Annotated in this window: 50 protein-coding genes and 2 tRNA genes (2 of these 52 cut by a window edge); 8 read left to right on the forward strand and 44 right to left on the reverse strand. The window is 43.3% G+C overall.

Annotation, left to right across the window (positions count from 1 at the left end):
- The 22 genes from DFP79_RS16985 to DFP79_RS17090 form a co-directional block, all read right to left on the reverse strand.
- Positions 1-533, reverse strand: partial view of a GAK system CofD-like protein gene (locus DFP79_RS16985; RefSeq protein WP_133505140.1) — the start only. Its footprint begins 631 nt before the window's first position; only the first 533 of its 1,164 coding nucleotides appear in the window; its start codon is at positions 531-533; the stop codon falls past the left edge of the window.
- A gap of 86 nt (positions 534-619) precedes the next feature.
- Positions 620-2,566, reverse strand: a complete 1,947-nt coding sequence (locus DFP79_RS16990) for a GGDEF domain-containing protein (RefSeq protein WP_133505141.1) — start codon at positions 2,564-2,566, stop codon at positions 620-622.
- On the reverse strand, positions 2,563-4,077 hold the full coding sequence (locus DFP79_RS16995; protein ID WP_133505142.1) for a bifunctional metallophosphatase/5'-nucleotidase: 1,515 nt from the start codon (positions 4,075-4,077) through the stop codon (positions 2,563-2,565). Before DFP79_RS16995 ends, DFP79_RS16990 begins: the two co-directional genes overlap by 4 nt.
- Before the next feature lie 277 nt (positions 4,078-4,354).
- Complete coding sequence (locus DFP79_RS17000; protein WP_133505143.1) at positions 4,355-5,083, reverse strand: glycerophosphoryl diester phosphodiesterase; 729 nt, start codon at positions 5,081-5,083, stop codon at positions 4,355-4,357.
- 308 nt (positions 5,084-5,391) lie between these two features.
- Entirely contained in the window at positions 5,392-5,742 is a 351-nt protein-coding gene (locus DFP79_RS17005) for an Hpt domain-containing protein (protein ID WP_133505144.1), read from the reverse strand.
- Positions 5,739-8,912, reverse strand: a complete 3,174-nt coding sequence (locus DFP79_RS17010; RefSeq protein WP_133505145.1) for an ATP-binding protein — start codon at positions 8,910-8,912, stop codon at positions 5,739-5,741. Before DFP79_RS17010 ends, DFP79_RS17005 begins: the two co-directional genes overlap by 4 nt.
- Positions 8,913-9,038: 126 nt before the next feature.
- Positions 9,039-11,105: a type VI secretion system Vgr family protein gene (locus DFP79_RS17015; protein ID WP_133505146.1), complete on the reverse strand. Its 2,067-nt coding sequence runs from the start codon at positions 11,103-11,105 to the stop codon at positions 9,039-9,041.
- Between the two features lie 2 nt (positions 11,106-11,107).
- Complete coding sequence (gene tssH / locus DFP79_RS17020) at positions 11,108-13,966, reverse strand: type VI secretion system ATPase TssH (RefSeq protein ID WP_133505147.1); 2,859 nt, start codon at positions 13,964-13,966, stop codon at positions 11,108-11,110.
- A gap of 76 nt (positions 13,967-14,042) precedes the next feature.
- Positions 14,043-15,038 (reverse strand): type VI secretion system baseplate subunit TssG, encoded by a 996-nt coding sequence (locus DFP79_RS17025; RefSeq protein WP_166637730.1) that lies wholly within the window; start codon positions 15,036-15,038, stop codon positions 14,043-14,045.
- Positions 15,023-16,723, reverse strand: coding sequence for a type VI secretion system baseplate subunit TssF (tssF, locus tag DFP79_RS17030; protein WP_133505149.1), 1,701 nt, complete (start codon positions 16,721-16,723; stop codon positions 15,023-15,025). Before tssF ends, DFP79_RS17025 begins: the two co-directional genes overlap by 16 nt.
- A gap of 27 nt (positions 16,724-16,750) precedes the next feature.
- Positions 16,751-17,182, reverse strand: a complete 432-nt coding sequence (gene tssE, locus DFP79_RS17035) for a type VI secretion system baseplate subunit TssE (protein WP_133505150.1) — start codon at positions 17,180-17,182, stop codon at positions 16,751-16,753.
- 104 nt (positions 17,183-17,286) lie between these two features.
- Positions 17,287-17,772, reverse strand: a complete 486-nt coding sequence (locus tag DFP79_RS17040) for an Hcp family type VI secretion system effector (protein WP_013662783.1) — start codon at positions 17,770-17,772, stop codon at positions 17,287-17,289.
- Between the two features lie 189 nt (positions 17,773-17,961).
- The gene (tssC, locus tag DFP79_RS17045) at positions 17,962-19,485 is read right to left on the reverse strand and encodes a type VI secretion system contractile sheath large subunit (protein WP_133505151.1); all 1,524 of its coding nucleotides are present in this window, start codon (positions 19,483-19,485) and stop codon (positions 17,962-17,964) included.
- Positions 19,485-20,006, reverse strand: coding sequence for a type VI secretion system contractile sheath small subunit (tssB, locus tag DFP79_RS17050; protein ID WP_133505152.1), 522 nt, complete (start codon positions 20,004-20,006; stop codon positions 19,485-19,487). Before tssB ends, tssC begins: the two co-directional genes overlap by 1 nt.
- A gap of 55 nt (positions 20,007-20,061) precedes the next feature.
- Positions 20,062-21,651 carry a TssA family type VI secretion system protein gene (locus DFP79_RS17055; protein ID WP_133505153.1) on the reverse strand — a complete coding sequence of 530 codons (1,590 nt, stop codon included), beginning with the start codon at positions 21,649-21,651 and terminating at the stop codon, positions 20,062-20,064.
- Complete coding sequence (gene tagF, locus DFP79_RS17060) at positions 21,648-22,685, reverse strand: type VI secretion system-associated protein TagF (protein WP_133505154.1); 1,038 nt, start codon at positions 22,683-22,685, stop codon at positions 21,648-21,650. The genes DFP79_RS17055 and tagF overlap by 4 nt, the downstream gene beginning before the upstream one ends.
- Positions 22,685-26,446: a type VI secretion system membrane subunit TssM gene (gene tssM, locus DFP79_RS17065; protein ID WP_133505155.1), complete on the reverse strand. Its 3,762-nt coding sequence runs from the start codon at positions 26,444-26,446 to the stop codon at positions 22,685-22,687. Before tssM ends, tagF begins: the two co-directional genes overlap by 1 nt.
- 25 nt (positions 26,447-26,471) lie before the next feature.
- Entirely contained in the window at positions 26,472-27,245 is a 774-nt protein-coding gene (locus DFP79_RS17070) for a DotU family type IV/VI secretion system protein (RefSeq protein WP_166637731.1), read from the reverse strand.
- Positions 27,246-27,249: 4 nt separating this feature from the next.
- Positions 27,250-28,587: a type VI secretion system baseplate subunit TssK gene (gene tssK / locus DFP79_RS17075; protein WP_166637732.1), complete on the reverse strand. Its 1,338-nt coding sequence runs from the start codon at positions 28,585-28,587 to the stop codon at positions 27,250-27,252.
- Between the two features lie 94 nt (positions 28,588-28,681).
- Positions 28,682-29,140 (reverse strand): type VI secretion system lipoprotein TssJ, encoded by a 459-nt coding sequence (tssJ, locus tag DFP79_RS17080; RefSeq protein ID WP_133505158.1) that lies wholly within the window; start codon positions 29,138-29,140, stop codon positions 28,682-28,684.
- A 269-nt stretch (positions 29,141-29,409) separates the two neighbouring features.
- A tRNA-Phe gene (locus tag DFP79_RS17085) sits at positions 29,410-29,485 on the reverse strand.
- A 72-nt stretch (positions 29,486-29,557) separates the two neighbouring features.
- A tRNA-Phe gene (locus DFP79_RS17090) sits at positions 29,558-29,633 on the reverse strand.
- Between the two features lie 175 nt (positions 29,634-29,808).
- Here DFP79_RS17090 and trmL point away from each other — a divergent pair.
- The gene (gene trmL / locus DFP79_RS17095) at positions 29,809-30,282 is read left to right on the forward strand and encodes a tRNA (uridine(34)/cytosine(34)/5-carboxymethylaminomethyluridine(34)-2'-O)-methyltransferase TrmL (protein WP_133505159.1); all 474 of its coding nucleotides are present in this window, start codon (positions 29,809-29,811) and stop codon (positions 30,280-30,282) included.
- A gap of 8 nt (positions 30,283-30,290) precedes the next feature.
- The gene (locus DFP79_RS17100; RefSeq protein WP_133505160.1) at positions 30,291-31,391 is read left to right on the forward strand and encodes a potassium channel protein; all 1,101 of its coding nucleotides are present in this window, start codon (positions 30,291-30,293) and stop codon (positions 31,389-31,391) included.
- Between the two features lie 35 nt (positions 31,392-31,426).
- Here the strand turns inward: DFP79_RS17100 and DFP79_RS17105 are convergent, their stop codons facing one another.
- From DFP79_RS17105 to DFP79_RS17160, 12 genes are all read right to left on the reverse strand, one after another.
- Complete coding sequence (locus DFP79_RS17105) at positions 31,427-31,969, reverse strand: DUF924 family protein (RefSeq protein WP_133505161.1); 543 nt, start codon at positions 31,967-31,969, stop codon at positions 31,427-31,429.
- Between the two features lie 138 nt (positions 31,970-32,107).
- The gene (locus tag DFP79_RS17110) at positions 32,108-32,359 is read right to left on the reverse strand and encodes a YfhL family 4Fe-4S dicluster ferredoxin (RefSeq protein ID WP_133505162.1); all 252 of its coding nucleotides are present in this window, start codon (positions 32,357-32,359) and stop codon (positions 32,108-32,110) included.
- Positions 32,360-32,418: 59 nt separating this feature from the next.
- Positions 32,419-32,907: a pantetheine-phosphate adenylyltransferase gene (coaD, locus tag DFP79_RS17115; RefSeq protein ID WP_133505163.1), complete on the reverse strand. Its 489-nt coding sequence runs from the start codon at positions 32,905-32,907 to the stop codon at positions 32,419-32,421.
- A gap of 158 nt (positions 32,908-33,065) precedes the next feature.
- Positions 33,066-33,608 carry a YggT family protein gene (locus tag DFP79_RS17120; RefSeq protein ID WP_133505164.1) on the reverse strand — a complete coding sequence of 181 codons (543 nt, stop codon included), beginning with the start codon at positions 33,606-33,608 and terminating at the stop codon, positions 33,066-33,068.
- Positions 33,609-33,616: 8 nt separating this feature from the next.
- Positions 33,617-34,438: a pyrroline-5-carboxylate reductase gene (gene proC / locus DFP79_RS17125; protein WP_133505165.1), complete on the reverse strand. Its 822-nt coding sequence runs from the start codon at positions 34,436-34,438 to the stop codon at positions 33,617-33,619.
- Between the two features lie 39 nt (positions 34,439-34,477).
- Positions 34,478-35,182, reverse strand: coding sequence for a YggS family pyridoxal phosphate-dependent enzyme (locus DFP79_RS17130; RefSeq protein ID WP_133505166.1), 705 nt, complete (start codon positions 35,180-35,182; stop codon positions 34,478-34,480).
- A gap of 39 nt (positions 35,183-35,221) precedes the next feature.
- Positions 35,222-36,334, reverse strand: a complete 1,113-nt coding sequence (locus DFP79_RS17135; RefSeq protein ID WP_133505167.1) for a GGDEF domain-containing protein — start codon at positions 36,332-36,334, stop codon at positions 35,222-35,224.
- Between the two features lie 251 nt (positions 36,335-36,585).
- Entirely contained in the window at positions 36,586-37,866 is a 1,281-nt protein-coding gene (locus tag DFP79_RS17140) for a dihydroorotase (RefSeq protein WP_133505168.1), read from the reverse strand.
- 1 nt (position 37,867) lies between these two features.
- On the reverse strand, positions 37,868-38,869 hold the full coding sequence (locus DFP79_RS17145; protein WP_133505169.1) for an aspartate carbamoyltransferase catalytic subunit: 1,002 nt from the start codon (positions 38,867-38,869) through the stop codon (positions 37,868-37,870).
- A gap of 216 nt (positions 38,870-39,085) precedes the next feature.
- The gene (gene pyrR, locus DFP79_RS17150; protein WP_133505170.1) at positions 39,086-39,583 is read right to left on the reverse strand and encodes a bifunctional pyr operon transcriptional regulator/uracil phosphoribosyltransferase PyrR; all 498 of its coding nucleotides are present in this window, start codon (positions 39,581-39,583) and stop codon (positions 39,086-39,088) included.
- 22 nt (positions 39,584-39,605) lie between these two features.
- Entirely contained in the window at positions 39,606-40,085 is a 480-nt protein-coding gene (gene ruvX, locus DFP79_RS17155; RefSeq protein ID WP_133505171.1) for a Holliday junction resolvase RuvX, read from the reverse strand.
- On the reverse strand, positions 40,086-40,652 hold the full coding sequence (locus tag DFP79_RS17160) for a YqgE/AlgH family protein (protein ID WP_133505172.1): 567 nt from the start codon (positions 40,650-40,652) through the stop codon (positions 40,086-40,088).
- 278 nt (positions 40,653-40,930) lie between these two features.
- Here DFP79_RS17160 and DFP79_RS17920 point away from each other — a divergent pair, with 278 nt between their 5' ends.
- Both DFP79_RS17920 and DFP79_RS17165 read left to right on the forward strand, forming a co-directional pair.
- A complete protein-coding gene (locus DFP79_RS17920) occupies positions 40,931-41,092 on the forward strand; it encodes a hypothetical protein (RefSeq protein WP_166637733.1) in 162 nt (53 codons plus the stop codon).
- Positions 41,093-41,173: 81 nt separating this feature from the next.
- Positions 41,174-42,013, forward strand: a complete 840-nt coding sequence (locus tag DFP79_RS17165) for a 2OG-Fe(II) oxygenase family protein (protein ID WP_133505173.1) — start codon at positions 41,174-41,176, stop codon at positions 42,011-42,013.
- A gap of 71 nt (positions 42,014-42,084) precedes the next feature.
- Here the strand turns inward: DFP79_RS17165 and DFP79_RS17170 are convergent, their stop codons facing one another.
- The 6 genes from DFP79_RS17170 to DFP79_RS17195 form a co-directional block, all read right to left on the reverse strand.
- Positions 42,085-43,620 (reverse strand): SPOR domain-containing protein, encoded by a 1,536-nt coding sequence (locus DFP79_RS17170; RefSeq protein WP_133505174.1) that lies wholly within the window; start codon positions 43,618-43,620, stop codon positions 42,085-42,087.
- Between the two features lie 66 nt (positions 43,621-43,686).
- Positions 43,687-44,784 carry a 3-dehydroquinate synthase gene (gene aroB / locus DFP79_RS17175; RefSeq protein ID WP_133505175.1) on the reverse strand — a complete coding sequence of 366 codons (1,098 nt, stop codon included), beginning with the start codon at positions 44,782-44,784 and terminating at the stop codon, positions 43,687-43,689.
- A gap of 2 nt (positions 44,785-44,786) precedes the next feature.
- Complete coding sequence (aroK, locus tag DFP79_RS17180) at positions 44,787-45,335, reverse strand: shikimate kinase AroK (protein WP_133505176.1); 549 nt, start codon at positions 45,333-45,335, stop codon at positions 44,787-44,789.
- Between the two features lie 98 nt (positions 45,336-45,433).
- Complete coding sequence (locus DFP79_RS17185; RefSeq protein ID WP_133505177.1) at positions 45,434-46,621, reverse strand: type IV pilus secretin PilQ; 1,188 nt, start codon at positions 46,619-46,621, stop codon at positions 45,434-45,436.
- Entirely contained in the window at positions 46,621-47,334 is a 714-nt protein-coding gene (locus DFP79_RS17190; RefSeq protein ID WP_133505178.1) for a hypothetical protein, read from the reverse strand. Before DFP79_RS17190 ends, DFP79_RS17185 begins: the two co-directional genes overlap by 1 nt.
- Entirely contained in the window at positions 47,309-48,208 is a 900-nt protein-coding gene (locus DFP79_RS17195) for a hypothetical protein (protein WP_133505179.1), read from the reverse strand. Before DFP79_RS17195 ends, DFP79_RS17190 begins: the two co-directional genes overlap by 26 nt.
- Before the next feature lie 279 nt (positions 48,209-48,487).
- Between DFP79_RS17195 and DFP79_RS17200 the strand changes: the two genes are divergently transcribed.
- Positions 48,488-50,962, forward strand: a complete 2,475-nt coding sequence (locus tag DFP79_RS17200; protein WP_133505180.1) for a penicillin-binding protein 1A — start codon at positions 48,488-48,490, stop codon at positions 50,960-50,962.
- Positions 50,963-51,065: 103 nt separating this feature from the next.
- On the opposite strand, the gene DFP79_RS17205 is transcribed toward DFP79_RS17200, so the two are convergent.
- The 4 genes from DFP79_RS17205 to rpmE all read right to left on the reverse strand — a co-directional run bounded on the left by DFP79_RS17205 (position 51,066) and on the right by rpmE (position 54,288).
- Positions 51,066-51,629, reverse strand: a complete 564-nt coding sequence (locus tag DFP79_RS17205; protein ID WP_133505181.1) for an LOG family protein — start codon at positions 51,627-51,629, stop codon at positions 51,066-51,068.
- A 134-nt stretch (positions 51,630-51,763) separates the two neighbouring features.
- Positions 51,764-53,032 (reverse strand): malic enzyme-like NAD(P)-binding protein, encoded by a 1,269-nt coding sequence (locus DFP79_RS17210; protein ID WP_133505182.1) that lies wholly within the window; start codon positions 53,030-53,032, stop codon positions 51,764-51,766.
- Between the two features lie 237 nt (positions 53,033-53,269).
- Complete coding sequence (locus DFP79_RS17215; RefSeq protein ID WP_133505183.1) at positions 53,270-54,064, reverse strand: thermonuclease family protein; 795 nt, start codon at positions 54,062-54,064, stop codon at positions 53,270-53,272.
- Positions 54,065-54,072: 8 nt separating this feature from the next.
- Positions 54,073-54,288 (reverse strand): 50S ribosomal protein L31, encoded by a 216-nt coding sequence (gene rpmE, locus DFP79_RS17220; RefSeq protein ID WP_133505184.1) that lies wholly within the window; start codon positions 54,286-54,288, stop codon positions 54,073-54,075.
- Between the two features lie 310 nt (positions 54,289-54,598).
- Here rpmE and DFP79_RS17225 point away from each other — a divergent pair, with 310 nt between their 5' ends.
- The 3 genes from DFP79_RS17225 to hslV form a co-directional block, all read left to right on the forward strand.
- Positions 54,599-56,830: a primosomal protein N' gene (locus DFP79_RS17225; protein ID WP_133505185.1), complete on the forward strand. Its 2,232-nt coding sequence runs from the start codon at positions 54,599-54,601 to the stop codon at positions 56,828-56,830.
- A gap of 58 nt (positions 56,831-56,888) precedes the next feature.
- A complete protein-coding gene (locus DFP79_RS17230) occupies positions 56,889-57,509 on the forward strand; it encodes an SPOR domain-containing protein (protein WP_133505186.1) in 621 nt (206 codons plus the stop codon).
- Between the two features lie 141 nt (positions 57,510-57,650).
- A protein-coding gene (gene hslV, locus DFP79_RS17235) for an ATP-dependent protease subunit HslV (protein WP_133505187.1) crosses the window boundary here: on the forward strand, positions 57,651-57,671 show its start. Its footprint extends 531 nt past the window's final position; the window shows 21 of its 552 coding nt (coding positions 1-21); it begins with the start codon at positions 57,651-57,653; its stop codon lies beyond the right edge, outside the window.

The following is a 57,671-nucleotide window of genomic DNA, read 5'->3' on the forward strand; positions in this document are numbered from 1 at the left end:
AGTTGCTGTTGATTGTTTAAGTAGCCACCCGCGATAATGAGATTACCAATACTGGCACCTTTCAGGTCAAACATGTCACCTATCCTTTCCTTTGTCACGGATAGTTGTGTTTGTATAAGCGATTTCATTGGATCAGGAATTGGCAAAATCAAAGGGTGCATACCATGTACAAGCTGATCAAATTCCTCTTCCAAAAGCGATTTATCAACAGATTTTGAAAATCGATACGTGAACAACTCGTATACTTCAGGTTGTCCTAGAACCGTTTCATCTGCCAATGCCATAAGTCGACTTCTGAGGTCGCCGACAGCAGGCATGTCAAATTCGTTTCGCAAATGAGCAGAACTCCCCCCAGAATCAAAGGGCGTTACAAGATGAACAGAATTGTGAGTATAAGATTTAAGAACTCGGCTAATCTTGTTTAAAGCGGAACCACCACTAAAAAACAGAATTTTAGGCCCTTGCTCGGGAAGGCTTTTGTAACGATGAAGCCTCACTGAATCAGGTAACTTCAAACGTCGGGTAATTTTCATCTGTTTACGTTATTCCTTAATACTCAATACAAAGCTCAACTAAATGGGATTTTTAGAACCTATTAAAGCGAAAAAATTGGTTTTTACTATAATACAAAACAATTACGACCATTTGCTTTCGCTTGATACAGCTTATTATCAGCCTTTTCAAAATACTCGATAGCGACAAAATTTTGGTCCACTTCGCTCACCGCAACACCTGCACTGACCGTTACAACATTATGTGTGGAAGTCGGATGCGGGATGTCCAGCGCCAATATACTTTTTAGTATCTCTTGTGTTAGCTGCCTTGTCGACTCCAGATTGGTGTCTTTCGAGATAACAACAAACTCCTCTCCACCGTATCGCACAGCATTAGAATTTGCTCCGATGCTGTCTTGAATGGCTTTTGCCACTTGTTTCAAAACCGAATCACCTTTTAGATGACCAAATGCATCATTGTATTCCTTGAACTGGTCAATATCGATGACAATAAACGAGTATAAAACCTCGCCTGTCATTGACTCTAACTCTTTCATTGATACATCAAAATAGTTGCGATTATACAACCCTGTCAACGCATCTACTTGGGCTTTCTTCTCAGCATTAGACAGGTTTTTTTCAAATTCTTGAGAGGCTTTTTCACGCTCAGTGACATCAATGAACATAATAAGGTTAGAGTTTTTCCCTTCCCATAAAATATTGGTTCCATGCATATCGAACCACCTGTCTCTCACCACATCATGATAGCCACTTAACAAAACAACATTGCCTTCATTTAACTGACGTGGTTCTTTGGCCAAACTCGCTACGTTGTGTGGCAATTCATTCAGGAACGACAACTGCTTAATATGGAATAGGTCGGCAAACATGTCATTGTGGAACAAAACACTTTCATCCTGTACTACTGCTACACAAAGACTAGAGTAACGAATGACAGATTCTAATTGGCTACCAGTTTGTGCCAGCTGGACTTTCTGCAGCTCAATCGTATCCAAATAATCTTTGAGCTGGTACACCAGCCTTCCAATCTCATTACGTCGATCAAATGCTTCTAAATCTTCATCGGTAATGGCTTCTTTAGAAGATACAATTCCTTGTAAGTTAACCAGCTTTAAAAACAAACGCTGTCTTAAAATAAGGTACGCAACGAATGTGATACCAATCAGAGCTAAGATTGCGACAATCAATATGTTTCGGGATAAGCTTGCGCTTTTTTGCAGAGCATTGGCCTGTTGAGCAACACTTCTTTCTCGCTTTTTATAGATTCTTTGGCCGTAATCGACAATGTTCCCCATCAATATGCGATTTTGTGTATCCAAACTGATTAACTCTGTCTGAAGAGCCTCTCTTTGTTTAATAATACTTTCAAGGCCATCCTCGCCCGCTAAGATAAGTTCGACATCATACAGCAGTAATTTCCCTGAAGGAGAAACAACTTCATTGAGCTGTTCTAGATAGAAATGAATTTGTGCTAGCCCATGCTTTAATTCATAAACCTTCCCAACAGCTTTTAGGTTAGACACTTCTAACAGCAGTTGACGCCACATACCACCGCCGCCTTCCAAACTGGCTTCATCAATAAAAGCGCCGGTCAGTAAGTGTTTTGCCAGAAGAATGTCCGCATCAAAGCGCTCATCCAGCTCAAATGTTTGCTCCTTTTTTTCAATTAACAAACGTATGCCAGGTCGAACGCTATCAAGAATTTTTCGAAGCTCAAAAACCTCTTTGCTTTCTTCAAGCGAACTTAGGTTGTAAGAAATATCATTAATCAGCTCATTCGCATGAGAGATCAAAGTACGAGACTTCGCACCAGAAGTACTCGCGACAAGCTCAATTCCGATCGAAGACAATCGAGTGATGGTCAGCTGAGTCGTGGTTAAAATTTCTAAAATAGGAATGTGTGACTCAGCGTGTTCCTTCGCCACATCATTAAACTTCTCCATTTGGTAAATAAGTAACGTACTTATGCCGATCAGAAACACAACGATGACGGAAAAAACAAATCCAATTAACCATCTAAGGCTATGAAAAAAGCGTATTTCTTGATTCATTGAGATTTTGCCTTGATCTCAGAAAGAGACAAGCCTGAAACATCCACCAGCCGGCCTTCTCGTTTGGGTGCCACTTTCCCGTTTACATCTAAGTATTCAGACACAATGTTCCACATAAGTCTTTCTCTTACGGACACCTTATTGACCACTTGATCTTCGCGAATACGGTAACTATCACCACCATAACGAATGTAGTCTGGCACCGCCAATGTGTAAATATTGTCAGGGGAAAGATCCTCGCCATTTTGAGTGAGCTTAATCACACGTTCGCCAACAGGTTTAGACAGATCGTATTGAGCTTCAAAGCCCGAAATCTGAAAAAAAGCGCCGTGACGTTTGTCTACTCGACTGACAGAATGTTCCATCAAGGTAAATAGTTCATCTCGCGTCACATTGAGAACATAAAGACTTCCACCAAAAGGCAGTTCTGTTTGAATGTCTTTATACTTTAACCTATACCCTTTGTGGTATTCTCGGTTTCCCCTAATCGATCCACTGTTTATCGCCGCAAAGTCGGTTTCGACTTCTTCTCTGATTGCATCGGCAAAAAGGTTACCTAGTGCGGACTCACCCGAACGTAAATTTGATTTAAGCGTATTCGCATCAACTTGTAACACAGCAAGTTCCCGTTCCAGTATCAACTCTAATCGACCAAGGTATTTACTCAGCGAAGCTTGCAACTCAGAGTCTTCTTCGAAATTTGAAATAGAGTCAATTTTAGCAACAGGCTTTTTTCCTATCTCCCAGTCGATAACAGCAACCTCACCATCTGCTCCACCACTCGATACGGAAAGAACGCTTTCGTCTTGAATTTTGTCTTTCGCTTCTTCTGCGAACAAAACTAGGTCGACATCATTAGCCAATTCAGAAAGCCCCGTCGGTAGGGCTGAATGCTCGGCGATCAACACCACGGCCTTTGCACCACGGCGTTTTAAATCTTGAGCCAACTTCTTAGCCGTTTTTATTGGAGACATCACTTCCACATCGCGTGTTAAATAGATATTTTTTATGGTTTTATCTATCACGGAAACGAAACCAATTATCCCTTCTTTGGTCGGATACAAATACTTATCGACCGTACCTTCAATATGTCGGCCAGTCCTCTCATCAATCAAATTACTTTGCAACATAGGAAATTCAGCTTCAAATGTACGCAATGTCAATTGATCAACTCCTTGCTGAAATTCCCTCTGATTTACAGCAAAAATATCCGTACCAATGACATTCAAAAGATCAACCATATGGACGCCATTGTCATAAACGGAAAGCGCATTTGGAAATAAGCTGTCGCCACCATGAACAAAAATGACATCGTCGTCGGCTTGCTGACGATACGACTTAATATAGGATCCCAGTTTACCAATAGAATACGCACCGTCGGTTTCAAAGAGGTTAGGGATATTTGAAGTAAATAAAATAGTGAGCGAAAAGCTCTTGGTCGAAATGAGAGCGCACGAGGTGAATACAATAGCAAAAATGACTCGCTTGATGTCTCTTAAACAGCTTCTCATACACGCTCCAACATGGGTATCGTCCTTAGAAGTGTAAACCGCTTAAAGAAGCATTAAAACAACTGTCAGGAAACTCTCAGTAAACTATTGTAATAAATTTATGTTATTTCTCTGTTTAAAAGTCAAACAATCAAATAACGGCACACTACTTTCGTTTTTTGCAACGATAATGAGATCAGCGATTTCAGCGACCTCATAACCGTCTTCACTTTGTGTTACGTATTTCGGAAAAGTTATAAACTCATTTACATCAAGAGAACTGATTCAGAGAATTCGTTTACTTATCAAGATGCATAAACACGTTCGGATCATCGGTGATGACTGAGTCCATACCCCAGCGCCAATGTTGCTCCGCTAAAGACACTGAATTGATGGTGTAACACAACAATTTATAACCCGCTTGTTTGATGTCGTTTGCTTGCGATTCTGTTAAAAGCGCATAATCACAGTGCAGACTAAAAGCGTCGATATCAGCAAGTTGTTCCTGCCAATTATTAGGTATTGATTCGTACAATTGCCCTAGATGTCGACTCGAATCCATCTCATGGCACATAACAAGTGCAGCATGATTAAAGCTTGAAATAATCAGTTTTTCATTATCTTGCCACTGTTCTTGAAGCGCCTTGATGACATTCGGAACGATCTGATCAATATCAACATCATCATGCTTTATTTCAAGATTCAAACCTAAACCTAGCGATTGAATGCAATCCAACGCCTCGGTTAGTGTCGGTATGACTTCCCCCTCATAATCTGGAGAAAACCAACTACCTGCGTCTAGGCTCGCTATGTATTCCAAATTTGCAGCTCTTAGCTTGCCTGATCCGGTTGAACAACGATCCAGAGTTTCATCATGAAAGATTACCAGTGCGCCATCCGCAATCAACGACACATCAATCTCAACCCATTTTACACCAGAAGCGGCCGCGGCTTTAATGGCGGCCAGTGTATTTTCTGGCGCGAGCGACGCTGCGCCACGATGCCCTATCACTTTCGTTAGTTGCATAATGAGTCCACCCATTATCACGTTTGAGAATTGAACGTATGTCGCCCTTTGACGCGGGTTTTAAACCAAATACGTTCGCCGCAAGGAGGATTATGCGCGCCCAATATGCGAATCGCCACCGTTTGTTATAAAGGAGTCCTTTAGATGCTATGAGCGTCGTATTAAAAACGGTAGGTAAGTAGGATTATCTCATTCAACGAGACAACATTTTATCGACAATCTCGGAACTCTAATTTATAGAGCGGCAGTCAACCACGCTATGTCATTTAGACACTATTGTCTTATAAAAAAGAGAGTTAGGTGAGCGGCTAAAATTCGAATTCTAGGCGCATCTCTCCTTCTAAGGCTTCAAAACTACGCCTTAAATCCGCTTTGAAAATAAGCACATCTTCAATAGTTTTGGCCCTTGCGGCTAACTCTAATTTCTTTGCTAAGCTCGGAAGATGCAGGCTTGATACTTCTGAGCTTGCGCCTTTTACTTTATGAGCAAATGAAGCGACGTCATCCCAATTCTCAGCTTCGGTAGCACTCTCAATTTTATCCAAAAAAGCATACGTCTCATTCAAAAATTCGGAGACGACTACTTTCATCAACTCAGTGTTCTCACCAAGCCGCCATTTAAAATCACTGTAATCAAATTGTGTTGTTGTTATCGTCATACCTGTTCCTCATCGCCAGAGCGAAGCCATTGTTCCAGTACTTCCTCTATCCTTTTCTTCGAGATAGGTTTGGGTACATGACCATTCATTCCAGCTTGAATGCACTTTTCGTCGTCCCCTTTCATCGCGTTGGCACTTAATGCCACTATTGGTACGTTTGAACTGGTTACACTGCCTTTTGGTAGCTGCCTAATTCGTCTTGTCGCTTCATACCCATCCATCACTGGCATTTGGCAATCCATAAAAATAAGGTGATATTTGTTGGCTTGCACTTTTTCAAGCGCTTCTTGACCATTCTCAGCAATATCAACCGTGATACCAAACAAACCAATTATGCCTTTCCCGACAATTTGATTAGTGTGATTGTCCTCAACCAGAAGCACATTTCCAGTAAGTTCGATGCGCTCGGCATTCCTTTGGTTAACCGGATCTGCCACAGTGTTTGTTCGGTCTAGCTGACAAATACTGTCCCACAGTGCGGTTTCCTGCACGGGTTTTAACAATGACACAACATTTTGCTCACGATCATTGTTGGTTCTAAGTTCTCTAGCACACAACACCACCACTTTTTTGCTTGCTTGTTCTTGTGCGAGTTTGGAAGCATTATTATATTCCTTAAACGACTCCCAAACTTCCTCGTCTACTACAAACAGTGTAGACCCTTCGTTTAAAAAATGATCATCTGATTGATCTTTGATGTAAATGTTTGATGCATGCCAACGTTCAAATACTTTTTCTAGATAATGAGCAAGCGTACTATTTGATACGCAAATCAATACGGACTGCCCTATTAACGATCGCTCAGGATGTGAAGAAAGCTCTCGCCCGTCAAATGGAGCTTCAAAGATAAACGTCGAGCCAACACCGAGTTCGCTTTCCACACGAACATCACCGTCCATCATCCCCGCAATTTCCTTACATATAGACAAACCTAACCCCGTTCCACCATACAAACGGGTTGTCGAACTGTCTGCTTGTTTAAAACGCTGAAACAATTGATTGATTTGCTCGTCTGAAAGACCTATTCCAGTGTCTGACACCCTCATAGAAACCCAATATTTGCCCTCATCATATCGACTAGTAATCGATAAACTCACTTCACCTTTGTGAGTAAACTTCAGGGCATTACCTAACAGATTCAGAATAATTTGCCGAATCCTAAGTTGATCGCCTAGCACCTCAATAAACGGGAGAGGCTCGGCTGGAACATTGAGTACTAGATTTTTTTCCAGTGCTTTTGCTCTTAATAAATCGCCTGTTTCTTGCGTCAGTTCCAAAAGAGACACAGGCTTTTTATCCAAAATAAAACTGCCCGCTTCGATCTTAGATAAATCGAGAATGTCATTGATTATTTCTAATAACGTCAGAGCACTTTGTCTGGATATCTCTAAAAGACCCCGTTGCTCTTTTTCAATAGATGCATTTTGAAGAACAAGCGTAAGAGATCCAATAACACCGTTTAGAGGTGTTCTAATTTCGTGACTCATATTCGCCAAAAAGTCGCTTTTGGCTCGATTGGCCTCTTCTGCTTCGGCTTTAGCGATCTTCAATTTTTCACGAGATTGGCTAAGGGACTCATTACTTTTGCGTAAGGCTTTGGTGCGCTCTAAAACCTGATGCTCAATTTGTGCGGTATGACTATAAATGAGGATAATTAACCAGCCAACGAGGCCAGAAACAAGAACCCCCCCCGCGATCGCTAAGTGTAAGTTCCAAGGAGGATAGATAAACGCATTATTGTTTATTTTTATCATTCTCCACGTATGCCCGCCAATAGGGATGTCCGTAGAATAAATGGTTCTAATATTCCCATTTCGTTCATCTTCAAGCAGTTTACTTGCGTCGCTATAGCTGTCTCCTCTGCGGATCAAAATATAAGGAGAACCGTCTGTCTTTCTATCAACCAAATAAAACTCAGAACTCACTAATTGACTTTGGGTAATGGCTAACTCAGCCAGCTCTTTGACTCTTAGCGCCGCTGTCGCATAGGCATAGAGATACTCTTCACCCTTCTCGTCTGTCAGAAAAATAGGGAAAAAAAGTAATACCGCCAATTCTTTTTGGACTAAATCCAAAGCCTGCGTAGGGTAGGCTGAATTGATGTCTCGTGCTTTATCAAGCGCATATCGGCGATCAGTTTGAGAGTAAACATCGTACCCTAACGCCCGCTCATTTCCACTCATAGGATATAGATAAGACACAACAACATGACGCTCAGCAGGAATGCTAGGAATGAGGTTTCCTGAAGAATCGCTTTGAGTCACTACAAATGAAAACGGCTCGTAATATGGCGAAAAACGTTTTGTTAGCGTCTCAATTTCATCGCCATTGATGACTAAATTCAGAGAAAGGGCTTGCATTGAATTTTCATACCTTAGCGTTTCCCGAGCGAACGTCGCAAACTCTTGAGGAGTAACATTCTCACTGCCTTTCACATAACTTGCGATCGAACTGAGTGCGCTGATCGTTCCTTGCGCACGACGTGTTAATGTCGCAGCAGAAAACTTAGCATTGTTTTCAAATTCGGTTTGCTGCTTAGTAAGCTCCGCCTCATAGATCATGTGAGACGCAAAAATTGTTAGTAATGTAATAAGCGTAAAGGCACTTGCAATTTGCCGAGGATTTGAAAAGTGTGTTCCAGAAAACTGAGGAAAAAAAATCGCAATCCAGGGGACAAAGAAGGCGACACCAATCACTTCCCCCAACCACCAATTGAAACCACTTATCAACAAAAATTGCGGTTCAACAAGACCAAAACTGTATAAAGAAAGCGTGGCTAGAATTGCACTAAACAAACACGACACGGGGCCTGCAATAAAAATAAATTTAAGTGCATATCGGGCATCGGAAAAAGCTCTTTTGTAAAAAGGCCGTGTAAAGTGTTGGGAAATTTTAACCTGAACTAAAACGCTAACTGAAATACATAAAGCAAGAGCAATAGAGCTGCTCCCGTAGTTTACTGAAGAGATATAAAGATGAAGTAGAAAGGCACCGAGTGCCACCCCCAACAAGGCCGCGTTACCAAACATCAATACCGCGATGACAGCCAAGCCCGTAGAAGGCCACACAATCGCGGCATATTCAGGTGATATCGAAAAATACTGCCCGACAAAACCCAATAAGAAATACAGCGTGGAAGAACCGAAAACAACCCGTAACGTCTTTAACATCCTGAGATATGCCCTTAAATTAGTATCTACGCCTACTTATTATCTAAGTGGGTAAATGAAAAAAGTGCCAATATTTCTCGTTTGATTTTTGTTAATGCACGCTACGAGCTTCTAGAACAGATAACACTAATTGTTCGCTATGCTGCCTCCTTTAAGCGATATACTGTCTGCACAGATCTCAATGCTGCTTCCACTTAAAACCACCCCGCCCGATCCATTCAGTTCGATACTCGCATCGCCCTGCGTCAAGCTCAATGTCGAACCGTGGGTGTTTAAAGTGATGCCATTCTCTGATGAAAGCTGATAACTCCCATCCTGCACCTGAAGCTGATAGTCACCCGCATCAACGCTTTGATGTAAACCATTCGCAGTTTGAAAAACCATCGCACCTTCACTTGTGATAGTGACGTCTCCTTCTCGACTTTGAAGTCGCATCCCTTGCGCAGATGTTTGATCCAATGTTGTTCCGGATTGAATAATAACGTTCGATTCTTGAGTCATCAGCTCAAACGTTGTGTTAGCATTTATGGAAATGCTTTCCCCCGCCTGATAAGACTGCCCTTCACCACTTTTTATCAATGAAGACTTACCTGCCGTTAGCTGAATATCGCCTTCACTGGATTCAATCTCTATACGATGCCCATTGTTGGAAGCGTCAAGCCTCAATACATTTTTCTGTTCATTGGTTGTTAGTTCGATCCTCTCACTGTCATTGGTATCATCAAAAACAAGGCTATGCCCAGCTCGTGTTCTTATAATATTTTGATTCGGGTTTTGGCTGCTGACCAAAACCGAGGAGTCCTGATCTTGAATACAACCATGAATGACAGGCCGTTCAATATCGCCGTTTTCAAACTGCACGGATACTAAGGTACCCACTGCGAGCGGAAAGTGCATTCCTTGTTCACTTCCCCCCAAAGGTTGCGCGAGCCTGACAGGTGGGCTGGATACGCCTTCCGAGTCGGATCGACGATCAAACGCAAAACGAATTCGATAACAGCCTTTCTCATCGAGTTCACTGGTTGTCATTGCCGTCAATGCTAATTGAACAGGTGTACGTGGAACATACTCTGGCACAAATTCAACTCCGGCTGGAACGGCAATAAATCGGCACCGAAAGCCTTTAGCATTCGCATCGGAACCATTTGCAATTAAGTTTCCTTGAGAGCCAGACAAGGACACTTCCAATACACGATATTGTCCAATAAGTTCGCCAGATGAACTTGAAACGTTTATCAAAACACCCGGTGCAATGGTTCGACAATTGGATTCAAATAAACAATGATTATTCAGACAGTCTTTTGCTTGTAAAAATCGCCTAGCGAGTTGTTTTCCTTGATTGGCAGTTGAATAATTAAGCCCCCACAACTCCGTTTTTAGCGATATATCGCTCTCTGACGAAGCGGTATCGATAGACTCGCTGACACGTAAATTTTGATTATGCCATGGGAAAGTATCATTCAACTCTAAGCGGGATACGGCTCTCTGAGTTTGGCTGTCTTGTTTATAAATATGCTCAGAATCTTTCGCCGCTCCCACATTCTCCAGTAAAGGTAACGTTAGTGTACTTTCACTCTGAGACGTTTGAGTAATGCGGTCACACAGCTGGATATGAGTCGTTCCTTCATTTTGATGAAGATTAATAAACACGCCTTCTTTTGCCAAAATTCGAGTAAGGAAATCCAGATCGCTTTCCTGGAATTGAATACAAATAGGCAATATGTCCGTGTCACTGCATAGAGCTTCAACCTGAGCAGACCCATTTATATCCTGCTTCAACACCTCTTTCGCAATATTTAACGCGCTTTTGTCGGTAAATACTCGATTATGCTGTTGTTCGGACAGCAAGGATAAAACTGATGAGAGAGTAAACGTGTATTCAGTAAATCCATCGTTTAATAGCCCTGTAACCCGAACGCTCGACACCAGCCCGTGAATAGGCCGCAATGTGCCATTGGAAAAAATATTTAAGGTCGCAGATTTATTCAGAAGATACTTTGCATCCACCGCTTCAACGCTTACAACCTTCACCGTTAATTGGTGATCCCTACTAAACCCCCACCGCTCTATATCGAACGACAACACCATAAATTGATCTTGCGGAAAGTCAGCCAGAGATAAAAAATATTGACGAGCATCAGCGGATCCAAACTCTTTGAATTTTCGCCTGATTTCAGAAAGAGAAAATTCCATTCTTACGCCTCAATTACTTCGTCAGTGCATTCATTCTTTGAGTGATCCGTTTGTTTATCTAGAAAAATTACATCGATGGCACCGTTCTCGCTGGCGGTCATTTGTAAAATGTCCGGTAAATCAGACTCGACCAAATACTGCAGTATCTCATTCGCAATTTTCGATGACAGCAATGATTCAATACGTTGGTTAATAAGTCTCGCCCCGGCATTGCTTTCCTGACACAGCGATAACAACAACTCGAGTGCTGACGTATCACAGCGTAGTTCCATTTTGTATTCTGACATTAAGCGTTCAGCAAGCTTGTCCAACTTATGTGTCACTATGGCTTTCAATGATTCTTGATTTAACGAAACAAACGGCACAATTTTCATTCGTGCTGCAAGCGCCGGCGCGAAGTGGTTGCTAATAATAGGCTGAATAAGCGCTTCCAGCTCTGATATTGAAGGCGCGACTGAAGGAACCACACTGTCACTTCCTTCCTCGTTTTCACCTTCTAATGTTGTCTCATGATCTAATGAGGTTGGCTCTGAAATTTCGGACGCCTCAATCGTCATCTTTTGAGACATCGATTCTAAAATAAGCTCTGACCCCAAATTTGAAGTCATCAATATGATCGTGTTTTTAAAGTCAATTTCTCGACCTTCTCCATCACGCATCACCCCTTGATCGAACACTTGATAGAAGACGTTCATCACATCAACATGGGCTTTCTCAACTTCATCTAACAAGACTACGGAGTACGGTTTTTGTCGAACGGCTTCCGTCAACAAACCACCCTGCCCATAACCCACATACCCCGGAGGAGATCCTTTCAACTGAGAGACGGTATGCGCTTCTTGATATTCACTCATATTGATCGTAATAAGTGAGCGCTCACTTCCAAACAGATGTTCCGCTATTTTTTTTGCGGTTTCAGTTTTACCAACACCACTGGGGCCAGCTAATAAAAAAACGCCCTGCGGCCCCTCAGAAAAGCGTAATTTGGCTTTATTCGCTCTAAGGTTTTGACCAATACTTCGAATTGCATCGTCTTGCCCGATGATGTCTTCGCCTAACGAGGCTTCAAATGTCAGAAGATTCTGAAGGTCATCTCGAACCATGCTACCAACGGGAATACCCGTCCAATCAGCAATAACATCGGCAATGGAGGTGGCATTAACCTCTGAGTGCACAGATAAACCTGCGGTCGATTTTTCTTGCTCTTCTTGCAATAGCTTCCGCAATGAGTACGCCCGATGTTTCAACCTTTCATCGTGTTCGACATGTTCAACTGAGCGTTGGATTTCTTCAACAAGCTGATTTTGCTTCTCCCAACTGCCTTCGAATGCAACAATCTCTGATTGTACTTTTTCCAGCTCCTCGCTTAATTCAGCACTTAGATCTAAGTCGCTTTCTAATCCTTGATCAAACTCTTTTTCAAGTCCGGCTATTCGATCCTCTAAATACTGAGCTTTTGCCTGTAACCCTTCCAATAGCTGCGGAGGAACAGCCTGCCCCATTTGAACGCGAGCCGCTGCGGTATCAATTAAGTCGATTGCCTTGTCAGGCAGAAAACGACCACTTACGTAACGGTCTGACAATTCCACTGCCGCTTCAATTGCTTCATCTGCGATGCTGACATGATGGTGTCGCTCATACTTTGCTTTTAATAGAGTCAACATATGCTTTGCTGCGTCTAATGTCGGCTCGTCGACTTTCACCATCTGAAAGCGTCTGGCAAGCGCCGGATCACGCTCAAAGTACTGCTTGTATTCGGACCACGTAGTCGCAGCCACAGTCCTAAGCTCACCTCTTGCTAACGCGGGTTTTAGCAAATTCGCTGCATCAGCTAACCCAGCCTCTCCACCAGCACCAACCAACGTATGAGCTTCGTCAATAAACAACATGATGTCATCAGAATGAGCGACTTCATCAATGACTTGTTTCAAGCGTTTTTCGAACTCGCCTTTAACGCTTGCGCCGGCTTGCAACAACCCCAAATCAAGCACATGTATGCGCTTTTGTTTTAAAAAATCTGGCACATCACCATCGACAATGCGTTGCGCCAGACCTTCTACTACGGCGGTCTTACCGACACCCGGCTCCCCAACTAAAATAGGATTGTTTTTTCGTCTTCGACATAAGATATCTACGGTGTTTCGAATTTCTTTGTGCCGCCCACTAATTGGGTCTAGCTCGCCTTTTTGTGCCTTTTCCGTCAAATCGTTTGTAAAGCGTTCAATAGCACTGGAGGCGGATGACTGACTTGAGAATGACGAACGATAACGGTCGGACGCCGTATTAGGGTCGTCGATGGCTTTATCTTGATCTTCTTGGCTAAAATAACCTTGTTCATATTCGCTTGAACGTTCCGTAATACTTTCAACGTTGGATTTCAACATATCCAAATTAATACTGTTTAGCGCTCTGTAACTTCTGTAATGCGGCCAATTTTGCGAAAGGTGAATAAAGCTTTCGAGAATGGCCAAAGAGTCTATACCGATTAAAGTAGGGGGATTCGAACTTAATGATCGAGAAGAAGTCGGGCGTAACGTGCAGACTAAACAAGCGCGCTCTAAAAGTTGGTACACCTCTGCAGACAAAACCGCTTTGTTTTCATGGTGAACTCTTTGTTGATTCACATTATCGACAAGCTCTTGCCACAAGATATTTTGATCAACGGAAAAGTGGCGTAATGCACAGGCAAGATGGCTAGACTCACCTTTCATCTCACCTTCTTCTAATAATTTTAAGAGCAAATGTTCAGGGACGATTTCTCTGTGCCCTCTTGAATTTGCGAAACCAGCGGCCGCTTCTAATGCTCTACCACAAAGTGGGCTTAGCTTATCGATCAATACTCTCAGTGTTTGACTGTCCATAGTTTATTATTCCTCTCGGTATTCCCTTTGGCTTCCTGAACTTGATGTTAAATATTCCCAATTACACAACAATTATCTAAATGCGCTTATAGCTTTGATCACTGAACTCATACTCAATACTTTTATTGCTTTCCCCTAACACTAAGGGGGCCCCCAGCTTGCTCTCCCCACCGTTTGGGCCCAACTCAATTGACCGCATACCCTCAGCTCTAACACTGGCTTTTACACAATAAGAAACAAGCGGTGGCAGGCAGTATTCCAATACGGTTGATAGCTGCGTCGCGCGTACGCCCCCAGGCTTAAAATCTTCCAACTCGTCTAGGCTAACTACCCCTAGGCTGACTTTTACTGCTTGCCCAGAAACAGCTACACGACTCCCCAATAGCGTGTTCTCACCTAACGATAGCCATTCGCCTAACGGCAAAACTTGCTTTGTATCCACAAGCGTCACAACATCAGAAGACACGCTTAAACGGGGTATGGAAAGTGCATGTCTGAGAATATTTTCCACGACACACAAACTTTGCTTTCGGTTAGACAATGCACCAAGTGAAAATCCGACTCGCTGGGCTCTATCACTTAGTTGGCGTTCTTGAGTACTGTTTTCACGATATTTATTATTTTGAAGTGCAAGCTGCCCAGAAATGGCAAAACACATTCGAACAAATAAGTTTTCTTCGCCGACGCTAGTTAATGGCTGAAATTTTTGCCAGCTTTTATGCAGCAACCAATACGCATTTTGATTGAATACGTCCAAAAATGAAGCGATGCATTTGCCTGCCTCGGAGCCTTGCGTTACATCCTGTAAGAAATAGTGAGGAGTGGGCGCATCAACGCCATATAACCCGAAAAAAGACGCCTCTAAATGCCAATCTTTATTCTCACTCTGGACAAGCTTACGAACATCCGCAGCAGGAAACGACAACCAGTCGGAAGGTTTCAGTTTCAGCCAAGACGGCTTGTCCCTGGTCTTTATTTGCCCGTTCATTTTTAATAAAAGATCGAGCAATTGATGATAATCATATTCGCAAGCCGACTCACTGAGCCTTTGGGAATCTAACTCTCGATGCATAAACTTGCTTCCCAAAACCATTCCTTGTTTGAGGGAACAGCGGTGATTTTTGTTTCTATACGCTCCGATATATCGGCATAAGCACTAAAAAAGGCATGTAGAACAGAGCCAAAAAAATAGACATCGGCGCTGGAACTAAAGCCCGCTTCGCTAACGGTTAATTCGAAACAAATGATATTAAACAGAATGCCTTTTTTCACCCGCTGCTGACGAGTTTGAGTCAGCCCGTCTATACCTAAAATTCGGTTCTTATTTTCTTCAAGGCCACTCCAATCAAACAGCCCTAATAAAGCGCGAAGTTTATTTGCACTGTCCAGAAGGGTAAGGTTTTGAGACAGCATTGACACCAATTGCCAACCAAAATCATGATTTGACGGCGGCTCCATAACCTTGCTGGGTCTGGAGATATTGCGAACAGATACGGATTGCTCAATTTCTGGCGGTAATTCACAGACATCGCCAACATCTAAGTACTTTCTTGGATAATTGTTATTCGTCGCGGTTAACCCAATACTCAGAGTCTGCTCATCCATATTCTGTGGGCCCGCTAACGAAATGTAATGCTGCCACTTCCCCGTAGAGCTTCGCTTCAATTGTGCCATGAAGGTCGAATCTTGTTCCGACCGATAATCAAGCTTGTGTAGCGATTTATACTCAGTAACAGATCCCGTTTTTAAATCACGACTGGCAACCTCGGAAATCCAATAAGCGCTTGCTTGGCTCCCGCATTCCCTATCAACACTCACAAGAAAATCTGGGAGCTTAGAGCACGCTTTTATGGGTTCAGCTTCTGCTGGAAAAGTATTAATTCCAGATACACTGTTAAGTCGAAACGTTTGTCGATCCACCTTATGCGTCGATGGCAAAAAAACATCTGTCTGTATCGTTACCGTTAACCTTTGAGCACTGTCTTCAAGCAGCGAATAATCTAAGTTCGTTAATTCAATGAACATAAAGCGATCACGTGCGTTAAAGTAATCAAACAAAATGTTATAAGCTGCGTGACCTTGCTCATAGCTTGGAAGAGTATTCGCGTCGATGCTCAGCCGAGAAGCCGAAATGGCAGCGTCGCCCTGTCTATCGTTAATTTCTAAACCATACATGGCTGTGGCATTGGTCAACGCTTCATAAAGAACATATGCAAGTGAGCGGTCACAATTCAGGAACATAGGAAGGCGTTTAACTTGAATATCAGCCCACGCAACACCGACATTTTTCTCTAATTCGATAACCAGCTTCGTTCCTCGTCCCAACACGTCAGTCGCTTTAATATCCTGTATTTGAAACGGAACAAGCTCGATATCCGAAGTCGTTTGAAAGTGACACTTTATGTCATCGGGCCCTTTATATTGAGACGAAATAACTGTTCCTTTAGGAAGGCCAACCACACTGTTTGAGACATTTGAACTGGAAAACTCAAGCACCAGATGAGATGGAAACGGTCGACATAGTGATGGAGCAAGTTGATCTAGAAGGCTTTGGCTAAGCTCAGGTACAGAGTCATCTAATCGCTCACGTATCTTTGAAGTCAGAAACGCCATACCTTCGAGAAGTCGCTCAACATACGGATCTCGATCTCGAACGGCACTGAGGCTCAACATCGCAGCTTGTTCTGGGTAAGCCTTAGCAAACTCCTGCGACTCTTCTTTTAGTAAGCGTAACTCCGCCTCAAAATATTCCTTCAAACCGACCTTCCCTTGCGAACGTTTAAACTAATATCCATATTGATGTGAAACACTGGACGGATTTGCGACTTCTGCCGTTCCACTGCTTTTAAAATTTGTCTTGAAGGAAATCGCCTGTCCATTATGCGTCTTTCCCGTTATCCGAATAGACACAACACCCGAGTTCAAATCTCTGGGTAGCGGTATAACATGAACCCCCGTCAGCCGAGGTTCGTATTTTTCCACGATTTTTTTGACGGCAATTGCGATATCATCCTCAGAGTACGGTAAGGCTTGATAGAGTTTATTTAAATCAGGCATTCCATAATCCGGCAAATGCGACAAACTACCTTGCCTCGCATTTAACAGCCTGACCAGATGATCGTGAATGCTCATTAGATAATCTTCATACGCCGGAAAATCACTGAGCTGTGACCCCGTCATATGTTGCTGACTCAACACTTCATACAATGACAGCACAATACGTCCCTGTAATTAATACGCTGTACCGATCCAAATGCGAAAAAAGGGCGCGCTTTCGCGCACCCCCGAGCAATTGGACTCAAGGAAAAGGAAGTCGAGTATTATCGACCTTCAATCCATGAATCAGAAAACTCAATGTTGCCATCTAGGAACGTCCAAGTGATTTTCTGATAACGAATCGCTATTTCCTCTAGGTGAGGGTAACGCTCTTTATCAAGATCCTTAACGTTTGCCATAGTTGGACTAACGGACGTCACTTTTACACCCTCAAGTGTATGACGGAAGTACTCGACCTCAGTCCCAGTTTCATCGATTTTATACCAGCTAAGCACGAGGCTATTCAGCGTTTGACCGTTACTGCACGCCTTGTAAAGATACGGAGTCGCAGCGTCATACGCTTTCGTGATAATCAAAGGTTCGTGTTTACGAGTGCCTGTTAACTCACCAGTATCTCGGTCAGTAGGAATGCGAAGTTCGTGATCAAAAGCAAGAATTTCGATTGAACCTTCACGCCCCGCAACTGTTACAGAACCCTGTACGTCGTTACCTTGATCATCCGTAAGCCACATGTAAGCAGGAATTGCCATTAAATATCTCCTTATATTAATTTCCAAAAAATAAATGTTGTGTATTTCTTAGAGAAATACATTCCCAACGCACAACAAGAATATTGCACGCCAACGTTTGAGAATTCTTTGAAAAGCAGACGATGGAGGGGGATTGATATCCGAAGTACTCCGTACTCTCCTCACCGTCGCGCTTGTAAATTTAGTCCATTAAACTTCTGGCATTTGAGAAACAAGTGAAAGCTTCACATCGACGCCTTCGACTTGAAAATGCGGTTGCACATGCATGTTTACAAAGTAGTATCCCGGATTATCTTCAGACTCACTTACGAACACACGCCCATCTTTTAGAGGATGAGTTGCAGCAAGTTCTGGATCAGGATTGTTCATCTTCGTTACCAAGCCCTGTAACCACGCATTAAGCTCGTTTTCGAGATCCTGACGAGATTTCAAAGAGCCGATATTTTCGCGCTGCAAAATCTTTAAGTACTGAGCAATACGAGACACTAAAAAGATATATGGCAACCTCGAATTGATTCGGGCGTTTGCCGTATCTTCAGCTTCGTCACACTCCATAGGTCTCTGTGATGAATTCGCAGAGAAGAAACAAGCATAATCGCTGTTTTTATAATAACTCAGCGGGATGAACCCATGATCTGCAAATTCCAGTTCCTTCGTTTCTGAAATCAGAACTTCAGTCGGGATTTTAGACTCGGTACCGCGACCAGACTGGTAAAAGTGTATTGGCAACTTATCCAATTTACCGCCAGATTCAGGTCCGCGAATATTGACAGTCCAACCATTTTTCTTAAAGCTACGAGTCATGTTTGCTGCGAAAGCAAATGCAGAATTCCCCCATAAATAGCGATTATGCTGCTCGCCTTTAACGCCCTCACGATAGTTAAAAGAACGAATGGGGTTTTCTTCTCCGTAAGGTAAACGCAACAGAAAACGCGGAAAAACTAACCCGACATAGCGAGAATCTTCCGTTTCACGAAAGCCTTTCCATCGAATGTATTCAGCACGGTCCATATAGGTACCGATATCCTGAATTTTAGGAATTTCTTCGACGCTTTCCTTATCAAAAAACTCTGGGCCAATCGCACTGATGAATGGACAATGTGCAGCACTGGCTACTTTCGACACTTCAGTTAACAACTCAACGTCAGCTCCCGTACGATCAAACTCGAAATTAGCAATCATTGCCGTAACAGGCTCACCACCAGGTGTATCGTATTCCTGAGTATAAATTTGATCGAATAAGCCCGATTGAGTCGTATCAGGAGACTCTTCAAAGTCTTCTCTAAGCGACTCTTTAGTACAGTCCAATAGCTCAATTTTCATATTCGCTTTAAAATCTGTACGGTCGACCAAAAACTTAAGACCTCGCCACGATGACTCCACTTTCTGGAAATCTTTGTGATGCAGCACTTCGTCTAATTGCGCACTTATTACGCTGTCGATGGTCGCGATATACTGGTCTAAAAGCGTCTTATCAATGCGCTCAATTTGTGTGCCCGACTCCAACGCTAGCTCAAAGAATACTTTCAGTGCTGCTGTGATACGCTCATTTGTATCGACCTCAGCCATGTGCTTAGGGTTTTGAAATTTATTAATGTCTACCGGTGCGTCTACCGGATCCATTTGAATCAAGCCACACAATCGTTGGTAAACCGAATCCTCAGCAAATTCGACGCTATGAGTTCCCGCAGATACAGTTTCTTGTACAGACATTATTGAGCTCCCTCAGCGTTTTCCAAAGAGCGTTCTTCTACTAACGCTTTCAACTCGGTTTTCAGCGCATCCATATCTGGCTGAGTATTTAAAATACGCTCTACTTCTTTTCGTAACGTCGCATTGTCCAGCAAGTTCGATTTAAGATCTTTTAACAGATTTCGCATGGATAACAGATCACTCAGTTCAGGAATCTGAGCGGCAACCTGCTCAGGGTGGAAAGAATCAAAGCGAGAGGCTGTAAGGTTTACAGAAATATCACCTGCACCCTCTTTTATTCTATTTGGCACAGCAAATTCCATTTTCGGTGCCATATTCGCAATCACCTTCTCTAGGTTATTGCCATTAATATTAATTCGCTCACGCTCCATCAGCTCACCGTCTGACTGTCCATTACTAAAATCACCAACGACCAGCAACTTCATGGGTAATTCTTTTTTCTTTTTACCGCTGCCGCTGTCTAAATCCAGCGCGATATTAACGCGAGCGCGAGGTATTTCGCTTTGAAAACTATCCGACATATTCCCTTCCTTAAAATGATATTCCATTGAACAAAATGGGCATTTTAGCCACTGATCACAACCAATCTACCGCCAAAGAAACGTCTGTCGCACACATACGCGACTGTAAACGTAAGAGCTCTCTTTCAGTATGCGATTTACTTTCCTGATCGGAACTTTGTCCGATCACATCCTTCAACGCCAGATACTTTTGTCGCCAGATTTTCATCGCTAAATTTGGCAAAAGAACCGACGTATTCGTCTCATCTACTTGTTTATCCAAGGCGTCAAGTAACGCCAGAGCGGCGTCCGTTAACCCCTCTTCATAGCAAATACAAGCCTGTGCTAACTGAACTGTAAGCTGTTGTGCTATGTCTGAGCCTTGTTCTTTCTTCAGCCATGCGAGCGCCATGGCCAACCCTTTTTCTTCTTTTAGTGTGCGTGCTTTCGTCAAATAGTCATCTTGCTCTGCATTGTTCGAGCTTACTTTAAATTGGCTTTCTACTTGCTCATACCACGCCGCTCCCGCTCCAGTGAAGAAGCCCACACCATTTTCAAAACTGAGCCTTTTTAAATTTGGAAGTCGAGTTAATAATGCATGCACCAACAATTCAATGTTCACATAAACCGATTTCAAGCCCGCCTTCTGAGCACTGACGGCACTCCACCTCTGAATATCAAAACTAAACAGCCCACCTGACTCCATGAAAGCATCTTCGGCCGCTAAAAACGCCTCAATCCAATTTTCACTTTCATACGCGGCACGGATTTTATTAATACTTGCATCTCGCGGAGCGGGAACGCGTGTTTTATTGTTCTCATTTGCAGGCAATTTAAGGTCGCCCCACTTTACCGCCCGAGCAAGACAAACCATCGCACCATATTCCTGCTTGCTTCGATAATGCTTTAGCAACTGTCTATGCGTTTGTACAAGCTGTGCATCAGAAGAAATGACCTCAACACCCGCATTACTTTGTTTTATACCAGCCGCTTGATGTGAAGCAGGGCGTTGTGTTTTATTGTGTTCAAGATCACTGGTACCACTCGGCGAAGCGTTATTGTTTTTAGCTGAGCTGGATAACAAATTTTCTTTTTCTACGAGTTGTTTTTCAGTTTTAGCTAACCAAGTATTCAGGTCAGGCCAGCCAAAATCTTCAGTGTGTTTTTTTGCGAGCACGCATAACGCGTCAAACGCTTTTTTCAAATTTTGTGTCAACTTAAGCGACGGGGCATCGTCATTTTTTTGTACGAAAATTAATATTTTGCTTTGCAGAGGCCAAAGTAAAGCCATACGACGAGCTTTATCTTTCTCAGGAAAAAGTGCTCCGTCAAAGTTCTCTAACAGCTTTAGCAATAATAATATGCCTTTAAATAAGCCTAACGCGCCCTCAAGTTTACTTGCTGCAAGCAAGTAATATCCTGCCGCTCTCACGTCTTTTCCCACTTGGGTGATCACGTTCTCAGCCAGATCTTTTATTTGCTTATAATTAACGTCTTGCTTCTTCTCCACTTCGGCTTTTAATTCGATAAAAAGATCATCGTATCGAGGATCTACACCAGCCGCCGAAGGTTTGCCCTCAATGGGAGAGCAAAGCTGCTCAACCCATGACATCACTTCCGGATTCCACGCGATGTTCTCTTCCGAAAACATTTGCTCGGAGCTCATTTACCGTGTCCCCACGCAATAACCGCATCCAATAATAAAAGAGCGTTATTTGATAACATCTTTTCCGCCCAATTTTGATCAACACAATGATTAAAAACCGGTGTGTCGGTGCATTGCTCCCCTAAGAAAGCTTTGTTTAAACGACTCGGGGTTAATGGGCGATCCAAAATATACAGGTGAGAATTTGTTTCATGCATGGACCAAATAAAATCAGGGCGCCATTCTTTTCCTGCCAACAACAAAGATAACAATTGAAACCAAAATAAAAGACTCAATTTAGCGGATGAAGCCGGACCTAAGGGTAACGTCAACTCACCATTCGCACCTTGATTGATGTAACGATCCACTTTCGCATGCAACATTGCTAACGCCGTCGTTTTACACCTAATGTCGTTTCCTAAAATGCTTTCGATCCAACTTGTAAACGATGTCGTAACCATGCTTTCCATTGAGGCGGATTTAAGCTGTTTAACAGAAGGAGTCGTATCAATCTTCTCCAGATCTTTAAGCCAATCCAGCTGTTCACTATTAGGCAGAGCAACAGGTAATTGAGAAAGATCCAGTAAGCGTTGAGATTGACTCAACGAACTGTCAGCCACTTCAATGCTCTTGTTTGATAAAACTTGTTCAGCAGCAAACCACGCTAATGCAGGGCGAAAATACAAATCTGTTAACGTTAATCGAACAAAATAGCTAAAAGGGTATCGCCTTCCTAGGCGATCCGTACTGTCGTAAATTGCCCCCACAATAGTTTGTCGACCATGCCCTCCTACTAACGCAAATCCAACACTGTTCAGTCTTCGATCTTGATTACTTTGGCTTTCTTTTTGATCTAAATCCGTGACCCATTGCTTTAAACAATCATCAAGCTCCTGCGCTTCACGCGATGCAAGATTCTGACTTAAAAAGTCCGCATGGCTTGGCAATTTTCCTAGAAAACCAACAGACACAGCCGCAAGTCGATTTTTTTCAGCGTTAGCAGGTAGCTCATTTTGAGCATTTGCTTTGGATTTATCAGAACGAAAACCAAACATTATCTTGCTCCGAATAAGCGTTTCGGTAGCTCGAAATCACCGATTATGCTGGTATTGAGCACACTGCCTTCTCGATCTGCACGTATCCGATATTTAACCGATGTACTAGAAGTTCGCGCTAAGGAATCTGTCGTATCGCCTTCAAAATCCGCATTTAATTCAGCGCTCGAGTCATCATTCATCGGCCACTCTAGTTCAAACTCTGTTCCTCTAATGTGATGTACTATGGCTTTTTTGAGTAACCGGAGCAGTGCCCACTGGCCTGATTCTTCGAGCAATTCAGGATTGGAATCATAGGCAGTTTTTACTGTCACTTTCGCTCCACCTTGATTGTCGACGGGACGCCAAACAAACTCTCGCCACTCTTGTGGTTCATTACGATAGCGATAACGCTCTCCGTTCACCTCAAATAATGATTCCGTTACTCCCGGGACTGGTATTGGGTAAACGGCATACGACATTTTCATTTCAGTCGTACCTTGCTTAAATAAGGCTTGTGATATTCGATTTGCACCCGCTAAAGAATTGATAAATGAGCGATTCACCCCAAGCCCTTGTTTAAGCCAGGTTCGATTACGCCATTTATTGTTTGAGTAGCGTAAGAATGGCTCAAGCTCATCTTTAAAAAACAGCCAGAAATCACCCGAATCAGGCAATAAAAGACCTTGTACATCCAAGGGGGCAGCATCCACTACATTGTCTTTGAACGGAAAACGACCATGAATCTTATCTAAATAAGAAGCATATACACGACGTTCCCAATCTTGCTGAATTGCAGTTCTAGTGCTTGCTAGAATCGTCTTCCAAGCGTAGCTAAGCGGCGCTTTAAAAGGCTTACTCAACACCTTACTTTCCAAAGGGGACATTTCTAATAAAATGTTGTTGACCTGAATCCACGTACTGTACAGCTGACGCTTGCCTGCCGTTTGCCCTGTAATAAGAGAGCGCGCATAGGATTTTGCTTCTGCGTTGATATCGGCAGAGGCCAATATATACTCAAACTCTTCACTCAATGCCCCCATCGCGTCTTGGTAAAGCACTAAATTCGTATTTTCAGACACGCCTTTTTCAGGCTGAATGAGCGTCAACAGATCCGTGGCGGCAATTTCAAAATCGGGAATCAGCGGAATATCGATCGGTATTTGGTTTAAAGCACTGTCAGCGTGCTCTAAAAGGCCGTCGGCTTTTGCTTCGGTCTCTTCTGTATTTGCAAATTGCGCAAGCAACTGAACTTTATATTCAGGCTCAACAAGTGATATCTCGATCGCTATGCGATCAAACAGCGTTTTCCAAGGCGAGTTTTCAATACCTAATGCTTTTAATCCTTGAGTCGCTTCTGCGAGATTTTTGAATGAAGACACTTTGACAGAGCGTAAAAACTGACTCCATGCATGAGCATAATCATTAAAATAGCGCTTTCTAATGTCTTTACGAAGTGTATGAAGAACGGATTCGTCTATTTCAGCGGAAGCTGCCTGAGATACACCCAGTACCCAATCACCTTTACTGGCCACTTCAGATACGTCTTCAATCCTTTGTGAAACGTAATCAAACCACGCGCCTTGCGTAAAAATCCCATCAACAGACACATTGGAGTACATGACAGACAGTCCTGATTGACTCAAAACATCCGACAGTGACAAAGAAGGAAATCTGTTTTTTGCTTCTGCAATCAAGCGGCGATACAAAGCATCTGGATCTGCTTTTGTTGTTAGCTGAGATTGTGCAGTGGCGACTATATCTTCGGACTTTTCTGAAGCTGCTAGTAATAGCCAAGGGTTTTTATACCCTGGCGTATTTGTATTTGATTGATCGCCACGATGTCCTATGAAGCGTATTTCGCCCGTATTTAAGATACTCTCTGTTAAATACAGTTTTGCCATGTCTGAAAATAGCAACTGACGATCTTTAAAGTTCAAGCGAACTTCTGCGTCTTGATAAGATCGATACCACATGTCGCCAATTGCTTGGCTAACGAACCCCATATCAAATCGGTCTTGATTGCTTGTCAGCATAAGATACGTTTTCAGTGATACATAATAGTCATCTTGTATATTCTGACGCTGAGCTGCGTCCAATGCCGGCCATGATTTAACATACTCATCCAATGACGACAGCAATGTAGGCACCGCTTTTTGATGAATGGTATCCGCAATCGTATTTTCCAACAGCCTTTTGATGGCTTCGCCATGAGATTCAACAAAGCTGTATTGGTGTACAAGTTGAAGTGGCGAATAAGTTTGAATATTTTCAAGTTTTTGATATTGCTGATACATACCAACGATCGCATTTAAACGGTCAAGTTCTGACGACGTTGTATCATTGACTCGCTGCATCAGCGTTTTTACCTTCGCCTCGTAATCGGCAATGAGAAGCTGGTTGGCAGTATAAGTTGTAAACAACCCAATACCCGATACGGTTAAAACACCTAAGATAGAAAGAACCGTCGCTGTTTTGGCAAGGCGGCCTAATTTTTGGCGCTTTCGATTACCCCGTACCGCATCTTTTAAAGGGAAAATCACGTCTGAAAAAAGCTTATCGATAAAGTAACTTTGCTCTTTGTTTTTTGCTTTCGAAAACCGACGTCCGACTTTTGCGAACACGCTCTTTAGGGCATTGGAGCTGCGCTCCAATGTGTCGCCTTCTTGCGTACCGGAAGTAAAGTAGACACCGGCAAACCAAGGAGATTCATGGTAGGGGTTATCCTTAAAAAGGAGTCTTAATAATTCGTTTAATTTATCTACTGCGCCAGAAAACTGATTCGGGAACTGAAAGGCTTCAACTTTGTTCGTTGCATCGGTAGCCAGATTTACTTTTTGTATTGTTTGTTCTAACAGGCGCTCATACAAATCGTTTAATCGTGTTTCTACAACCGCTGCAATATCAACACTTTTGTTTTCTGTTTCCTCTAGCGTGTATATCCCCCAAGGACTCTTCGTTTCATTTGCACTAAGGTCATCGAAAAAGGCTTCAAAACCTTTAAGTTTATCTGCTTTCGTCACCACAATATAAATCGGAAAGGTCACACCCAATTCAGAAATCAACTCATGGAGGCGGTTCTTTAAATGCTTTACATGCGCTTCTAGTACTTCTCGCTCCGTTGTGAGAATTTCATCTAATGGAAGCGCCAGTATTAAGCCATTAATGGGCGCTTTTGATCGGCTGTCTTTTAGTACTCTTAAAAAGTTAATCCATTCATCATTGTTTTCATCTTCTGTATAGCGACCTGCGGTATCTATCAGAATCGCTCTATCGGAAAACCACCAATCACAGTCACGCGTCCCACCGATTCCCTGGAAATGAAAGCGCTGATCATCTTTTAATGGAAAATCCAGCCCTGAACGTGCGAATAGCGTGCTTTTCCCAGCTCCTGATGGCCCTATTACCATATACCAAGGGAGCGCATACAATGCTTTATCGCCTCGATATTGAGCACCAAGCTGGGATGACTTAAGCGCTTTCAATACATCTGAAATCTTGTCCTGAAACAACCCTGTCGTTTCATTTCCGCTTGCATTATCCAGTTGGCTTTTAAGTTTTTTAGTACGTAAAAAGAACACCAGCTTATGAATAAGACAGCCTAGAATAAAACACGCCAAGATAGCGGCCATTACTTGAAGCTTCAACGTCTCATCAGAAAGGCCAACTTTGCTTCCTAACAACCAAATCAGAAGTAATATTGCGCAAATGCCTGCCGACATACCAAACAGGCGCGACAGCAGCAAACCTTTAAGTAGGCTGCCAACGGAACTCTTAAACATCCTTGTTACCTTATTTAGAGTGAATCTACCGAGTTAAAATATACTCGGCTTGCTCAATCCTATGAGCACTTTCATTCAGTGAATATTTCATAACTGCACCGTATGTCAAAACCATAGACACCAATACGGCACCACCAACAGACAGCATCACCCAATAGGGTTGGCGTGTTCCAATTCTATAAATTAGCTTATTTTCAGGTATTGCAGCTTCCGCTAACGTACGTGGAGCGGCTGAGAACGTATCGTCTAACTGGTTTCTAAACGTAGACAAGTAGGCTTGCAACCGTTCATACCCTCTAATGCGATACATACCTTGGTAACCCAGTTGCAGACAGACGTAATAAAGACTGATGGTGACTTGGTTCTCTAACAGGTTTTCTCGTAAAAGATCGAGCTTATCAAAGAAGGCTTCCCCCGCCTTACTTTCACCAAAATACTCAATACAAAGAGGCCGGCTCATCCACTCTAGTTTGCTCTCTAAATTTGACGACATAACAGCTTCATCAACATATGCAGCAAGCGCGAATTTTACATCCCGCGTCATCGCGGCTGACCACTCCATTTCAAATGCTCGACGTTCTAAATCAGTAAACGCTTGCTCAACTGCTTTTCTAAAATCTATGCTTTCGTTGTTCGAGGCACCTGTTTCATGGCTTTGCGAGGACGCTACCTCCGGCTCTTGCTGAGTTGATTCAGCATTACTCGGCTCATTGCTTGCTATCCTAGCTTCTACTAGGCTAAAAATAGGTGCTGCACCTTCAACCAACGTAGCATCTAAAATATTTAATTGACTGTCCATTTTATTACTCATCAATCGGTATTAACTCAACTTGGGCATCGGCGAACTCACCAAATAGGATTCCAGATATTTTTTGTGATTTTTGAACACCTTCCCAAAGCACGCTGTCTTTACTAAGGAAAAAGTATTCGTAACCAGACTTTATACGAATCTTTGAAGGCACTCGCTGAATATGCTGCAACGTCAGTCCTGACATACCACTAGCAACGAGACCTTGAATATCGGTAGGCGACGCCAATTTCACTAGACTTGGCAATCGGTCTATCCAAGATGATTCTGAGCGTTCTAGATAGACAGCAAGATAAAAATCACACCGTTCCAAACTCGAGGAATTAATCAAAGAGGATTCGTATAATCCAGGCGCCTTCATATCAAACCGAATGGTCGCCTCCATCCTGACATTGCTTAACCCAAAGATTTCACGGATAGCGCCACATAATTCTGAAAACGTCGTCGAAAGGTTATCGTGTAAGTAAGGTTTTGTATAAGGAACTCGATCTGGTTGAGTATGTAACGCCAATTTGTCGTGTGCTCGGCACAAGGTTGAATAGAGCTGAAGTGAAGAAGCGCTTGGATTTTGTTCTATGATGCGAAACTCACTCAGAATTTCGCTGATGTCCGATACAAATAAAAAATCAGCCATCTCAGAAGCGGTATAACTGCCAACATCAGACACGTTGGTACGGCGAGAATTGATCTCCTTAAAACGCACAGACAACAACTCACTCAAGCTATTTAGAGAGCTCATCAATGAATGAGATGCATGTACGCTAACTAGAGGAGGAACGTAGTCAGGGTCCAATTTATAAACACCATCAACCTCCTTCTTTATACGGGCAATATTTAGAGAGATGACCCGATTGGTCTCAGTGCCCTCTGCCATAAGATTTATCTGAGGCTGAGCAACCAATACTTCGCGCTTACGGTTTGCATCAAACCGATCAGCAACATCCACATATTCGGAACTCCAAGCAGCGTTCCCTTGCGTACTATACCCAGTAATATTATCGACTCCATCACTGTCTGCGATGGTAAGTTGAATATTGAGCTCAAGGTTTGACATATTTGCCAGCTCAAGGCGAACGGGTAGATCGCGGCTTCGGTCATAATCTATAACCTGCCCATTGGGAAAGACCGCCAAGCAACGTGCTAAAACAAGGTATCCATTTTCAAGCGCACCAGTATCCCAAGCAATGTCCCTCACTCCCCAAAAGTGAGATTCATATATCTTAGTTTTAAGCGACTGTATTTTTGCTTGATAAGCGTCCCAGACCTGAAAGTGCTGTTGCCCTAAAAAGACACCTTCAGCCCACACGACCTTCCTTAGACCTTGAAAATCCATATCTCTCTTCCCTGATAAATACATTCAAATGAATTAGAACAACGACTAAATCATTTCGCCTTAGAAATACTGGTAAGCAGTATTGGCTAATGTGTTAACGAGGCTCCATCTCAATATCATATCCCTCGATATTGAGCTCAAGTTTTGCAGTTTTGCTTAGCAAACCCGATTGGATTTTATCGTATACCTTCCAAACGCCTTCTCTAGATCGGAAGAACGCCATGACTCCAACATGTTTAGCGGCTTCAATTCGTTCGAAAACCAGCTCACCATGATAATCAGGCGAGATAATAAACTCTTCGACAGACAGAACCGTATCTTGCAGAGCAGACTCTGATGATTTCCAAAGGTCATCATAGCTGGCTTCTTCAAATAGGCGGGCATCATTTAACTGATAAACACGAACGATGACGGAGTAAACATTATCGTAAGCATCAGGGTTTAGGCGGCTAGCAGCATTTACATCTATAGACAAACGGTTTGTAGAACAACCAAATAGAGAGATTGCCAAAAGCAAGGCAACAGTAGATTTGAAAATATGAATGGGTAGCATCCTAGCCTTCCTGAACTAACGTCCTGTTAGTGATTAAGTATCAACGCGGCGATATTTTGCTTATTTTTTCAGCGCGGTCAAGCTTTTTATTTAAAAATATTTTAAAGCCCTAACACTCTTATCGAGCAAAAAGCTTAAACAGCCTTGAGTAATAAACGACTCTAAATGAGCATGAATGTAAGCAATTCTAGGGCAGAAACAGTTTACTCTGTTCCAAATAAAGACTGGATAAAAACAAAAAAAGCCAGCTAAATAGCTGGCTTAAATAATGGTGCCCAGAGGCGGAATCGAACCACCGACACGAGGATTTTCAATCCTCTGCTCTACCGACTGAGCTATCTGGGCAAAAATGCTATGTACTTACTTATTGAAAAAGCACACATAAAAAAACCAGCAAAAGGCTGGATTTTAAAATAATGGTGCCCAGAGGCGGAATCGAACCACCGACACGAGGATTTTCAATCCTCTGCTCTACCGACTGAGCTATCTGGGCAAGTGCGGCGTATTATAAACGACGTTTTAGATGGGTCAACACTTTTTTCAATTTTTTTAACAATCACTTAGAGATTTAACCATACTGAATTCGTTCACTAAACATTCGCTCCTTAGCTATTCGCAGCCTTTACCCCCTCTGGTATGATGCTAGGAATTTATTGGAGAGTTCATCGATGCTTCACATTGTTTTATACCAGCCAGAAATTCCACCCAATACAGGTAACGTCATTCGCCTATGCGCCAACACTGGCTATCAATTGCATTTGATCGAGCCATTTGGATTTGACCTAGACGATAAAAAGCTACGAAGAGCTGGGCTCGATTACCATGAATTTACGCATGTGAAAAAGTATCCCGACTGGGAACACTTTATTAATCAGAACAATGATTTGGGTACTTTGTACGCACTTACAACGAAAGGAAGTCGCACTCACAGCGAAGCCGAGTTTAAAGAAAATGATGTGCTAGTATTTGGCCCCGAGACACGAGGTTTACCCGCTGAGTTTATTGATTCGCTACCAAAATCTCAACGCCTGAGACTTCCTATGCAAGCGGACTCTAGAAGCTTAAATCTATCCAATACGGTTGCAGTCATGGTGTATGAATCTTGGCGTCAACTCGACTATAAAATGCCTTCATCGGACTAGTTTTTTATATGAACTCACTTGGATTATTTTTAAAAAATCGAAGCCAAGGACGCCAACGCTTTAAAAAAGTAGTCCATCAACACGCCGTGAAAGATTTGAATCGGCGATTTGTCATGCTCGCAGGTGTCGTCATATGTCATAGCATTGCTATGGTTTTATTTGAAGATTTAGACTGGTGGCAAGCATTTTGGCTAACGATGACCTCTGCCAGTACAACGGGTTATGGCGACATTTCCGCCGTAACATTTTGGGGACAATTCGCGACCATTGTTCTTATCTATGGTTTAGGTATTACACTACTGGCACAAATCGCCAGTGATTACGTTGAGCTGCGTTTGAGTCAACGCGACATGCGTATTAAAGGAAAAATGGAGTGGAGCACTATGCGCGATCATCTACTTATAATAAATACACCGGCGTTACACACAGAGCGCTATCTCAAATTGCTCATAACACAAATAAGCCACACTCCTGAGCTAGAAGACACGCCTATTCAAATTTTAACGCCCCACTTCCCCGACGGTTTACCAGAGAATATAAGAGAAATGGGGGTTGTTCACCATACTGGCGATGCAACAGAACCGGGCAAGCTTGAAGCATCCGGCGTAGACAAAGCCAAGTACATCATTGTGTTATCACCTGACAGCCAAAATGATCACAGTGATAGCGTAGTATTTGATACTCTCCATAGAATTCACGAAACAGGCTCTGAGGCATTTTTACTCGCGGAAGCCGTGAACGATTTAAACAGAGATCGTTTTAGAAAAGCAGGGGCAGACGCCGTCATACGCCCTATCAGAGCGTACCCAGAAATGTTAGTAAGATCTTTGATTGCGCCAGGTACTGAGCAAGTCTTAGAAAACCTATTTAGGTACCAAGGCGATCATACCGTTCGTATTGACGTTAACCTCACTAATGTCACTTGGGCTGACGTTGTGACGCGTCTCATTCAGGCAAATATCGGTACAGCATTGGGTTATGAAGACGAGTTTGGAAATATCATTACTCATCCGAATACACATTCATCGATTAGCGCAAAATCGCTAATTGTGCTCGTCGGCGATGACTCCAATATACGTTCGGGCGATGAGATTAGAGCTCTTTTCTAAGAGCTCTTTTTAGAGTTCTTTCAGTCTTTCATTGTTTAAAAGGACGAATTAGGCTCATTCAAAAACGCTGTTTCTTCAAGAGAGTTTGTTCGTCCTAAAATTTGATTACGATGCGGATAGCGCCCAAATCGTTCAATGATGACTTTGTGCTTAAGCTCAAATTCGTAATTGTTTTCTAAACCAGGTTGATCAAAAAGCCTAATCGCCTCTTCATGAACGACAAGCGATTCACTGTGCATATAGGGCATATAGAGAAAGCTTCTTTGCAGTATCGGCAGTTCGTTATCCAACCCCTTGGCGACAGCCTCTTGAGCTAACACCAGCGCCATGGGATCTTGTGCAAATGATCGTACGGTGTCACGATAAATGTTTCTAGAAAACTGATCGAGCACTATGATTTCCGCTAAGCGCCCTAGAGCAGAGTTTCGCCAAGTATACAGCTCCCCTTTTGAGGCTTGATCGAGGACATCTCCAAATAATTCGGTAAGCTTACGATCAAATTCGACATCTTTTTTGTACCATTGATCGGGAGTACAAGATTCAAACCAAAACTCGATAACATCATCACTTGCTGACATACTGTCACCTTTTGATAAAAGTGTTTGTGAGCGAATAAACAGATCAAAAGTATAGCGTGAATAAGCTCAATTCGTACGCACAAAAAAGCCAGACATAAGTCTGGCTCGTTCGTAAGAATGCTGGAATTTAGAATTAACCTAAAGCTGCCCCGTTAAGACCAAATATTTTTCCATCAACTCTTCTTCCGTTTCGACATAATTTTTGTCTTTAGGAATGCAATCAACTGGGCAAACTTGTACACACTGCGGTTCATCGTAGTGACCCACACATTCTGTACATTTACCTGGGTCAATTACATAAATTTCTTCACCCTGACTAATCGCTTCATTAGGACATTCAGGCTCACAAACATCACAGTTTATACATTCATCGGTAATGATTAGAGACATGGTATTTCCCTCAAATTTGAACTGGCGCTAGCCTATCATAAACTTGCTGAAAGTCGTTCTTACTTAGCATTTTGATAATGATCTTTAAGTACTTTTTCGACTTCAGGATGAACAAACTGTCCGAAATCGCCACCTAACGATGCAATTTCACGCACAAGCGTAGACGAAATATAAGAATGCTTTTCAGACGGCGTTAAAAACAAGCTTTCTACATCAGGCGCGATTACCCTGTTCATATTCGCCAGCTGAAATTCATACTCAAAATCAGATACAGCACGCAGGCCACGCACAACAACCTGTCCATTGACAGATCGTGTGAACTCGGTCAACAAATTATCAAAGCCTACGACTTCTACATTGTGTAAATGACCTAATACATTTTCCGCCAGCTCAATACGTAGTTCATGGGAGAGCGCTGGGCGCTTCTTGGGACTCGCTGCAACGGCAACAATGACTTTCGAAAACAGCTTCGCAGCGCGTTCTACCAAATCTGCATGCCCATTAGTAATAGGGTCAAATGTGCCAGGATAAACCGCAATCGTACTCATAACTCTCATCCGAATTATTATAAATAAGAAAGTTGAGAACTATCGTAGCTGAACATTCCCAATTTTAGGGGCGCATCATAAAGGATTACGCCCTGCTTCTCAATTCCTAAGCTGGATAGTGAGCATACACCAGCTCTATATACTTAACTTAAAGCAGTTTAGATCACATATGGTCTTAAGAATTGCTGCAATATTGTAATGCTCAGAAAAATAAAGATAGGCGACAAATCTAAACCACCTAGATTAGGCAGAAACTTATGGCACAAACGATAAAGCGGATCACAGACCTGACGGACAACCATTGCTCCTGGATGATCTGCATGTGGAGCGACCCAACTTAAAACGACTGTAATAATGACTGCCCAGAAATACAGCTGCAAAATATTATAAAGCAGACCTGCTACGGTATAGATTACATAATGCGCTGGTGTCGCATTAAAGTTCGCAATCATAAAGATTAGAAAAACCATGATAAATTGCACCAGAAGCGCTAAAACAACGGATGAAGTATCAAGACGTCCAATAGGTGGAATAACCTTGCGCAAAGGCAAAAGTACTGGACTAGTCGCCTTCACAATTGCTTGGCTGATTGGATTATAGAAATCAGCGCGACTTAGTTGTAAAAGCAATCTAAGTACTACTACGAATAGATACAGACTGCCTAATGTTTTTACGATCAAAATAAACGGATCACCGCCCATAAATACCTCTAACTGTTCGCCATTTCACTGGCAAGTTCTTTAGAACGCTTTACGCAAGCGCGCATAGCATCATCCATTACCTTATCTATATTGGCATCATTTAGTGAATTCAAGGCTTGTTCTGTCGTGCCATTGGGTGACGTAATATTAACGCGTAGCTGAGCAATAGAATCATCGATTTCGGTTGCCATTTTAGCAGCACCCAGCATCGTCTGAGCGGCCAATTTACGACTATTTTCTTCTGACATCCCCTGCTCGATACCCGATTTAATCATAGACTCTAGGATTCGGAAAAAATAGGCGGGGGCACTGCCCGACAACGCGGTAACCTGATGCATTTGCGTTTCATTTTCAACCCAAACACAATCACCAAAGCTGTTAAAGACACTCGTGATCCAGTCTTTTTGCTCTTCTGTCGTTGCGTCATTCGCCACCAAACCACTCATACCACTCATGACCAACGCAGGAGTATTCGGCATACTTCTAACAACCGCAGCTGGCGTCGGCAACCAAGATTCTATCGAACTGATTTCTACTCCGGCGGCAACAGACACATACATTTGACTCGAAGAAATAACGTCAGCAGCTTGTTCTAAGACACTTCGAACCTGATTAGGCTTCACACACAAAAAGACGATATCAGCCGATGCGATAGCCTCGTTATTTGATGCCATCATTTTTAAACCAAATTTGGCTTCAAGTTCAGGAAAAGAGTCCGTGTTAAGGGCCGTGCCACAGATTTTGTCTGCGGGGTAGCCACTGGCGACTAAACCACCAATAATGGCTGAAGCCATATTGCCCACACCAATAAACGCTATACGTAAAGACATTAACCATCCTATATTAAAATTGTAAGAATTGAAGCTGGATTATTTATTTAAGTTTGAATAATCACGAGCCCCAAAAATCGCGGTTCCAACACGAACCAAAGAACTGTTAGACGCAATGGCAGCGGGAAGATCATTTGACATGCCTATTGAGAGCGTATCCACCTGCGAGTTTTCTTTAGCAAGTCTCTCATAGGCTGCCGCTAAAGGACGATACACGTCAATCTGAGCTTCTTCACTTTCTTGTGGAGCGGGAATTGCCATTAATCCACGAAGGATTATATTAGGTAAAGAATTGACTAAATCAACCATCTCACCCAACTCAGCTAAGGTGATTCCAGCTTTAGTCGACTCTTGGCTGATATTAACTTGAATTAAGACATTTAACGGAGGCATATTCTCTGGCCTCTGCTCACTCAAGCGTCGCGCTATTTTTTCTCTGTCGACGGTGTGCACCCAATCCATCGTCTCTGCTATTTGTCGAGATTTATTGGATTGAATAGGGCCTATAAAATGCCAAACGATTCCCTTATAAGCGGATAAGGCTTCGTGCTTTGCAACAGCCTCTTGGACGTAATTTTCGCCAAAAAGACGTTGCCCAGCATTATACGCAACAATTATGTCTTCGGTCGGCTTTGTTTTACTGACTGCAAGCAAGCTAATGCTGTTTTGAGGTCGGTGGAAGCGAGTTTCAAGCTCATTGATGTCTTGCTTAACCCGCAAAAGGTTATCTGAGATGTGAGTCATCACTCATGCCTTATGAACAAACTCTAGCAAAAAAAAACATTATAGATCATAAGCATCGTCCATTGTTTTTAGAAAACGCCCATGATACTCAATGCGATACCCTACTGGCTGATCAACCTTATCGGCAGCGGCGTTTGCAGCAATATACAGCGCCTCAAGGTTAGATTGTTCAGGATAAAATGCAACCCCAATACCAACATTGCCACGCAATGAATTGTCTCTTCGAAAGGCCTCGTTTGAGAGTGCTCGGTATATTTTTTTAGCTATGATCTCAGCGTCGTCTAAGTGTCCGATTCGGACTCCCATCAAAAACACATTCTCGCTGTATCGAGAGATCAAATCATTGTCTCGCAACGTTTCCTGTAGAGCTGACGATAGACTTCTTAAGCATTCAGTAAATACAGGGCCATGAAGTTTCACACAGATCACAGCGAGGCGTTGAAAGTTCCTACGGGCATCTTTCAGGATCAGCTCTAGGCTAGTATCAAACATGGCATCGCGTAACAACCCTGTTTGCTCATCATAATGCTCAGAAATAAGCAGTTTGCGGTCTGCGTTTTTCCTTTCAAAGCCCGCTTTGATCCATTTCCCCATCCCTTTTAAGCTCTGCTCAACCATAAACTCTGTGATATTTTCAGACAATGTTTCATGGTCAAAGAACAAGGCAACGGTCAGCCAGTTTCCATCATGGTCTTGAACACTGTGCATCCAGCATCCCGCAATGCCTTCTTCGGTAAGAAATTTATGCCAATCAAACCAGTCAGATTGACTACTGATGTTATCAACACGGACAAACGGACGCGAAGGGCTGGCAGCAAAAGTCAGCAAGGCTTGCGGAATATTATCGACTTCACCGATGGTGTTGCAGACGATGTTAGACCACTCTTTATGATTCTCAACTCGCCAGTGAGCTAAGTCTTTATCGCACCATAATAAGCACGGCCTCACACGGGGGAAAAAACGCTTAAAATTATCCACCAACGCAGATAACAAAGAATCTTGACGTGCTCCTCGTGCAACCATGTAAAGCAGTTCTTCTTCCTGCTTTCTCACATTACTGATGAAATCAAGCTCTAGCTTTAAGCGATCAATATCCTCGGCTTCAGACCTACTCGAAGAGGATTGCAATAGCTCTGACGAATTGTCTACCATGTACGTTTAACAGCCTTATTAGTTCATATTACTCATAGGTTAATATGCTCAAATTAAAAGTAAAGAAGTGAAGCAGATCAAGAACACCTCAAGACTAAAATGCATTAACATTAAACATATTGACTATTTAGACAAGAAACCTATAAGTAACATTTTGTATACAAATAAGCCACTTTGTTACACTAAATCTTGGTAAGTTTTAATTTTTTTGCACACTCAGTAAATTTATTATCGACGACAAAAGTGCAAACTTAACCACTAAAGCTATAAATACACTGCCCTGATACATAAGTTTGCGTTACACGTCCGGTCAATTCAATTCCATCAAAAGCAGAATTGTGCCCCTTTGAACGTCGAACATCGTCACTCCATGTCCAGCTCTGAGTGCTGTCAAATAGGATGAAATCTGCAAAACTACCCGGTTTTAACGACCCTGCCTCTAATCCAAAACACGATGCGGGGCCAGACGTTAAGGTTTTCAAAACATCCGTTAAGCTCAAATCGCCCTCATCCATCAATTGCAAAGCGAGTGGCAATAGAATTTCAACATTCGCCATGCCCGGCTCAGTCGCCGCAAATGGCGCGATTTTTGCCATTTTTTCATGTGGCTGATGATCGGAACAAATAGCACTAATAGCGCCTTGCTTGATGCCTTCAATTAACGTTAGGCGATCATTTTCTCCGCGAAGAGGAGGGATCACATGAAATTGACCATCGAATTCATTTAACACTTCATCCGTCAATAACAGGTTATGAAGTGCAACATCCGCAGTGACCGGTAAACCCGATGCCTGAGCATCAGCAATCATTTCAACAGACTTAGCACAGGACAGTCGAGCGAAGTGCGCACGCACACCCGTCTTCTCAATTAAAAGAAGATCACGCATTAGTGCGATGGTTTCCGCAGTTTCTGGAATGCCGGCTAAACCGTGTATTGTAGACATCATGCCTTCGTGCGCACATCCACCTTCAGACAAGCTTGACTCATCAGGGTGAAACACCACCAATAAATCGTGCGTTGCAGCGTATTCTAACGCGCGAGAAAGTACCAAAGTATTGCGCATGGGGCGTCTGTGATTTGAAAGCGCTACACAGCCCGCATCCGTCAACGCAACCATATTGCTAAGATGTCCGCCCTCTAAACCTTGAGTTAACGCACCAATAGGAAATACATTAACCATTCCAGCTTGATCCGCTTTGTCTTGAATCAATGCTGCAACGGCCGGTGTATCTACAATAGGGTTCGTATCAGGAGGGCAAACAAGTGTCGTAACACCACCCGAAATTGCGGCACGACCTTCGGTAGCAATATTACCTTTTTGTGTATATCCAGGCTCACGCAAAGCGACTGCAACGTCTACCAACCCCGGCAGCACCCATTGCCCACCAGCATCAATAACCTCAGCCTCTTCAAAGCCATCCGGAACCTCACCTAGACCGACCACTTTGTGATCATCAATAAATAGGTCTATGGTTGCATCAAGGTCTTGGCTTGGGTCGATTACACGACCATTAATAATGCGAAGTTTCATCTTATGCTTCTACTCCCAGTCCACCTTGTTGTTCTTGCACTTGACCACTCATTGACATCGACAACACCGCCATACGTACCGCGATCCCATTCGTAACCTGATCAAGAATCACAGATCGATCGCTGTCCGCCACTTCTGACGAAATCTCAACACCACGGTTGATTGGTCCTGGGTGCATTACAATGGCATCCGGTTTTGCCCAAGACAAAGCCTCTTCTGTCAAACCATACAGTCTGTAAAATTCACTTTCACTGGGCAGCAGTGCGCCAGACATTCGCTCTTTTTGAAGACGCAACATCACCACGACATCGACATCATCGAGTCCAGCAGACATATCATGACAAATCGTGGCACCTAAATCGGCAAAATAAGAAGGCACCAAGGTCTTAGGCCCAACTAAACGTACATCCTCTACGCCTAACGTAGTCAGAGCATGTATTTGAGATCGCGCCACACGCGAATGAAGAATGTCGCCCACAATGGCCACTTTCAATCCTTCAAACTGCCCTTTATTACGACGTATCGTGAGCATATCTAACATGGCTTGCGTTGGATGTGCATGGCGACCATCTCCAGCATTGATGATCGCAACGTTTGGCGTGCAATGTTCCGCAATAAAGTGTGCTGCACCACTGTCTGAGTGACGAACAACAAACATATCACTTTGCATCGCTTCAAGGTTTTGCAAGGTGTCCAACAAGGATTCACCTTTTGATGTCGCTGACGTTTCTATATTCAAGTTAATGACATCGGCAGACAGACGCTTAGCAGCTAATTCAAAGGTCGTTCGAGTTCGAGTGGAATTTTCAAAGAATAGGTTTACAACCGTCTTCCCTCGAAGAAGAGGGACTTTCTTAACCGATTGTTCCCCCATTGATAGGAATGAATCAGCTCGATCAAGAATCTCAGTAAGAATGGTTTTATTAAGTCCATCTAACGTTAAAAAGTGCTTTAGCTGACCATGTTCGTTCAATTGTAACGCCCTAGGGTCGGATCGCATCATAATTTGCTTTCCTCAAACTGCAATACAGTATTCATTACTGTGTAGATAGGAAAATGCCCAGCGTTGCTTGGTCTCATTTGACAGGGCAAATTGCCACTGACACGTTAACCACTACTGGGCATTAGTGGCGTTTCTATTCACCACATGTTTATACCTATATTGTCGTACGTGACGTACAAAAAATAAAGCTAGATTAATCGCTTTAAGGCGTTTCAGTTACTTTGTTTCAATTATTGACACTGTAAGGGGGTTAGGCCCATTCAACTTGACTCTTTGGTCAGGAGATAGTGTCAGTTTTTCCCCTACGATGTCCGCTTGAATAGGCAACTCCCGGCTGTTTAAATCATAAAGAATCGCCAATGAAATACTCGCAGGTCTGCCAAAATCAAATATTTCATTCATGGCTGCTCGGACCGTTCGCCCCGACATCAAAACATCATCCACTAGAATCACATGACGATTTTCTAATGCAGGTAATTGGGTATGACCGACTTTTGGATTCAACCCTGCTTTTGTGAAATCGTCTCGATAAAACGTAATGTCCAGAGTTGCTAAAGGCTCTGGTGTTTTTACACTATCGATCAACTCGTTCGCCACCCAGACACCACCAGAATGTATACCAACTAGTACAGGGTTTTCGATTTCCTTATCCTGACAATACTTGGCAATCTGGCTTTTCATTGATGTAAGTGCTTTGTCTAAATCCAAGTTCATTAATGCTGTCACCTTGTTTCATTCACTGTGTAAACTGCTCAGAAAACCACGTTTCTAGAATCAACTGAGCGGCTAACCCATCAACTGAGTTTTCTTTAAAGTTCCGATTCCCACCTTGGGAAATGACCTGACCTTTGGCATCGTACGACGACAATCTCTCATCCATCATATGGTAAGGTTGGTTGTAGCGTCCATGTAATCTTTTAGCAAATTTACGCGCTCTTTGACACATCTCATTTTCAGTACCATCCATATTCAGTGGGAGCCCTACAACAAAACAATCTGGCTCCCATTCCTTGACTAACTTCTCTATAACATCCCAGTTAGGAATGCCTTCATTGGCTTTTAATGGCGACAACGGGCGTGCAGACATTGTGAAGCTTTGCCCGATAGCAACACCAATTCGAGAGGTGCCAAAATCAAACCCCAATACAGTTTGAGCTGTATTGGGGTTTGAAGTATTCGTTTGCTCATCTTGTGATGAAGATGATTTTTCTATCATTTAACTGTGTCCCATATCCGGAGATAACCAAGTCATGTCGACCCCAAGCACTTTAGTCGCAGCGCTAAACTGCATGTCACTCGGAGTATTAAATAATACGTCTAAGTCGGCCTCACATACCAGCCAATCATTATTCGCAATTTCATTTTCTAACTGCCCTTCATCCCAACCGGCACAGCCCAGTGCAATTCGGTAAGACGAAGGACCATTTCCAACGGCGATGTTTTCAAGTGTTTCCAGAGCCGCTGACAAATTAATTTCTTCCGTAACACACAGTGAATTGCCCCAGCTTTTATCTGACGTATGCAATATAAAGCCACGCTCAGATTCCACCGGGCCGCCTACATAAATGGGTTCTGAAGCTAATCTAGGGGCTTCTACTTTCATTCCCAGATGGTCTGCTAACTCAGTAAAATCGATACTGGAGGGGCGGTTAATAATAATACCCATCGCACCTTCTTCTGTATGTTCACAAAGGTACACCACGGTATGTTCGAAGTTAGGGTCATTCAAATGTGGCATTGAGATCAAAAAATAGTTCTTTAAAGACTGGAATGTATTATTCATAAACTACCCTCTATATTGTTAGACGAAAAAACATATCGTCAGGGTCAATTTTTTTAACTACCTCTATAAAAACAATCTTATAAATTTCAATAAGCACTTCCAAGTGCGCGATCATTGAGACGCCGTCCATAAATCGCAGTATAGGCTAAGCTTGAGATAACCCCATAAGAAATAGTGTATTTTTTCTTAAACCGGGCTTAGCACTTCAAATCGAGGCTAAATCGCTATAACATGACCATTCGGACAAATTTGTTTTAAACCAAACGAGTAAGCCCTCAATGTTTTCAGTAACCATCAAACATCATTTACAGAATGAGAAAACCAACTCACTTGGTTTCACATTCTGCGGAAAAAGTATGGTTATGTCATTTTGGTCTCATCACTATCAGGCCGAAACGGTAGATCTACGTTACTTTTTCCATAATGGCTGGTCATCCTAGCGTTTCTGTTTTTTCCCTAACAACTAAACAATAACGACCATTCTGAGGATTGACTCAGAGCCTGTATTTAGGATTAAAACCATGAAATTAGAAGCAGTAGACTACCAAAGCCCTAACGCCGCAGAAGAATTTGTAACCTCCCTTCGTGAAACTGGGTTTGGTGTACTTAAAAATCACCCTATTCGCCAAGAGCTCGTCTCATCTATCTATGCGAATTGGCAGACTTTTTTCGACAGCAACGAAAAGGAAAACTATCGCTATAATGTCGGAACGCAAGACGGGTACTTCCCGCCAGATGTGTCCGAAACAGCCAAAGGCCACACGAAAAAAGACATTAAAGAATATTTCCACTACTACCCATGGGGGCAATGCCCAGAAACGCATAAAACTCAGCTGGCTCAGTATTACAGCGAAGCTAACTCTCTTGCGGAAGAGCTATTAAAATGGGTTGAAGAATATACGCCCGCAGATATCGCTCAGAATTACTCACAGCCGCTTTCCAGTATGATTGAGAGCAGTGATCAAACGCTATTGCGCGTTCTCCATTACCCGCCATTAAAGGGAGATGAAGAGCTAGGAGCTATTCGAGCAGGAGCTCATGAAGATATAAACTTGCTCACCGTTCTACCATCGGCAAACGAGCCCGGTCTTCAAGTCAAAACAAAAGAAGGCGGTTGGATGGACGTTCCATGTGACTTCGGCACGCTTATCGTTAACATCGGAGACATGCTCCAAGAAGCATCAGCAGGTTATTTCCCTTCAACGTCACACCGAGTTATTAACCCTGACGGCTCAGATAAGACGAAATCCCGTATTTCATTGCCGTTATTTTTGCACCCAAAACCCGAAGTCGTTCTATCCGAGCGTCATACAGCAGGCAGCTACTTACACGAACGATTAGTAGAGCTCGGCGTTATTTAACATCACTGTAGACAGTAGCGCGGTTTATTAAACCCACTTCGCGCTACTGTCCAGACGATGCAGTAAAGGTATTAATTACCGGCTTTTGCAATATCTTGCTGAATACCACGAACACTGCGTGCCCAAGGGTTCAGGCTGCGTAAATCATTAGGCAAACCTTCAACAGCCGCTATCGCCTCACTGCGATTTCGGTAGCTGCCATACAAAACGACAAACCACTCTTTTCCTTTGTGAATCGCTTTAAAATAGCTGAATTCGTCAATGCTACCTTGATCACGAATAAAGTCTTGTACCGTACTTAAGTTATGCGTTCCTAAAAGTTGCAAGGTATAACGTGTTGGAGTCTGAGTTTTCCAAAACTGCGTTTTATCAAACGGATTCTTTTTCACGGCAACAACTTTAGGTTCCACTTTTTTATCAACAGCTTGCGTCGAAACTGTCTGCGCTAGAGGACGGTTATTTTGCGTTACGGGTGTGGTTTGTCGAACGGGTGCGACAGCGACACTCGCAGATTCAAATGACGGAGTGTCTTCGCCAACAGTTGGTTGCAGCACGTCCGCTGGAATCGGCGGTAATTCAACAGGTGCATCCGCCTTTAGCTTGCGCTGCATATCTTCGATTCGACGTATCGTTTCACTGTTGCTCTGACGAACGCCCCCCGATGATGCTGCAATAGGCGGAATCGATTCAGAAACGCTGGACGACGGTCCCTCACTGTCGTCGCTAAACAACACCATGATTAAAATGCCCAGCATTACAACCGACAACAAAGCCATATGAACTAAGGGAAACCCTAAACTTAGGCTGAATTTACGTTTGCTTTTTACCTTACCCGTGGGGCCCATCCCCATCAATGTTAGAGCAATTTCATTAATTCGCCCGGGCTGACCACCAGATTCCTGATAAATGGATTTTATCTGCTTATCGCTAAAAGGAAGATTTATTCCACCGCCTACCGCTCTCACACGGTGTAAGAGGTACGCCTTTGTTTGTTCAAACGAAAAAGGTTCCAACGTCAGGACATGACTAAGCTGCTCATAACGGCTGGTTTGGTATTGGTCCAGGTTTCTGGCTATTGAAGAATCGCTAAACAGAGCCACATGGGGCACTTCTTGTGCTTCCGTTGCGAGAGACATCATGTCCATCAACATGATAATGGCGTCTGTATTCAGCTCTTCTGCATTATCAATCATGATAATAGCTTTACTACCAGAGCCTTCCAACTCATGAGCAAACTTTAGAAGAGGACCGAACGACGTTCTCGATTCCACATTGGGTAAGACATCAGCAAACCCAGTATATATGGCTTCAAGCAGCTGACCCGCGGTCATCAACATGGTCGCTTTCACACGGCTGATTGCAGCGATGTCTTCTTGTGTGCGAATAAACTCGTCCAGAAAACGCGTTTTACCGCTGCCTTTTCCACCCTCAATAATAGAAAGTAGATTGCTGTAACGACTCAAATGTTCGAGTAGAGCCAGTTGTTGATTACGTTCTTCTGAGGCAAAGAAAGCCCCCCCTTCTTGACTGAAAGGGTTTCTCAGCATGACTTTTGGCTGCTGGTCAAGAGCATCCTCTAGATCAAACTGAAAGCTGGTCTCTGCCATAGACTTCTCTACTCCTTCGAAGGCTGCTTATTAGCGGCGCAAATGCACCGCATACAGTGGCTGTTTTTAATGCGCACAACTCGCTTCTAACGCATCTTCGATACATGCGTTAAAGTACTCGTGAGAAAACTCAGATGTTGTAATAGCGTCTCCCATTGATTCAAGCAATACGAGTCTTAAATTACCATCAAGCACTTTTTTATCCAAAATCATGCGCGACAAGAAAGCGTCTTTCGTCATAGTTTTTGGCGGCAATACAGGTAAATTTGCTGCTTTTAATAGATTGACCGTTCTCATCAGATCATCTGATGAGATATTACCCATTCTACATGAAAGGTCTGCGGCTAAAACCGTTCCTACTGCCACAGCTTCACCGTGAAGCCACTCTCCATAGCCCATTTCGGTTTCGATCGCATGTCCGAACGTATGACCTAAATTCAATATAGCTCGAATACCGCCTTCTCTCTCATCAAGTGCCACAACTTTCGCCTTGGCTTCACATGATTTGTAAATAGCTTCTGTAATAAGCTCAGCGTTCAAAGACATGAGCGCCTCTACGTTAAGCTCTAGCCACTCAAAAAACGGCTTATCACAAATGAGACCATATTTGATCACTTCCGCCATGCCAGCAGACAATTCCGCTGCTGGTAAGGATTTAAGTGAATCAGTATCAATAATCACCGCTTGAGGCTGATAAAACGCGCCAATCATGTTCTTGCCTAGAGGATGGTTAACACCTGTTTTCCCTCCTACAGACGAATCAACCTGAGATAATAAGGTCGTTGGCACCTGAATAAAGTCGACGCCACGCTGATAGGTTGCCGCAGCGAAACCGGCCATATCACCGATCACACCGCCTCCCAGCGCAATGATGGTCGTCGTGCGATTATGCTTCGCTTCCAGCAAGGAAGTCATAATCTGCTCATAAGTATCAAGTGTCTTATACTTTTCGCCATCAGCAAGGATACACGTATCAACCTGATAATCAGAAGAAAGCAAATCAACTAAGCTGTCAAGATACAAAGGTGCAACGGTTTCATTCGTCACTATCATGACTTGCTTGCCTTTTATCGCATCAGCAAAAAGTGATTTTTGCTTACGAATACCCGCACCTATGTATATTGGGTAGCTTCGATCTCCTAAATCAACCGTTAAGGTTCTCATAGTTATACCGGACTCTCTGAGTTTTCTATTTGTATTTTTATTGCATCAAGTACCTTGTTCGCAACCGCTCTAGGATGACGAGCATCTGTTTCCACAATTAGGGAGGCCACCTCTCTATATAATGGATCGCGTATTTTGAACAAATTGGTTAATATTTCTTTCGGATTGCCTTTTTTTAGCAATGGCCGATGGTTACTTTTAGACGTACGGTGAAGCTGCTGTTCAACTGAGGCGTATAGATACACCACCATTAATTCACTTTTTAGTAAGTCACGGTTTTCTTCTCTCATGACGATGCCACCACCGGTTGCTAACACGACTAACTGCTCTTTGTCGTCTAACATGGTCTGTAACACCTGAGTCTCCCTGCGACGAAAGCCGTCTTCACCTTCTTTATCAAAGATCCAGGGAATGTCTGCGCCCGCTTTTTCCTCGATCACTCGATCCGAGTCAAAAAACTCTCTTTCCAAAGTCTGGGATAGTAAACGGCCAATGGTCGTTTTTCCTGCTCCCATCGGGCCAACTAATATAATGTTGGGGGCATTTTTCATTGTATTTTTTACGTCAAAATGTCTAATGTCTCTGATCAAGAGATAGTCGAAAAGAGATAAAATTCGCAATGAATTATCTACCTTCGACTTTGTCTGACCTATTTTATCGTCATTTGTAGCAGTTTTGGCGTAATAAATACAAGTAATTCAACCTTTTCTGTTTTATCAGAGCGATGTCGAAACAATGCTCCCAGTACGGGCAAGTCTCCAAAGACCGGAACTTTAGAGACATTTTCAAACCTTTCTTGTCGAAAGATCCCGCCCAACACAAGCGTTTCGCCATTTTTAACCTCGACTTGTGTATTCAATCGGTTGGTCTCCAAGCTCGGTACGCCGTTCACCATCTCGCCCACAGAGTCCTGATGAATCTTTAAATCCAGTCGCAATACACCAAGCTCTTTTACAATAGGAGTGACTTCTAACATCAATCCGGCCTGTCGAAATTCAACGGTGGTCGTGTCATCGTGTTGAACCTGATAAGGGATTTCCGTTCCGGATTCAATTTTTGCCGATTGGCCTTCTGCCGTCACAATTTTAGGCTTTGATATCACATTGGCGTATCCATCAGTTTCAAGCGCATCTAATAACAATGACAATCGGCTGCCACCATTAGAAGCTTCCATTGTGAGGTTAGAAGTCGCACCGATTGAACTCAAATTCACCACGCCCGTTAAAGCCTGCTTGGAGCCTTCCTCAACAACTGATTGCCAATTTACGCCTAACGTCTTTTGAGCGGACCGACTTACTTGTGCAATATGAGCCTGAATTTCAATCTGGCGAACAGGCGCATCCAACCACTTGAGAGTTTGTTCAAAGACACCGTCATCTGAGCAATACTTAGCCGCGATAGAATTCGTCCGCTTATCTACTATTAACTTCGTTTTAGGAAAGAATGGCGTAATTTGTTTGCCCACGTCTTCTGCTCGCGCATGCTTTAAGGTCCAATGCCTCGGCACACAGTCTATTTTCGGTTCAACGATCGAACTCTTATCCTGCTGTTCTTCAATTTTGGGCATAAGCAGAGCGATGTTATCTTGCCAAACAAGATCCACACCTAATTGCTGCGCTGCGGCAGAAACGACCGAAAACCAAGATGCATTCTGAATGGAAAAAGAAAGCATTCCTTCGATGTCAGGATGAATCACAATGCTTTCATTCATTTGAGTGGCAATTTCAGGGAGAATCAAATTCACTGGCTGACGGTCGATCATGACATCCATCGCTCTTGCACTTGAGCTCATCGCCAGAACACTCATTAAGGTAACGACTATTATTCTTTGTAACATTACCGCCCACTCCGCATCATGGGCTCAATATGCCACGTTCGTCCAATATTGTTTGTTAACGTTACACTGCGTCTTTCTTGCCCCGTCAGTGTTGCTTGAAGCGATGGGATCCAGTCGCCGTTTTTAACCCAAAATTGTTTCCCGTGATGTTCAAGCTTTACCCAGTGATTATCTTTCGTCGTTAATGTACTTACTAAGCGAACAGTAGGCACATCACTTAAACGACTCGTTGGATCATCAATAGGTAGCCAGTTTTCAAACGTGGAATTCGATTTCGGAGGCAATACCCTAAGCTTCGAAATCAATTGCCACTCTCCAGCCTTTCTTTTCCAGCTCATTTTCTCGACAGAAAAAACAGCAGTCGATTGCAGCGATTCCAATACGTCTTCCCATTGCGATAGCGACAACGTCCCTTCAACGGCAATACCTGAAATATAAACGTCACCATCGAACTCCTTTTCGATGCTTAATTGAACCCCCACTGGAGGTTGCCAACGCGCTAAAGAGTTCTGCTGGCGCTTATCACGGTCTATTTTTGCGATAACACGCGCAGCGTTTCGTTCTACTTCCCCATAGTCATCCAACAATGAGGAAAAGAGCGGCCACCAAACCGCCAGCTGGAATAAAAATAACATTCGCCATTGAGATACTGTAAAAGGCGATTTTGTGAAAATCAGAGACAGATATTCAGCGGATTTGAATGGTAGCTTCATACAGCCCCTCCTGTTTGCTGGAATTCACTGCCTTTGATTTCAAAACGGAGCTAAATTCGAATTGTCTTCCCTTGAGCTGCGTTCTCCATTGCTCCGCCAACAACGACAGGTTGCTTTGCGTACCTGTTATTCGTACGAGTGCTGAACCTGCATTTAATGACAGCGCATCTAGACGAATGGTTTTAGCCATTCCCTGAACCTTCTCAAGTAGCGAAGTTTCAAGCGCGGAAATGGGTTGGCTATGTGCATGCGAACGTCCCCAAGGAGAAACATAGTCAGGAGTAACTGGGATAGAGGCTTGAAAATAGAAGTAAACGCAAGTCAGAATAAAATGGCTTAGGAGACTTATCGCAGTAAATTTTTTAGCTTGTTTCACCCATTTATTCTTATTTCTTTTAACTGGTGAAAACGGTTCTAAAATAGGAAAGGTGCGATTGATATGAAACGCCTTCTTCTTCACGGCATCGCGCATCATGTCACTTTCTAGTATGTAATATGGCGTACAGCGTTTATCTTTAAGAAAAGCACTGATCTCGTCTAACTTGTCTAAAGAAATTGCGTTTATAGACAGTAAAGGAGCAGAGTCATCTTTCTTAAGCAATTGATATTGAAAGATAAGCTCATCCATCTGAACTGCACACACTTCACTCGCGAAGGTCGCCGCTGCGAGATAGCAGAGCTCGTCATCGTAGGTAGGATCCACATTTTCCTGATAATTAACAACCCAAGAATCAGGAACTGCAACCATTACAGCGGATTCAGAAAGAGAAAAGCCACTAGGATATTCTGATAGAGAAACAGGGGGTGAAGTTGGCGTAGCTTGAACACACCAAAAATCCGGCTTATAAAAAGCCAGCATTACGGATCGGGGCACTATTCATCATCCTTGATAAAAGAGCTTAAAATTATTACGCATCGTCCTGATGCACCTAAATCATGGAAAAGCCTGTTGCCATACAGCGGACACAGCCTTTCCATTAAAAACGCTATGTAATGTTCTTTTTCTATCGAACTCCTCGCCGAACTCCTCGCAGCTCGATACATAAAAAAGGGTAACAAGAATACACGATTTCCCCCAAAACTAAACCAGCGTGCTGTATACTTTTTCCGCTATAATGGCGCGCGCTTTCGATTTCTGAATATATGGGTAGATATGTCAAAGTTTATTAAAATTTTTCTTGGTCTGGGAATTCTAGGTACATTAGCCGCTGCAGGTATTGCAATTGGGATGTACTACCAAGTGAAAGACAAAATACCTACCGTTGCAGAATTAAAAGACATCGAGCTTCAAATCCCGTTGCGTATTTATACAGCAGACGCCAAGTTAATCGGCGAATACGGAGAGCAGCGACGCACTCCAATCAACTTTGACGAAATTCCTAAAAACCTAGAAAACGCGATATTGGCTGCGGAAGACACCAACTTCTACCATCACCCAGGAATCGACATAATGGGTATGGCTCGCGCAGCCTTTCAATTAGTCAGCTCAGGGCGTATTCGTGGCGGTGGTAGTACCATCACAATGCAGGTCGCTCGAAACTATTTCCTCTCTTTTGAGCAAACGTTCACCCGAAAATTCACCGAAATACTTATTTCATTAAAAATGGAACAAGAACTTTCTAAACAGGAAATTCTGGAGTTATACGTAAACAAAATTTACTTGGGTAAACGGGCATACGGGTTTGAAGCAGCTGCTCAAGTGTATTACGGAAAACCACTAGCCGAGCTCAACTTGGCTCAACTGGCAATGATTGCAGGCTTACCTAAAGCCCCCTCTTTGTATAACCCTATCGTCAACCCATCGAGAGCTTTGATTCGACGCAATTGGATACTGCAACGCATGCTGTCACTTGGCATGATTGAAAAGCTGTCTTATCAAGACGCCGTTGAGGCACCTGTTTCTGCGAAAAATCACGGTGTATCGCCAGACATTGAAGCGAGCTACGTATCGGAAATGGTTCGCTCAGAACTCTATGAAACGTTTGGCAAAGATCTGTATAACGAAGGGTTAAAAGTCTATACAACGATTATTTCTGATCGGCAAGAAGCCGCGAACAAAGCCATCTACAATGGCGTATTAAGCTACGATGAGCGTCATGGCTATCGTGGGCCTTTAGAATCACGTCCAGACTTAATAGCGGCGGATTTAAAAGAACAAACAAAAGAACTGAAAGCAATATCAAACGTAAAAGGCTGGCAAACCGCCATCGTCATCCAAACAGAAGAACAAACACTTGATGCGCGTTTAGAGAATGGCGATCAAATTACCCTGTCATGGGATGCACTGAAATGGGCAAAACCCTATATAGACGAAAACAAAACCGGCCCCGAACCTAAAACTACCGCAGACATTCTTGTCTCTGGCGACATCGTCCAGCTTAGACCAATAGAGACTACTACAGAAGAAACAGGAGAGAAGGTTCAAACTTGGCGGCTAGCACAAACACCCGCTGCACAGAGCGCTCTCGTGTCGCTAGATAGCCATAACGGCGCGATTCAATCTTTGGTCGGCGGATTCGATTACTATGAGAACAAGTTTAACCGAGTTACTCAATCCAAGCGCCAACCCGGCTCGAATTTTAAACCCTTTGTTTATTCCAGCGCGCTAAGTCGCGGCTATACTGCGGCAAGCATCATCAATGACGCCCCGGTTGTGTTCCATGATAAAAACTTAGCTACTGCTTGGCGCCCGACAAACGACGGCGGTAAATTTTACGGCCCAACCCGTTTGAGACAAGCCCTATACCGTTCGCAAAATGTGGTTTCTGTTCGCTTACTCGATGAAATGGGCATTAAACCCACACTGGAATTCTTACGCCGATTTGGCTTCAATCCAGAAAAATTGCCTCATAACCTTTCTCTGTCATTGGGCAGTGCGAATTTGTCCCCACTTCAAATAGCAACAGGCTATGCCGTCTTTTCAAACGGTGGATTCCGAGTACAGCCCCACTTGATTGCACGCGTTGAAGACAGAAATGGAAAGTTACTGTTCCAATCTGAACCCATGACGGTATGTAAACAATGTACGCTGCTTGAAAAAGCCTCTGAGGACGAAAGCCAAATGGGGCTCTTTAACGTAGCAGGCAACTTCTCAACGCTTCCCGTTGCACCACGAGTGCTTGACCCAGAAGTCGCATACATCATTTATGACATCATGCGTGATGTCATAAAATACGGTACAGGCCGCAGAGCGCGAGTGCTTAAACGGGATGATATCGCAGGAAAAACAGGAACAACGAACGACGGCCGAGATGCTTGGTTCTCTGGTTTTAATGGTCAGGTTGTAACCTCAGTATGGAGTGGGTTTGATAACTCTTCACCGCTTGGACGCGGAGAATGGGGTGGTTCAGTTTCCTTACCCTCTTGGATCTCTTACATGCGCCATGTACTTGATGAAGAGCCCAAGTCATACATTGATAAACCATCTTCACTGGTTACCGTGCGTATTGATCCGAAATCCGGCGAGCGGGCGTTACCAGGGCAAAAGAACGCCATCTTTGAAGTATTCAGAAAGACGAATGTGCCCGCTAAACGTGTCGTTGCCGTTCAGAAAACCGAGCCTCAATCGACCGTAAGTGAAACACAACGAGAAGAGAAAACAGAATCAGCGCTTGAAAACCTTTTCTAGCTCTTATTCTAGCAGTCAGTATGCGTAAGGAAGGCACGTGGAGCCTTCTAGCTTTTCTGTGAGCAATTAGACGGAACGCCCCTAATAATGCTACAAGGCGTTGCTAGTTGCTCCACTTTTCTTGCGGCGCTTCATAGCACTCAAAAGCTTTAATAAGCGCTTCAGGTTGGCTTTCTTCGATCAGCATCTCGACATATGGCGCCTTTACAAACCCTTCATTGCGCATACTTGCGATCATTTCAATCATAAGGTCGTAATAGCCATTTACGTTGTAAAATGCGCACGGTTTACGATGTAAGCCTATTTGAGCCCACGTATAAACTTCGAATATTTCTTCTAAAGTGCCAACTCCACCCGGTAACGCAACAAACGCATCTGCCAGTTCCGCCATTTTTGCTTTCCGCTCATGCATGTCTTTCACAACATACAATTTCGTTAAATCCGGATGCGCAATTTCCTTCTGCTCTAAATGCGTGGGAATAACGCCAGTCACCTTGCCACCGAATGCCAACACCGAGTCAGCAATAACCCGCATCAATCCGACATTACCTCCTCCGTATATCACTTCTATTCCATTCTGCGCGAAATAGGCACCTAACTCTATGACAGCGTTTTCATATTCTTTTGAGTGCCCTAAACTCGATCCACAAAACACGGCGACTTTCATAAACAACCTCTAACAGTTCAACTGTGTGTTTTCTAGCATATGTTTGCTAACAATACGTTAAATAAGCGATTTGACAAAATGCAGACGAAAAAAAAGCGATGCTCAGCATCGCTTTTTTATAATCACTTTAAACCTTATGATTCAAAGCGATCCAAACTTTCTAGTGGGTAGAAATCTGGGTAAGGTAGAGTCGCAACACCAGAATCTACTGCCGCTTTAGCAACTGCGCCAGAAACTTCTGTTAGCAAGCGAGAATCCATTGGCTTAGGCAAGATATATTCTTTACCGAATTCCAATGCACCGCCGCCGTATGCTTCAATTACGTCCTGAGGAGCTGGCTCTTTCGCTAGATCTTTCAGTGCGTTAACTGCTGCTACTTTCATTTCTTCATTGATCTTAGTTGCACGAACATCTAGCGCGCCACGGAAGATGAATGGGAAGCCAAGAACGTTGTTTACCTGGTTCGGGTAATCAGAACGACCTGTCGCCATGATCAAATCGTCACGAACTGAGTGTGCAACTTCAGGGCTGATTTCTGGATCAGGGTTAGAACATGCAAATACAACTGGCTTCGGTGCCATTTTTTTCAATTGGTCACCAGAAAGTAGATCCGGACCCGATACACCGATGAATACATCAGCGCCATCGATAGCATCATCCAATGTGCGCGCATCGGTATCGATCGCAAACATTGACTTGTATTTGTTTAGGTCGTCACGACCAGAGTGAATAACGCCTTTACGGTCAAGTACGTAAATGTTTTCACTTTGAGCGCCACATGCAATGATCAGTTTCATACATGCTGTTGCTGCCGCACCTGCTCCAAGACAAACGATTTTAGCGTCTGCAATGTTCTTCTCTTGAAGCTCAAGCGCGTTTAATAGACCCGCAGCAGTAACGATTGCTGTACCGTGCTGATCATCATGGAAAACAGGGATATTACAACGTTCGATCAACTCACGTTCAATTTCAAAACACTCAGGCGCTTTGATATCTTCAAGGTTAATACCACCGTACGTATTCGCAATACGTGCAACCGTATCAATAAACGCTTGTGGGCTTTCAGATTCCACTTCAACGTCAACAGAGTTAACACCAGCAAAGCGTTTGAACAACACGCCTTTACCTTCCATTACTGGCTTACTTGCTAGAGGTCCAATGTTTCCTAGACCTAATACTGCTGAACCATCAGAGATAACCGCAACAAGGTTACCTTTACCCGTGTAGCGGTAAGCAGTTTCAGGATCTTTTGCAATTTCACGGCAAGGCTCCGCAACACCCGGGCTGTATGCCAAAGAAAGGTCACGAGCAGTAGCAGTTGGCTTGCTAATCGTGATATTCAATTTACCAGGAACAGGATTCTCATGGTATTCAAGTGCGGCTTGTTTTAAATCTTCTGCCATTTTGATGTTTCCGTCTCTTTAGGTGTAATGAATTTGAGAGTCAATATTGCGGCTTATATTGGAAGACTCACAATTTGCTCTTTATTATTTTAGCTATTCACTTTAACTTGTAGCTAACGGGGCTTCGAATTCGTTCATACGACACGCCCTCTAATTATGGATGCCAGAATAGTTCATCTTTCGGTGCCTTTCAAAGTTTAACCACCTTATAATGATTATACTCACACACGAATGCCGCTAAGCGTCAGACGACACATCCAGCAAATCATTGGGATGTTTCACAATGAGCACCCACGATTTAAATCTTTGCGACTGACTATTACGCTGATGTTGCCAGCCTCTGGCTTCTATGCGCTTATTTTTAAGCGAATAAACATCTTGCTCGGACCATAATTCCGATACCAGCCTTGGCAAATTAATCACTAGATCCTGATTCGTCTCTAGCCACCAACCGCCCCTATTTCGGGTGATTGAAGTAATGGTTACCGAAACCTTTGTAAAGCCAGCTTTTGGCTGCCAATTTTGAGGTGCTCGCCACAGTCCCTTAAGAGCCTTACGCGCATTCCACTCCGATCGGATCAAACAATCCTGATACTCTGTATTTGGAGGGATCGCAATACGATAACCTAGTCCTTTCGATATTAACCGACTCGCTATAGAAATACGATCATTATCAAATAAATAGTACAACTTTCGACCATATCTATCTTCGTCATTTCGTGATGCTTGCCAATACACTTTATGGCCGATCAACGACTTAAGATAGCGTTTGGCTTCCAGCGCAAACGGTTCATGTTGCCCGCTTTTATGATCCAACTCTGGCGTATTTACCCCCACCAGCCGGACTTTTTTACCGTCATCAAAATACACGGTATCGCCGTCGACAACACGTTTGACCGTTGCCAATGTTAACTGGCCGTGCGCTCGGCACAAGGGATCAAAAGTTACAGTCTGACCAAAACTTTCAAAAACAATCAGACATAAAAAAAGCGCCAAGATAACTTGGCGCTTTTTTCGAAAATAGTGCTTCATTCAACGTATTATTTAGTTGAACGACGAGCTCCGAAACGCTTGTTGAAGCGATCAACACGACCACCAGTATCAACCATTTTTTGCTGACCAGTGTAGAATGGGTGACACTGAGAGCAAACATCGATGTGTAGGTCTTGGCCTAGAGTCGAGTTAAGAGTAAGTTTGTTACCACAAGTACAAGTTGCAGTAACAGTATCGTATTTTGGATGAATATCTTTTTGCATTGTTTTTACCTTAAAGTTTGGTGTGCCGCCACTTAGTCAATCAACAATGAATAAATAAGCAGTTCGTTAATGCACTGCCAATAAATTGGATTGCTTTTTTTGCCAAGCACCGCACGATTCGTCGCGCATTAAACACGCAGTGGTGCCAAAGAGTGCCGTATTTTAGGGATTGATTAACAATTCAGCAAGCGTTTTTTTACTGTGATTTAACTGCAATATCACACTCGCACAGAGGCCACGGCTGGCGTACACTCACAACGATATGCCGGAGCTTACACTTTTTCCATATAAACCAAGGTTTTAGTTTTAAATGCAGGAAACATTGCTTACACCACAACCCTACATAAAAGTAGCGCTACCTGTACCTATGCGGCGTACATTCGACTATAAAGTCCCCAAAGCGATTGCAGTACGCCACCATCTAAAACCGGGAATGCGTGTTAAAGTCCCTTTTGGTAAAAGCCAGCGCATTGGCATTATCGAAGCACTTGCGGAAGAATCACAATGGAGCGATGCGCAAATTAAACCGCTCAGTGCTCTACTCGATGACTCACCCGCACTCAATGAAGAAACTTTTTCGCTGTGTGAATGGGCCGCTCGATATTATCACCACCCGATAGGTGAGGTGCTTTTTCATGCCTTACCGGTTTTATTGCGTAAAGGCGAATCGGCAGATTTTAGAACAGAGACGTGGTGGTTTGCGACAGAAGCAGGATCACAAACCCAATTAGACGATTTAAAGCGTGCACCGCGCCAAGTCGAATTCTTGAAGGCCGTACAGCAACATCAAAATGGATTAAGCCAGCAGGTTGTTTCTCTGCTCGGGCTAGCGCCCGCCGCAGGAAAAAGTTTAGAGGAGAAACACCTCGTATACAGAGAACAACGCCAATTTTTAAAAATGGCAGAAACTCATGCTCATCAAAAACAAGTCCCTCCGGTGTTGAACGACGAGCAGCGTATTGCGACCGATCATATTCTAGAGCATGCAAATCAATTTCATGTCTCCTTGTTAGATGGCATTACAGGCAGTGGTAAAACAGAAGTTTTTTTACGTGTTATCGATAAGCTCATAAAACAAGACAAGCAAATTCTGGTCATGGTTCCTGAGATTGGCTTAACGCCACAAACGCTGAAACGTTTTGAAAACCGATTGGATACCGACATTGTTTTAATGCATTCCAACATGACAGACCGAGAACGTCTAGATGCATGGTTACTCTGTCGTCAAGGTCATGCAAAAGTCATTATTGGGACACGTTCATCGATCTTCATGCCGATTAAAAATCTAGGAATGATCATCATAGATGAAGAGCACGACGCATCCTACAAACAACAAGACGGCTTTCGATATCACGCTAGAGATTTAGCCATAAAAAAAGCTCAATCTGTAAATGCGCCAGTATTATTAGCGTCGGCAACACCTTCGTTTGAGTCACTTAACAATGCCAGACAAACCAAGTTTGCTTGGTTAAAACTTAGAACCCGTGCCGGAAGTGCACAGATGCCGACCATTGAACGAGTCGACCTTCGAGGCCAATCACTCATCCACGGGCTAAGCGAATACACCCTAGAAAAAATGAAACAATGTCTGGCTCGAAAAGAACAGGTGTTGGTATTTTTAAATCGCCGAGGTTACGCCCCGACATTAATGTGTCATCAATGTGGCTGGATTGCCGCCTGTGACCATTGCGACGTCAATATGACGGTTCACAGGAAAGCAAACAAACTCCACTGCCATCACTGCGATCACCATAAAGCACTCGTTTTTGAATGCCCTGAATGTCACTCACGAGAACTCTTTACGGTGGGCGAAGGCACAGAGCAAGTAGAAGCGGCATTAATCCCCATATTTAAAGACACCCCAATATTGCGCATTGACCGTGACAGCACGCAACGCAAATCCGCAATGACGCAAATCACACAAAAAATACATGAGCACGATCAAGCCATATTGGTTGGCACGCAAATGATCGCCAAGGGTCACCACTTTCCTAATGTTACCTTGGTCGTGGTAATGGACGCTGATGCTGGGCTTTTTTCCGCGGATTTCAGAGGGATGGAACGAACCGCTCAATTGATTACTCAAGTTTCTGGGCGTGCAGGCCGAGCAAGCAAACCCGGTCAAGTACTCTTGCAAACCTATCACCCTGATCATGATGCTATTGAATGCTTGTGCGAACGCAGCTACGAAGAATTTGCATCAGAAAACTTACAAGAGCGAATCGCACTGGCTTTACCTCCATTTTACCATCAAATTATTATCCGAGCGGAATCTGCAAACGAATGGGAAGCGACTCAATTCCTTAAGAACTTAAGAGAAATGCTAATGCCTTATTGCGAAGCAGGGATTGGGTTCGTGGGTCCTTATTCTGCCATTATTGTACGCAAGGCAGGACAACACAGAGCGCTACTGAGTATAAAAAGTCCGCAACGGGGGAATTTGCATCGATTGACCTCAATAGCAAGCCAATGGCTGGAGCAAGAATCGAGAACTCAAAAAATTCGCTTTGCAATTGATGTCGATCCACTAGAAACTTACTGAGCATATGCGCATAATGTGCGCTCATAATCGATCGTTTAACAGGTAATTTACTTCACTCATGGCAACAAAAGGAAGCCGTCCTCGTAAGGGCGCAACGAGAAAAGCAACAACAATACCGAAACGAAAAACCTCATGGTGGATGTGGTTACTTGTGCCGGCAATTGTCCTAGGCTTTATCTATGGATTAATACAGTTGAGTCAGGTCGATCAAACTGCGGCATCACCCACACCAGTAGAGGAACCAGCGCCTAAGAAACCGGCACCGGCTCCTGTGAAACCAAAAGCCGTTTCTAAGCCGAAAGAAAAAACATCAAAGGATGTTGCTGATACTAAAAAAGAGAAATTTGAATTTTATCAAATACTTCAAGACAGTGAAGTCGATACCAGTCATGTGGATGCTTACGAATATGAACCCCGTGGCCAACAGGACTTCCTATACATGCTTCAAGCAGCCTCTTTCAGAAGCTCAGCAGATGCGGATCGACTTAGGGCAGAGTTGATATTATCTGGCTTACCTGCCTCTATTCGCGAAACCACAGGTAAGAATGGCGCACCTTGGTATCGTGTTACAGTTGGGCCTTACCTTTCTCGTTCAGAAAAAAGCCGCGCTCAAGATAAGTTAGTTACCAAAGGTATCGAGTCCTACACATATAAAATCCCTCGTCCGGAGGGAAAATAAAGTAAAGCGCCCTCCTCGCGAACAAAACAACGCAATTCAACCGCTCAATTCCAATAACAGCCGATGAGGAACTTGTTTCCCATCGGCTTGAAATCCCCTCAGACGCCCCCATTTTGTTTATCAATGAAACGGGAGTAATACATGACTACGATTTTAACCGTC

This window comes from Marinomonas balearica (assembly GCF_004362145.1).
Classification (GTDB): domain Bacteria; phylum Pseudomonadota; class Gammaproteobacteria; order Pseudomonadales; family Marinomonadaceae; genus Marinomonas; species Marinomonas balearica.

What these genes read in the sequence shown, in the direction of transcription:
- DFP79_RS16990 (WP_133505141.1), bottom strand. Translation starts at nt 2,566, where the DNA reads ATGAATCAAGAAATACGCTTTTTTCATAGCCTTAGATGGTTAATTGGA.
- DFP79_RS16995 (WP_133505142.1), bottom strand. Translation starts at nt 4,077, where the DNA reads ATGAGAAGCTGTTTAAGAGACATCAAGCGAGTCATTTTTGCTATTGTA.
- DFP79_RS17000 (WP_133505143.1), bottom strand. Translation starts at nt 5,083, where the DNA reads ATGCAACTAACGAAAGTGATAGGGCATCGTGGCGCAGCGTCGCTCGCG.
- DFP79_RS17005 (WP_133505144.1), bottom strand. Translation starts at nt 5,742, where the DNA reads ATGACGATAACAACAACACAATTTGATTACAGTGATTTTAAATGGCGG.
- DFP79_RS17010 (WP_133505145.1), bottom strand. Translation starts at nt 8,912, where the DNA reads ATGTTAAAGACGTTACGGGTTGTTTTCGGTTCTTCCACGCTGTATTTC.
- DFP79_RS17015 (WP_133505146.1), bottom strand. Translation starts at nt 11,105, where the DNA reads ATGGAATTTTCTCTTTCTGAAATCAGGCGAAAATTCAAAGAGTTTGGA.
- tssH (WP_133505147.1), bottom strand. Translation starts at nt 13,966, where the DNA reads ATGGACAGTCAAACACTGAGAGTATTGATCGATAAGCTAAGCCCACTT.
- DFP79_RS17025 (WP_166637730.1), bottom strand. Translation starts at nt 15,038, where the DNA reads ATGCATCGAGAGTTAGATTCCCAAAGGCTCAGTGAGTCGGCTTGCGAA.
- DFP79_RS17040 (WP_013662783.1), bottom strand. Translation starts at nt 17,772, where the DNA reads ATGGCAATTCCTGCTTACATGTGGCTTACGGATGATCAAGGTAACGAC.
- tssC (WP_133505151.1), bottom strand. Translation starts at nt 19,485, where the DNA reads ATGTCTGTACAAGAAACTGTATCTGCGGGAACTCATAGCGTCGAATTT.
- tssB (WP_133505152.1), bottom strand. Translation starts at nt 20,006, where the DNA reads ATGTCGGATAGTTTTCAAAGCGAAATACCTCGCGCTCGCGTTAATATC.
- DFP79_RS17055 (WP_133505153.1), bottom strand. Translation starts at nt 21,651, where the DNA reads ATGAGCTCCGAGCAAATGTTTTCGGAAGAGAACATCGCGTGGAATCCG.
- tagF (WP_133505154.1), bottom strand. Translation starts at nt 22,685, where the DNA reads ATGTTTGGTTTTCGTTCTGATAAATCCAAAGCAAATGCTCAAAATGAG.
- tssM (WP_133505155.1), bottom strand. Translation starts at nt 26,446, where the DNA reads ATGTTTAAGAGTTCCGTTGGCAGCCTACTTAAAGGTTTGCTGCTGTCG.
- DFP79_RS17070 (WP_166637731.1), bottom strand. Translation starts at nt 27,245, where the DNA reads ATGGACAGTCAATTAAATATTTTAGATGCTACGTTGGTTGAAGGTGCA.
- tssK (WP_166637732.1), bottom strand. Translation starts at nt 28,587, where the DNA reads ATGGATTTTCAAGGTCTAAGGAAGGTCGTGTGGGCTGAAGGTGTCTTT.
- tssJ (WP_133505158.1), bottom strand. Translation starts at nt 29,140, where the DNA reads ATGCTACCCATTCATATTTTCAAATCTACTGTTGCCTTGCTTTTGGCA.
- trmL (WP_133505159.1), top strand. Translation starts at nt 29,809, where the DNA reads ATGCTTCACATTGTTTTATACCAGCCAGAAATTCCACCCAATACAGGT.
- DFP79_RS17100 (WP_133505160.1), top strand. Translation starts at nt 30,291, where the DNA reads ATGAACTCACTTGGATTATTTTTAAAAAATCGAAGCCAAGGACGCCAA.
- DFP79_RS17105 (WP_133505161.1), bottom strand. Translation starts at nt 31,969, where the DNA reads ATGTCAGCAAGTGATGATGTTATCGAGTTTTGGTTTGAATCTTGTACT.
- DFP79_RS17110 (WP_133505162.1), bottom strand. Translation starts at nt 32,359, where the DNA reads ATGTCTCTAATCATTACCGATGAATGTATAAACTGTGATGTTTGTGAG.
- coaD (WP_133505163.1), bottom strand. Translation starts at nt 32,907, where the DNA reads ATGAGTACGATTGCGGTTTATCCTGGCACATTTGACCCTATTACTAAT.
- DFP79_RS17120 (WP_133505164.1), bottom strand. Translation starts at nt 33,608, where the DNA reads ATGGGCGGTGATCCGTTTATTTTGATCGTAAAAACATTAGGCAGTCTG.
- proC (WP_133505165.1), bottom strand. Translation starts at nt 34,438, where the DNA reads ATGTCTTTACGTATAGCGTTTATTGGTGTGGGCAATATGGCTTCAGCC.
- DFP79_RS17130 (WP_133505166.1), bottom strand. Translation starts at nt 35,182, where the DNA reads ATGACTCACATCTCAGATAACCTTTTGCGGGTTAAGCAAGACATCAAT.
- DFP79_RS17135 (WP_133505167.1), bottom strand. Translation starts at nt 36,334, where the DNA reads ATGGTAGACAATTCGTCAGAGCTATTGCAATCCTCTTCGAGTAGGTCT.
- DFP79_RS17140 (WP_133505168.1), bottom strand. Translation starts at nt 37,866, where the DNA reads ATGAAACTTCGCATTATTAATGGTCGTGTAATCGACCCAAGCCAAGAC.
- DFP79_RS17145 (WP_133505169.1), bottom strand. Translation starts at nt 38,869, where the DNA reads ATGATGCGATCCGACCCTAGGGCGTTACAATTGAACGAACATGGTCAG.
- pyrR (WP_133505170.1), bottom strand. Translation starts at nt 39,583, where the DNA reads ATGAACTTGGATTTAGACAAAGCACTTACATCAATGAAAAGCCAGATT.
- ruvX (WP_133505171.1), bottom strand. Translation starts at nt 40,085, where the DNA reads ATGATAGAAAAATCATCTTCATCACAAGATGAGCAAACGAATACTTCA.
- DFP79_RS17160 (WP_133505172.1), bottom strand. Translation starts at nt 40,652, where the DNA reads ATGAATAATACATTCCAGTCTTTAAAGAACTATTTTTTGATCTCAATG.
- DFP79_RS17920 (WP_166637733.1), top strand. Translation starts at nt 40,931, where the DNA reads ATGTTTTCAGTAACCATCAAACATCATTTACAGAATGAGAAAACCAAC.
- DFP79_RS17165 (WP_133505173.1), top strand. Translation starts at nt 41,174, where the DNA reads ATGAAATTAGAAGCAGTAGACTACCAAAGCCCTAACGCCGCAGAAGAA.
- DFP79_RS17170 (WP_133505174.1), bottom strand. Translation starts at nt 43,620, where the DNA reads ATGGCAGAGACCAGCTTTCAGTTTGATCTAGAGGATGCTCTTGACCAG.
- aroB (WP_133505175.1), bottom strand. Translation starts at nt 44,784, where the DNA reads ATGAGAACCTTAACGGTTGATTTAGGAGATCGAAGCTACCCAATATAC.
- aroK (WP_133505176.1), bottom strand. Translation starts at nt 45,335, where the DNA reads ATGAAAAATGCCCCCAACATTATATTAGTTGGCCCGATGGGAGCAGGA.
- DFP79_RS17185 (WP_133505177.1), bottom strand. Translation starts at nt 46,621, where the DNA reads ATGTTACAAAGAATAATAGTCGTTACCTTAATGAGTGTTCTGGCGATG.
- DFP79_RS17190 (WP_133505178.1), bottom strand. Translation starts at nt 47,334, where the DNA reads ATGAAGCTACCATTCAAATCCGCTGAATATCTGTCTCTGATTTTCACA.
- DFP79_RS17200 (WP_133505180.1), top strand. Translation starts at nt 48,488, where the DNA reads ATGTCAAAGTTTATTAAAATTTTTCTTGGTCTGGGAATTCTAGGTACA.
- DFP79_RS17205 (WP_133505181.1), bottom strand. Translation starts at nt 51,629, where the DNA reads ATGAAAGTCGCCGTGTTTTGTGGATCGAGTTTAGGGCACTCAAAAGAA.
- DFP79_RS17210 (WP_133505182.1), bottom strand. Translation starts at nt 53,032, where the DNA reads ATGGCAGAAGATTTAAAACAAGCCGCACTTGAATACCATGAGAATCCT.
- DFP79_RS17215 (WP_133505183.1), bottom strand. Translation starts at nt 54,064, where the DNA reads ATGAAGCACTATTTTCGAAAAAAGCGCCAAGTTATCTTGGCGCTTTTT.
- rpmE (WP_133505184.1), bottom strand. Translation starts at nt 54,288, where the DNA reads ATGCAAAAAGATATTCATCCAAAATACGATACTGTTACTGCAACTTGT.
- DFP79_RS17225 (WP_133505185.1), top strand. Translation starts at nt 54,599, where the DNA reads ATGCAGGAAACATTGCTTACACCACAACCCTACATAAAAGTAGCGCTA.
- DFP79_RS17230 (WP_133505186.1), top strand. Translation starts at nt 56,889, where the DNA reads ATGGCAACAAAAGGAAGCCGTCCTCGTAAGGGCGCAACGAGAAAAGCA.